A 57,671-nucleotide genomic window follows, 5' to 3' on the forward strand; every position below is an offset into this window, starting at 1 on the left:
ACACCTGCTATGACGAACACACCGCCTGGGCCCACCGCACCCAAGATCACCAAACCGCCGCTTGACAAGCCACGGCCCTGGGATGTCTAACCCGCGTGTCCCACGTTCGCCGCCCCCGTGTCCCACGTTCATAGCCCCCGAGTTCCACATTCGCCGACCACCGGTCCTTCGCGTGGGGGAACTCGGGGTCCGCGAACGTGGGACACGGGGGCCGTGAATGTGGGACACGCGGGTTAGTCGGTGAGTTCTTCTTCGTAGGCGCGGAGGGTTGCCACGAACATCTCGCGCTCGGTGGGTGACAGGGGGGCGAGGGCTTTCTGCCATGCCTTCGCGCCACGGGCCAGCCAGTCCTCGATGGCCTGCTTGTGCGAGGCCGTGATGCTGACGATGCGGCGGCGGCGGTCGTTGTCGTCCTCCTGGCGTTCGAGGACGCCTTTGCGGCTGAGGTCGCCGACCATCAGGCTCACCGTGGCCGGGGCGACCTCCAGGCGCGCGGCGAGGTCGTTCACGGTCATCGGCCCGTCGAACAGCAGGTACGACAACAGCGACAGGTGCCGAGGGGCGAGGGCGAGAGACTCCAGCTGTGGCGGGACCTTGATCCGCTTCACCCGGCCGACCATCCGCGGCATCAACAACAGCAGCGCGCGCACAGCATCGTCGACACCCATTGACGCCCCTTCGCCTCTGTTCCTAAAGTAGCTTTGCTTGCAAAGCAAAACTGCTTTGCCATCAAATCCTACTGAGGGACATCCATGGCCGACCGTCACCGCGCCGCCGCGGAGCAGCTCCTGCAGGCCCACCGGGAGCTGCGCGCCGAGCTGGCGCGCGTCCGCGAACACCCGGGCCCGCTGCCCAGGACCCTGCGGACGCACTGCCTGACCTTCTGCGCCAACCTGCACACCCACCACACCCGCGAGGAGGGGGCGTTCACCCGGTTCGAGGCGGAGTTCCCCGAGCTGGCCCCGGCTTTCGCCCGGTTGCGCCGGGAACACCAAGTGGTGCAAGCGACCCTGGCCGAGATCGAACGGTTACTGGCCTCCCGGAACGACGTCCGCGCCGAGCTGGATAAGCTGGCCGGTCGGCTCGAGGAGCACTTCGCCTACGAGGAGCGACAGCTCATACCCGCTCTGTTGGCCTGAGCCGGAAAGATCGTCCAGCACCACCCATCTGCGGCTACTCAGGCTTCGGCGAAACCCAGTACAACCGGAACCATCCCATTTCCATCCGGCTCTCATGGAGATGGGCGTCCTCTTCGGAGAGACTTTTCGGCACGGGTAGCTTGACCGAGATGGGGGTGGCGATGTTCTCCAGGGGCGGCCGGACGCGGTGGGGGGTGCGGTGAACGACCCGACCTCCGCGGGACTGCTGGAGATCGCCGGTCCGCAGCTGTACCGGCGCAACGCGTTCCGCATCACGGGCCTGCCCACCGACGCCGACCGGCGCGCGGTGCGGCACCGGCAGCAGAAGGTCTCCGCGGCGCTGGCGATGGGCATCGACCTCGACTCGGGCGTCGAGGCGGACGAGGACGAGGTGCGCCGCGCCTTCGACCTGATCCTCGGCGACCCGCGGCGGCGGCTGGTGGACGAGGTGTTCTGGTTGTGGGACACCCCGGACGCGAGCTGTGGGTGTGCCAAGTCGTTGCACATCGAGCACGACCAGGCCGTCCAGGCGCACAGTGCCGCTCTGGACAAGGAAGCCCTCGGCGACGAGCTGAGCGACGAGGACCTCGACGAGCTCGAGGGTCTCTGGGCGGAGGCGTCCCGCCGGTGGGGCGGCGTGCTGCGCCGGGCGGCCTTCTGGGACCACGTCCGTGCGCGGATCACCGCGCTGGACGACAAGCAGCTCACCGAGTCGGTCATCGACCTGCTGCGCGAAGAGGTGCCGCTCACCCTGGTCAAGCCGTTGATCCAGCTCGCCGCGACGTCCACTTCGGAACCGACCTGGCTGGCCGAGCAGGCCCGCACCTGGCCGCTGCGCGAGTCGGTGATCGACGACCAGCTGGAGGGCGCGGCCGAACCGGTCTACGAGTCGGTCAAGACCGAGCTGGCCGAGGCGGTCAAACCGCTCAACGAGGGCGACCCGCACCGGGCCGCCGCCATGGTCTACGACAACGTCCTGCCGCAGCTGAAGCGGCTGAACGCGCTCGTGCCCGCCACCCGCCACCGCCGCACCGCCAGCACCCGTAACGACGTCGCGCTGCTGCTGAACAACTGCGCGGTCCGGCTGATCGACACCGGCGACGCACAGTCCGAGAACAACGCCCGGAAATGGCTCAAGGCGGCCGAGAAGCTCACCTCGGACCCGCACACCTCGAACCTGATCGAGGAGAACACCAGGGCCCTCAACGACATGGTGGAGGCGTTCCGGACGATCCGGGAACGCGTCGACGAACTGTGCCGGCTGGGCCGCACCGACCTGGCCAAGCAGATGCTGCGCAACATCCGGCGCACGATGGCCGGTTCGCCGGGGATCGCCGAGATCGACCGGATGCTGACCGAACTGGGCTACTACCCCCTATCGGCGCGCGAGGCAGCCTACGAGGGCAGGGTCAAGCGCCGCATGCGGCGCCGGGCGATGCGCGCCCACCGGGCGGCGAACCGCAGCCCGGCAGTCACCGCGTTCCGGCGGCTGGTGGGGTGGATCGTGGTGCTCGGCCTGATCGGCCTGGGCACGTACTTCCTGTTCTTCGACGGCGGTTCGCCGGAGCCGGACTCGCTTTTCCAGGACCAGACCACCGACAACGTCGCCGTCGGCACCTGCCTGAAGGACAAGGCCGAGTGGGACAAGGACAAGAACGACGTCACGGTCGTGCCGTGCACCGAGGAACACTGGGCCGAGGTGATCGGGTACACCTCGCTCGGCGCGGTTCCCTCGCCCTACCCCGGCAAGGACCAGGTCATCGCCGAGGCGCGCTACAACTGCCGGTACAACGCGGCGATGAAGAGCGTGCAAAGCCAGTTCACGGTGGACTTCGCCTATCCCGACGAGCACAGGTGGAACGACGGCAAGACCCAGAAGGACTTCCAGAACTACGCGACCTGCATCGTGCACCAGTCGGACGACTCCTCCCTGCCGAAGTCCAGGCTGACCCAGGAGGACAAGACGAAGGACATCGTCTGGCGGATGGACCTGTTCAACGCCGACATCTCGGCCAACCCGCCGGTCGGCGCGTGCATCCAGCACCAGAAGGACTACAACGACAACATCCACGACGTCCCGTTCGTCCCGTGCGACGACTTCCACTGGGCCGAGGTGATCGGTTTTCCCGTTCTGTACCAGGCGGGTTCGCCGTGGCCGGGCGACCAGGCGGTCAAGGACGCGGCCTACGCGGCCTGCCTGAAGATCGCCAAGGACGAGCGTGGCCTGGACGACAACTTCCACTACGGCGCGACCTGGCCGGGGCAGGGCGCCTGGCAGGACCCGACCAAGGACATCTACGCGGTGTGCACCGGAAGCCGGGCCGGTGAGCAAGAGTTCACCGGCGCACTGAGGAACTGAAGCAGAGACAGGAGAACGTCAGTGGTGGAGCGTGCGGTGGCGCTGCGGATCAGCTCGCCCGAGGGCGTGTTGAGCGGTGTCGAACTGGACGGCGGGCCGATCACCATCGGCCGCGCCGCGCCGGACCACGCGCCGGATGTGGCCCTGGGCCCGGACCCGCAGCGCTGGGTCGGCCGGCTGCACTGCACGCTCGACTTCGCCGAAGGCATGTGGTCGGTGACCGACAACGCCAGCGTGAACGGGACTCTGCTGCGGCACGGCGGTACCACCGAGCGCCTGCAGGGCCGCAAACGCGTCCAGCACGGCGATGTGCTGATGATCCTGGGCGACATGACCCCGGACGGCGACCCGCTGTACTGGGAACTGACCTTTTTGGACCCGCACACCACCCGGCCCGCGCCGTTCGGTTCGCCCGCGGACGTCCGCCATCTCGGGCCGTGCCTGCGGTACGACTGGGTGGCCGCGCAGGCTTACCGCGTGGAGAACGGGAAGGAGACCCTGATCACCGGGCTTCGCCCGCAGGGCCACCAGTTGCTGCGGTACATGGCCGGGCGCAGCACCGGCGGCGCGGCGGTCGCCTGTGACCACGCGGAACTCATTACGGCGCTGTGGGGTTCGCGCGACGAGTGGGCGCCGCACCGGTCGTACAACAAGATGGACATCGCCGGTGTGGTCCGGGCGGTGCGCAGGTGCGTCGAGCCCGACCCGTCCGCCCCGCGGATCCTGGAGACCGTCACCGGGATCGGCTACCGGCTCAACGTCGCCCCCGCGGAGCCGACATGATCGAGTGCGCGACGCTGAGCTGCGCGGGCAGCCTGCACCCGGACAACCAGGACCGGCTGCTGGCCGACCCGGAACGGGGCGTTTTCCTTGTGGTGGACGGCATGGGCGGGCTCGCCGACGCGGCCGCCACGGCCGGGATCGTGGTGTCCCAGCTGTCGGCGGCGATGAACGCGGTCGACGTGCACGGTCCCGATGTCCGCCAGGTCGTGACCGGCGTGCTGGACAAGGTGAACGCGGCCGTCCGGGCTGCGGCGCGGACCGGCCCGGGGACGACCGGAGCGGCGGTCGCGATGGTCGTGGTACGCGACGGCCGGGCGCTGGCCGTTCATCTGGGCGACAGCCGGATTTATCTGGCGCGTAACGGAAAGGTGACCAGGCTGACCGAGGACCACACCGAGGACGGGCACCTCACCAGGTTCCTGGGCATGGGCGGGGAGGTGTCGCCGGACGTGTCGCTGCACGATCTCCGCCCGGGTGACCGGATTCTGCTGTGCACGGACGGGTTGACGGGTACCGTCGAGGACCGGGCGATCGGAGCCATGCTGACCAGGGCGGGTGACTTGAACAGGGTGTGCCGTCAGCTGGTCGACGCCGCCACCGAGGGCGGGACGATCGACGACACCTCCGTGGTGGTGGTGTGCCCATGACTTTGCTGAACAGCGGCGACCGGGTCAGCGACACCCTTGTCATCGACCGGTTGCTGGGCGAGGGCGCGTTCGCCGAGGTGCACCGGGTGCAGCACGAGTACCTGGGCTGGCAGGCGATGAAGCTGTTCAAGCGGGTCGCCTCCAAGGAGGAGACCAAGGCCATGCTCGGCGAGGCCCGGCTGCTGTCCACTTTGGGCCACCCCAACATCGTCCGGCTGTTCGAGGCGAGCACGGTGCAGACTCCCGAGGGCCTGCGCGGGTTCTTCACCATGGAGTACGTGGCCGGTGGCAGCCTGGAGCGGCTCGCGGCCGCGCATCGTCCTTCCGTGCCAACGGATCTGGTGGCCGAGGTGATGCTCCAGATCGCCAGCGGGCTGGCCGTCGCGCACGACCAGGACCCGCCGATCGTGCACCGCGATGTCTCACTGGCGAATGTGCTTGTCGGGTACGATGGTTCGGGCATGCGCATCCGGGTCAGCGACTTCGGTCTCGCCAAGCGCGCCGACCCGTTCACCCGGTTGGCCAGCGCGCAGGGGACGTACGCGTTCATGGCGCCGGAAGTGTTGCGCAACCAGGGTTACTCGTGCGCGAGCGACGTCTGGTCGGTGGGCACGATCGCGTACCTGTTGCTCACCAACCACTTCCCGTTCGACGACGGCGCCCAGTTCTCGTCGTACTCGTTCGCCCGGTTCGCCAAGCCGTTGCTGCCGCCCAGCAGCTACAACGAGACCGTCGACCGGGAGCTCGACAAGATCATCATGGCGACGCTGGAGGTCGACCGGAACAACCGGCCCGCCACCGCCCGGGAACTGTACGACGCCTTGCGGGCGCGAAAGGAAACCGTTGCACGGGAGCCCATCCAGGCCGCTCAGAACTCCGTGGCCCGGCCGCCCACTGAACGCGCCAAGAAGCTCGCCGAGGAGGCGCTGTCGCTGCGGTACGTGCCGGGACAGCTCAACCGCGCCGCCGACCTGATGGAGGAAGCCGTCAACTTGTCCCCGCACCTTCGTGAACAGCACCTGCCCAAGCTCCTGCTCTGGCGCCGAGGGGTGATCATGTGATGGCCGGTTTACGCGCCGCGCTCCGGCAACGCCGGTACCGCAAGGAGTTCCGCATCTCGCCGCCGCCCGGCGACGACGTGCTGCGCGAGCAGGTGGAACAGCTGCTCGACCAGATCGCCGAGCCCAAGGCGGGACCCAAGCAGGACCTGGACGAGAAGGCGCTCGCCGACGCGGCCACGAACCTGTGGCGGGCGCAGCGGAGGCTGACCAGGGACGGCGAGAAACCGACCACGAAGGACCGGCAGACCGGGCGCTACCTGGCCACCTGCCGGGAGATGCTGGCCAGCTCCGGGGTGGTCATCCAGGAGCACGACGGGGACGCGTTCAACCCCGGGCGGTCGATCGAAGTGCTGACGTACGAAGAGGATCCTTCGCTGCCGGGCGAAGTCGTCCGGGAGACCGTGCGGCCGACGATCTATCTCAACGACCGGCGAATCCAAGTGGGTCAGGTCATCGTGGCCGGGCCACCGGCCAAGTAGCTGAGGGGAGCGCACATGCGCAAGAGCGACACCATCGACTTCGGCATCGACCTGGGCACCACCAACAGCGCGATCGCGGTGGTCGAGGACGGCGACGTCGTGGTCATCAAGAGCAACGACGGCTGGGACATCACCCCGTCCGCGGTGTGGATGCCCAAGCCCGACTCGACCTACGTGGGCCGCCGGGCCCGCCAGCGGGTGGAGAGCGACCCGGACAACGCGGCCGCCGAGTTCAAGCTGGAGATGGGCTTGGCCGACGCGCGCCGGACGTTCGTCAAGGCCGGAGTCGAGCTGACACCGCAGCAACTGTCTGCCGAGGTGCTGAAGTCCTTGCGGGCGGACGCTTCGCACTACAGCGGCCAGGCGCCGGAGTTCGCGGTGATCACCGTACCGGCCGCGTTCGCGTTGAACCAGAACAAGGCCACCACCGAGGCGGCCACGCTGGCCGGGTTCAACCCCGCCTGCCCGTTGGTCCAGGAGCCGACCGCGGCCGCTTTCGCCTACGGGTTCCGGGATTCGATCGAGCGCGGCTACTGGATGGTGTTCGACTTCGGCGGCGGCACGTTCGACGCGGCCGTGGTCAGCAAGCGCGACGGCGACCTGCGCGTGCTCAACCACGCCGGAGATCCTTACCTGGGCGGGAAACTGATCGACTGGGCCCTGGTGGACCGGGTGCTCGCCCCGGCCGCGGCCCGCGATCTGGGCATGGCCGAGTTCCACCGGGACAACCGCAAGTGGCGGGCCAACTTCGCCAAGCTCAAGGTGGCCGCCGAGGACGCCAAAATTGTATTGTCCCGCAACGAGACCGTGTCGATCATGGTCGACCTGGACGACGACACCTTCGAGTACACCCTGCGGCGCGACGAGCTGGACTCGGTCGCGGAACCGTTCTACGTCCGGGCGATCAACCTCTGCCGGGACGCGCTCGCCGAGGCTTCCGTTGGCGTGGACGACATCGACCGGCTTCTGTTGGTGGGCGGGCAAACACTGGCTCCCGGCCTGCGTGAGCGGCTGTCGGATCCGAGGGACGGCATCGGCATCCAGCTCGACATCAGCCTCGACCCGACGACGGTCGTCGCCCGCGGTGCCGCGGTGTTCGCCTCGACGCTGCGCAAGCCGGAGACGTTCGTGCCGGAGCAGGTCGCGGCCGGTGAGTTCGTCGTCGAGCTGGCCTACGAGCCGAGCGTCACCACGACCACGCCGACCGTCGGCGGCCGGTTCAAGTCGGTGTCCGAAGTGGACTGGACGAAGTACTCGGTGACACTGACCAACCCGGAGGGGCAGCCGCCGTTCCGCTCGCCCAAGATCGCGCTGAACGCCAAGGGCGCCTTCCTGACCGAGGTCGACGTCGACCCGCACCGGACCTCCCGGTTCACCGTCGAGCTGACCGACAACACCGGCGCACCGCGAAAAGTCACCCCCGACAGCCTGTCGATCACCCACCGGGACGTGGAGTTCGGTGGCGTCCGGCTGGCCAGCTCGCTCGGCATCCAGCTCGCCGACCGGGCGTTCGCGCCGATGCTGCCCAAGGGTTCGCGGCTGCCGACCCGGGTGCGTGAGGTGTTCCGGACCTCCAGCGTGATGCAGAAGAGCGACACCGACGCGGTGGTCCGGATTCCTGTGGTGCAAGGGGAACGCAACCGCGCCGACCGCAACCGCGAGGTCGGCATGCTGGAGATCCGGCCCCGGGACGTGCGGATCGACCTGCCCGCGGGGACCGAGGTCGAGGTGACCTTCGAGGTGGACGCCTCCAGCCTGGTCACCGTCATCGCGGACGTTCCCTTGGTCCAGGCCCAGTTCGAGGCCGAGATCAACCTCGAGGACATCCGCACCGCGACCCCGCAGGCGTTGCAGGTCCAGCTGAACGACGCGGAGAAGCGGCTCAACGCGTTGCGCAATGACGTCGACGCAACCGGTTCGCCCGAGGCCCAGCAACGGGTCGACAAGATCGACGGTGAGAAGACGCTGATCATCGTGCGCGAACAGGTGGGAGCATCCAAAGTGGACGCCGGTGCGGCGGCCGCGGCCGAGGACCGGATCCGCGACCTGCAGGCCGACCTCGACGACATCGAGGACGCCGTGCAGCTGCCGACTTTGGTCAAGCAGCTGGAGGACCTGCTGGCCGAGGCCGACGAGATGGTCAACCAGGCCGGCAGCGCCCACGACCGCCAGGGCCTGAACGAGTTGCGCCGCAAGGCGACCGAGGCGATCTCGTCGAACAGCAGCGCGGCGATGAAGGTGCAGATCGAACGGGTCAGCCAGTTCCTGTTCGAGCTGGAGCGGCGCAGCCCGGACTGGCCGGTCCGGCTGTTCTACACGCTGCAGGACATGCTCCAGCTCTCGCCGCAGGCCAGCGCGCTGGTCCAGGAGGGCAAGCGGGCCATCGCGAACAATGACTCGCGTGGCCTGGACGCGGTGAACCAGCGGCTGATCCGGCTGCTGCCGCAGAACGAGCAGGAGAAGATCATCGGGGTGTACCGGGCATGACCGAGCTGCGTTCCGCACTGCACGACCAGCTGACCCTCAGCCGCGCGCACGCCGCTGCGTACGCGGGGGACCTGGACCTGGCGATGTCGTTGCTGGGCAGCATTCCGCCGACGGTGGCCAGCCTGGATCTCAAGGCGCGGGTGCACGCCCAGCGGGGCGAGTTCTCCACGGCGGACTCGTGCTGGATCCAGGTGCTGTCGATGGAGTCCTCCGACCCGGACGCCAAGGCCGGGCGGGAGGCGATCGCCCGGATCATCGCCGGCGGGCGCGCGCGTCCGCTGGTGAACGCGGCCCAGGCCGCCGTGGTCGCGGCTGCGGTCGTGGCCACGGCGGTGGTCGGTGGCGTGGTCTGGCTGTCGTCCAGTGACCGCGCCCCGGCCGCGGCGGCGCCGATCCCGCCGCAGGCACACCAGGACTCGAACCCGCTGCAGGCCCAAGTGGACGAGCTGCGACAGCGGTTGTCCGCAGTGGACAGTGAGCGCACCGCGGCCGCTGCCCGCCACCAGCAGGCGCTGGACACCCTCGCGGCCCGTTTCGCCGGGATCCCGGGTGTCCGGGTGGAGCGGCGGGCCGATGACGTCCGCCTCGTGTTCGAAGCGGGGGTCTTCTGGACCGAGGCGGAGATCACCACGGCGGCCCGGCCGCTGCTCACCGAGATCGGCGCCCGCCTGGCCGACGCGCACGCGTCGGTCACCATCGTGGGCCACGCGGTCGCCGTCGCCGGTGGCCGCACCAGCGGCGGTTCGACCGTCGCGCTCGCCCGTGCCCAGGTGGCCGCCGGATATCTGGCCACTGGCGGAAAGCTCCCTTTGACGGCATTCAAGCTGGCCACTGCCGATCAGTCCGAGGGCCCCTTCCCCGATGCCCCCAGAAATCGCACGGTGACCATTCTTCTGAGTGTTCCTGCTGGTGAGAGCAAGTAACCGGCGATGGTGACGGCTCACCAGAGTATCGCTATTACTCTGGTGAGCCTCTTATCCGACCGTGGCGGTGGCGTCGTAACGGGCCCGCGCGGCGGCGATTTTCAGCTGGTTGTCCTCGGTCCACCGGACCAGGGTCTGGATGGTGTCCAGCAGGGTGCAGCCCAGGTCGGTGAGCTCGTAGTCCACCCGCGGCGGCACGACGGGATGAACCGTGCGGGCGATCAGGCCGTCCCGTTCGAGGTGGCGCAGCGTCGTGGTCAGCATCCGCTGGCTGACGCCGTCGATCTCGCGCAGCAGCTCCATGAACCGCAGTCGCCGCCGGCCCAGCAGCGAGATCACCAGCAGCGACCACTTGTCCGCGATCCGGTCGAGGATCTGCCGGACCTCGCAGCCCTCGCGCGCGTCCCACTGGTAGATGTCCATGTCGCACGCGGTGAGGCCCGGGTCAGTCGGTGAGTTCAAAGTGCCTTCTTCCACATCCACAGATGTTGCCGCAGCATGGAGGTGGTTACAAGAGAGAACTGACCCGCATTTGAGTAACTGACCTGGGGAGAGAGTGGTGTTGACGACAGTTCGCGCGCCTCGCTTGGGCAGCAAGGGCTGGGCCCTGCTGCTCGTGCTGTGCGGCGCGATCTTCATCGAGGGGTCCGACGTCGCGATGCTGAACGTGGCATTGCCGTCGATCCGCGAGGACCTGGGCATGTCCCCGGCCGAACTCAGCGGCGTGATGAGCGCTTATGTGCTGGGGTACGGCGGGTTCGTGCTGCTCGGCGGGCGAGCGGCGGACATGTTCGGCCGCCGCCGGATGTTCCTGCTCTGGCTGGTGGTGTTCCTGGTGTTCTCGGGGCTGGGCGGCTTCGCCCCGGAGGGCTGGGTGCTGCTGCTCGCGCGGTTCGTCACCGGCGCGGCGGCGGCTTTCATGACCCCAGCAGGTCTTTCGATCATCACGACGAGCTTCGCCGAAGGGCCGCAACGCAACCGCGCGCTGATCATCTACGGCGCCGCTGGGGCGGGCGGGTTCTCGCTGGGCCTGGTCGCCGGTGGTCTGCTGGCGGGTATCGGGTGGCGGTGGGTGTTCTTCGCCCCGGTGATCCTGTCCGCGCTGATCCTGGTCTTCGGCACCATCCTGATCCCCGGCGCCGACCGGCCCGAACGCGCTCGCGGCTTCGACCTCACCGGCGCCCTCACCATCGCCGGATCCATGCTGTTGCTGGTCTTCGGCACCGTTCGGCTGGAACACCCCGCCAACGGGTGGGTCTGGACGACCGCTGCATTCGCCGGCGGCCTCCTGTTGCTGGCCGCGTTCGTCCGGGCCGAACGCCGAGCCGCTGTTCCGTTGGTACGACTGGGAGTTCTGCGGTCGGGCGCGCTGGTCCGGGCCAACATCGGCGCCCTGCTGTTCATGGGCTCGTTCTACGGCTTCCAGCTGATCGTCACGCTGTACCTGCAGGACTTGCACGGCTGGTCCACGGTGGAGACCGGGTTGGCGATGCTGATCATCGCGCTCGACATGGTCCTCGCGCCGACCCTGACTCCTCGGCTGGTCGACCGGTTCGGCACCACCAAGGTCATCCTGGCCGGACTGGGATTCGCGGCGCTGGGCTACCTCCTGTTCATGCCAGCCACCGCGGACTGGCCTTACGCGGCCATGCTGCCCAGCTTCATTTCTTTGGGCCTGGCGTTCTCGTTCGTCTACGGCCCAATAACAATCGCCGCCACCGACTGCATCGCCGCGCGCGAACAAGGCCTGGCGGGCGGTCTGCTCAACACGTCCACGCAGTTCGGCGCCGCCCTTGGCGTCACCTTGGTGACCATCGCGGGGCAAACCTTGAACGCCCTGATAGTCCCGGTGATCGGCATCGCGCTTGCCTTGCTGGTCACCGGTTCGGGGCTAAAGCCGCGTCGCGAGGTCGGTGAGCGCTTGGCCTAGCGGGAGGTCCACGCGCACGGTCGCGTATTCGTCGCCGCGGGTTCGCCCGCGGTTGACGATGATCACCGGCTTGCCCGCCTTGTGCGCGTGCCGGACGAACCGCAGCCCGGACATCACCGTCAACGAGGAACCCAGTACCAGCAACGCATCCGCCTCATCGACGAGCCGGTAGCACGCCTCTGCCCTGACCCGCGGCACGTTCTCCCCGAAGAACACCACATCGGGCTTGAGCACGCCTTCGCACGCCGTGCAGTCCACGAGCGCGAAGGACTGGACCGCGTGCTCCTCCAGTTCGACGTCACCATCGGGGTTGACCTGCAGGGCCACGGCTTCGAAGGTCGGGTTCGCCGTGGTGAACCGGTCGTCGAGGACCTGACGGGCGGAGATGTCCTTACACTCCAGGCAGATCACGCGATCCAGGTTGCCGTGCAGCTCGACCACATCCGCCGAACCCGCGGCGGTGTGCAGCCCGTCGACGTTCTGCGTGATGACGCCACTGACGAGGCCGCGTGCCTGCAGGGCCGCCACAGCGTGATGGCCGACATTGGGCTCGGCCCGCGCGATCGTCCGCCAGCCGACGTGACTCCGCGCCCAGTACCGACGGCGCCCCTCCAGGCTGCCCACGAACTCGTCGTACGTCATCGGCGTGTGCCGCCGCAGCGTGCCGCTCTCCCCGCGATAGTCCGGGATCCCGGACTCCGTCGACAGCCCCGCCCCGCTCAGCACCGCCACATTCCCGGCGGCGACGACCTCGACGACCTCATCCAGGCTCGTGGTGCGCGGCAACGGCGCCCCGGTCGGTTCCCAGGTGAGGGTCGGGCGTGTTCGCACGGGATCAAGCTTACGTCGTCACCGGATGGGCGGCCTGGAACGCGAGCCGGGCCTCGGCACCGGCGGCGATGTGGTCCAGGAAGTCGTCCAGGCCCATGAACACCTCCCAGACCGGCTGCCCGGTGCTCGCCGCGAGCCGCTCGGTGACCAGCTGCTCGAGGTCCTGCACCCGCTTGCCCTTCCAGATCTTGTCCGCCAGGGACACCAGCAGGTCGTCCAGTTCGATGTCCGGCGTCCAGGCGGAGTGTGTGCGGGCGAACCGAGCCAGCCGCGCGGGCACACCTTTGGACAGCAGCAGCTCGTACCCCGCCTGCTCGTGCTCCGAGCCCGGCCCGCTCAGCTCGGCGACATAGATGATCTTGCCGATGTCGTGGGTGGCGGCGCCGAACAGGACGGCCTCCCGGTCGAACCCGGCCGCCGGATAGACCCGCCCCACCCAGTCGGCGATCTGCCACGCCACGTCGTGAACGGCCCGCAGATGCGCCACCAGCCGCGGTGACGCGTCGTGCAGCAGCTCTTTCGCCTGCTCAGGCAGTTCCCGAAACCCATCAGAGATCATTTCTCCACGGTAACCGCACCGCTGACCATCCAACTGGCTACGTACAGTTTCCGAGTCGCCACAATGAGGTGACTTCCGCCGTGCGGGCCGGATAGAACGGATCTGCTCGGTTGGACGTCTTGGCATGCCGCGGCCTGGTCTCGACGCGTCCCGTCACCCGCAGCCCGGCCGCGTCGATCATGGCCATGAGCTGCGCCCTCGTCCGCAACCCGAGGTGCTCGGCCTGGGCCTGGCCGGGTTCGCCGATCCGGCAGTCGCCGACGAGTACCTGGACCTCGTAGCCGACCGGAACTACGGCGTCGCCCGGATGCAACCAGTGGGTGCGCTGCCGAAGCTCAAGGACGATCGGGCACTGCCTGCAAAGCCCTCAAGAAGCTGAGCCGAACTCCCGCCACATGACCCAGAAACCGTGCTCCTCGGTCGTCACACCGCAGGCCGCGGTGCCATCCGCGGACAGCGCGACGAACTCGGGCTCACCCGGGTAGACGACCAGCGCCGAAGCGAGGCTGGGCGAATCGGTGAGCCGAACCCGCGCCCACGGCAAGCTGATGGCGCCGGTCGTGCTGACGTGGAACGAGCCGTCCTCGCCGAAAAAGCCGCGCTCCCGGGTAAAACGCAGCCAGGCAGCATCCACTTCGGACAGTTCGGCGTCCTCGTCGACCACCACCGCCGGGTCGTCGCCGCGCACGACCCGGTCCCACGCCATCTTCGGGGTGATGCCGTTCACCTCGTCGACGGTGCCGAGCAGGGTGAGACCCGCCGCCCGCAGCCGGGCGGCGCGGTCCTGCTCCGCGTCGGTCATGTGCCCTCCGGGTAGTAGTAATGGTGCTTGCCGTCGATCTGACCGTAACGCGGCACATCGCGGTTCGGGGTGTTGCCCCAGCCGAAGTCCACGAAGTTCTCGGTCGGGTCGCCCTTGGGCTGGCCGGCGTGGAAGTGCGGGCCAGGGGCGTTCGGGTCGGCGGTGTGCTCGGCGATCACCCGCGACCCGCCCTCGGTCTCGAACTGCATGTAGTTGCCGTGCGAGCCGAGGTCTTCCGAGTACCGGTAGCCGGGCTGGCCGCGGCGCAGCGGATCGTTGCCGACCTCCCAGGTCACGTCCGGCTCGGTGCCGCGCGGAATACCGGCCCGGTCGTAGGCCGCGTCCAAGGCCTCCTGGCGCGTAGGGAAGTCCCGGTTGTCAATGCACCCGGACAGCCCGAACGGGTCGATCAGGTGGGTCGGGTTGCTGACGTACGTGCCAGGGTTGGGCGCAGGCAGCAAACCGAGCGGGTCCTGGCTGGCGTAGTGCCCGGTTTCCGGGTCGTAGTACCGGAAGTAGTTGTAGTTCCAGCCGGTTTCCTCGTCGTGGAACTGACCGGGATAACGCAACGGGCACGCGACCGAGCCCTGCGTCCCCGCCGACTGGCCCCACAACGTCCATCGTCCGCGCCACGCGATGGTGCCATCCGGCGCCACCAACTCCGTCGGCGTGCCAACCTGATCGGCCACGATCGCGTGGAACTTGGCGTCCACAACGGACTGAGGAGCGTCCTTCATGGACACCCGGTCGTGCTGGGTGATCGGCGTCGAGGAACCCGGCCGGTAGTCCCACGTCGTGACGGCGCTCCCGCGAATGGTCTCAGCCAGGTAGGAACCGTCCCAGACGAACTCGATCCGCTCGGCCACGGTGCTGTCGGTGATGCGCTCCTTGGCGATCCGGCGACCGAGAGCGTCGTACTGGTACCGCCACACATCGCCCTCGGGCGTGGTCACCGCGGTCAGCCGATCCTCGGCATCCCAAGTGAACCGCCACAACCGCACCTGACCGGACAGCGTGTGCAGGCGGCGCTCGACAACCCGGCCCTGCGGGTCGTACATGTACGTCGTCCGGCCGGAGCGGCGGAGCAGCGTGCCCTCGGTCTCGGCGGCGTTGATGTTGCCGGACAGGTCGTAGTCATACCGCTCGGAATGTCCGGCGCCGGTCACACTCGTGACCCGGCCCTGCCTGTCGAGCGCAAGGTGCCGCACTCCAGCGTCATCCTGGACCGCGGTCAGGAAACCATCTGGCCGGTAAGCGAAGGACCGTTGAAGGAGCTGGGCGTGCGGGCCGGTGACGGTCTGGCCGACCGGCCGGTGCGCGGGATCCCACGTCTGCGCGATGGTCACGTTGTCCAGCGACCGGGCGATCTCCTGACCGGCCAGGTCGTGTTCGAAGTAGACGGTGTGCCCGGCGCTCAGCAGCGACACCGGTTTGCCCGTGGGGTCGTAGTCCCAGGTGGACACGACTCCGCTGGGTGTCGTCCGCTCGACCCGCCTGCCCGATGCGTCGTACGAGTACGTGGTCGTGCGGCCGTTCACGGTCTCCGTGATCACCCGGCCCAGGGCGTCCCGGGTGTAGACCAGTTCGGAGTCACTGGTGGTGGCACGGGTGATCCGGCTCAGCTCATCCCGTTCGTACCTCGTGACACCGGAAGGCGTGTGCTTCTCGACGATCTCGCCGAGCGTGTCCCGGACGAAGGTGACCGTCTCGCCGGCCCCGTTGGTCCGCGCGACGACTTGACCAGCGAGGTTGTAGTCGTAGCGCAGCACCCGGCCGTTGAAATCGGTCTCTTGAGCCAGGTTCCCGGCAGCGTCGTACTCGTACTGCCACGAAAGCCCTTGCGGGTTGGTCACTTTGGTCAGGCGCAGTTCGGTGTCGTACTCGTAGGTCGTGCGAGCGCCGTCCGGGGCGATCGTCGCGGTCACCAAGTCGAAGTGCCCGTACTCCGAGCGAGTCACCTGGCCGAGCGCATCCGCGACCTCTACCTGGTTGCCCTCACTGTCGTAGAACCAGCGCGTTGTGGCGCCATCGGTGTTGGTGCGGAACAACGGCCGGCCTTCGACGGTCCAACCGAACCGCGTGACCGCGCCGAGCGGATCGACGCTCGCGGTGACCCTGCCGAACAAATCACGTTGCTGCCGCGTGACATGGCCGAGCGGGTCGGTGATCGTGTGCACGAGCCCGGCCGGAGTCGTCTCAAACCGCGTCACATTGCCCAGCGGGTCGGTGATCGACCGCAAGTGGCCGTTGGTGTCCCGCTCGAAACGTGTGGTCGCACCAGTGGGATCGGTCTCCGCGACCAGGTTCCCGGCCGAGTCGTACACCCGGGTCCATCGCGCGCCGCTGTAGTCGGTGAGCGAGGTCGGCTGCCCGAACTCGTTGTACTGCGCGAAAGCGGCCTTGCCGTCGGGACGGGTCACCGAGGCGAGGTTGCCGCTCGAGTCGTAGTCGTACCGGGTCGTGAGGCCCAACGGGTCCGTGACAGCACGCAACCGGTCGAACTCGTCCCACTCGCGGATCGTCGTCGCGCCAACGGCATTGACCTCCCGGACGACCTGCCCGAGCGCGTTCTTCTCGTAGCGGGTGGTGTTGCCGAGTGTGTCGGTGTGGACAGTCGCACGATCCTCGTACCGCAGTGTGCCGTTCAGGGCGCCGCCGGACCCGATCGTCGACGTGGCACGGCCTTGCTCGTCGTAGACATACCGGTACCACTCGCCATTGCGGTCGGTCCACGAAGTCAGCCGACCCTCGGCGCTGTGCGTGAACCGCATGGCATGCCCGGAGGAGTTGACCACTTCGGACAGGTGGCCCTGCTCGTCGTACGAGTAACGCATCACGGAAACCGTGGTGTCACCCGCAGAAACGTGCATCGCGACGATGCGCTCGTCCGCGGTGTCGAACGTGACCCGATACCCGCCCGAGTGCTGCAACGAAGTGGGCAAGCCGTCGGTGTATGAGACAGTGATCTCAGCGCCGCCGCGATGCCGGATCGCGGTCAGCGGCTGGACCGACCCGGCTTCCCACTCGGCGCCGACATGCGCGAACCGCCACGTCGTCCCGCGGTCCACCGCCCGGTACCCGGCACCGTCCCGGGACAACGCGATCCGGGGACCGAAGTCCGGCATCACGGACTCGGCGCCGGTCGGCTTGCGATACCGCAGCCGTCGCCCTTCGGCCGTGTACAGCCAGATCTCGTCCGCGGTGACCTCGACGCGCTGGTCCACAAGGGACACCCACGACGGCCCGAACAGCTTCCCAGAGCGGTAGTTCGACTGGTGGTGCCGTGTGAACACCAGCGGCAGCACACCCGGCAGCGTGAGATCCGTATGCGACAGCACGACTTCACCGGTGACCACGTCGATCGGGTCGTCCTTGCAGAACGGCCGGTCGGCGGACTGGGAGGCGGCATGCGGGTCGTCGACGGCCTTGCTGGGGTTGCTGTGCGCGCTCGGCGTGTCCGCCTTGGTGTGTGGAAGCTCTTTGGGGGCACCGGTGTGCGGTTCACCGGACCGGCGCAGTCCCTTGAGCTTCTCCGCGATCTTGGCGAACAGGCTCTTGAGCTTCTCCAGCAGCGGGGTGACCTTCTTGATGGTGGTGGTGACCTTGTTGATCAGCTTGGTCACCTTGGCCATCGCGTTGGACACCGCGGCGGTGATCTGCCCGACCACGACCGGCGTGGCCAGCCCGAGCGTGAACGCCTCCTCCAGCAACCACTGCACGGCGTTGCCGACCAGCCGCGCGATCAGGTCCCGGACCGTCGTGCGCACGGCCGCGACCAGCGCGCCCATGATCGTGGTGCCCGTGGACAACCCGCCCGCGACCGAGGATGCCGAGCTCAGCGCGTCGGCGACCTGCGCGGAGGTGTTCCGGTAGGCATCAGCGGCCGCGCCGGTCCAGCCGGAGAGGTCCGTGCCGACCAGCTTCTCGTGGTCGGCTTTGATCTTGTCCAGCTCTTTGCTGACGTTGTCCCAGGTCTGCCCGTAGGACGCGATCACGTCCGGCTTGCCCGCCAGCCAGTCCAGCGCCTGGCGCAACGGCTCGAAGTGCTCCATCAGCCAGCCCGCGCCCGCGGCGAACAACGCCCCGAACGGGTTGGCGACGGTATCGGCGATGTCCGCGGCGGTCGCGACCGCGCCGAGACCGCCCTCGACCCAGTTCCCGGAGGACAGGCCCTGGTAGCAGGAAACGGCGTCCTCGGCGATCGGAATGCCCGAGTAGCCCTGGGTCGAGTCGACCGGGGCGGCGACCAACGGGTTGCTCACCGCGGACCGCCCTTTTCGAAGGTGACGCGGTTGCTCTCCTCGGTGCCGCCGTAGGCCTCAGCGGTCTTGGTCAGGTTCTCGATGTGGTTGGTGACGACGTCCTGGGCGGCCTGGATCATGTCCGTCCCCATCGGCTCGAACGGGTCGAGCATCCAGGCGAACGGCTGACCGAGCACCCCGTAGGCGTCGTTGTCCATGCTGACCTGCCGCGCGGCGGACAGGGCCGTGCCCAGCCGGCTCTCGATCTCGGCCAGGTGCCCGGCGTGCGTGGTCAGCTCGCCGAGCACGACTTCCATGTTCTCGCCGGTCACCGGTCCTCCTCGTCCCGCAGCATCTGCATCTCGTCGAAGTACTCGTCATCCGATGCGCGGGGCGGGGCGGCCTGCCCGGGTTCGGGCTCCGGGGCGGGAAAGGACTGCTCGGCCGTGGTGAGCAGGTGCGACACGACGCTGTCACCGGCCATGCCCGCCTTCTTGGCGACCTCTTCCATCAGCTTCGGGATCTGGGCCTGGGCCTTGCGCAGCGTGGCCATGATCGACGTGGACAGCTCCGCCATCGGGCGGTCCTTGGCCGACTCGTCGATCCGGATGTCCGTCGGCAGCCCGTTCGCCCCAACGGTTACCGTGACGGCACCCTCAGTAGCCGTCGCACTGAGCCCGGCCACCTGATCGGTTACCTCTTTGACCCGGGCCAGCCGTTCCTGCCCGCGCTGCTCCCAGTCGGTCACCATCGACTCGATCGCCGACAGCTCCGCCTCCGGATCGCCCACCATCGCCCGCTCCCTCCGCCGCGACCAGCCACCGCATTCTGCCCGCGCGCGGAGTTGGACGGCAGCGCGACCCGGCCGGTTCCCACCCGGGCCGCCCGGCGGCAGGAATTTGTCAAGGCACCAAATCTTGCCCCTGGGCGCCTGGACGGCACCGCGGGCGGACCGGTTTCATACCCCCGGGAACGCCGCAGCCTCCGTTCGGGGGAGGCTGCGGTCTACCCCGCCGGTTTGAGCGAGCCCCAGTCCAGCATCTCCTCGGCGGCCGCCGCGATGCTCGCCAGCAGGCCGAGCCGGGCGTTGCGCACTTGCTGGTCCTCGGCCATCACCAGGACCGCGTCGAAGAACTCTTCGATCGGCAGCCCGCTGGCCGCGTTCACGAACGTTGCCAGGTCCTTTGTAGACATATCCGTGGCCGCGAGGGCGTTGTGCAGGGCGATTTCCGCGGGTTCGACCAGGTGCGCCGGATCGTAGGAGGGGCTCGTGCCCGGCGGCACGATTCGCCGGACGCGCTGGATCGCCGTTGTCACAGCGGCGAAGTCCTCGTCGTGGATGAGCCGTTCCAGCTGAGCCAGGGTCGCGTCGGCGTCGGCGGGGCACATCGGCGCGGGGCAGGATCGCCTGGACGAGGTGGAAGTCGTGGCCGGCGTCGAGGAGCTGCTGTTCGTACCTCCGTACGATGAACGCGCAAGCGTCCTGCGCGAAACCCTTTGCCTCCAGGCCTTTGCTGATGCTCACGACCGGTCCCGCGCGCAGAATCGACACCACACCGCCGGCCGCCCGCCGGAGACCGAACGGATCCGAGCTGCCCGTGGGCGTCGCGCCGATCGAGAACAGGCTCGCGATCAGGTCGAACCGGTCGGCAAGGGCGAGAATGGTGCCCGGCACCGTCTCCGGGAGGGCGTCGCTCGCGCTGCGCGGCTGTTCCATCTCGGCCAGAGCCGTTGCCACTTCGGGGGTTTCGCCCGCGCGCAGGGCGTACTCCCGCGCCATCGTGCCCGCCAGGCTGGACAGCTCGATCACCATCTGCGAGGCCAGATCGAACTTCGCCAGCGCGCCTGCCCTCCGGACGGTGGCCTGATCGGCCTCGTCCAGGTTCGTGCTCGGTCAGGATCGCGTCTACTTCCGTGCCGGTCCTTATCTCGGCACCGTACTCGGTGACCAGCGCGGTCAGGGCTTCGGCGAGCAGCTGACCCCATGATTCGCCTTCACCGAGCCAGTCCAGTTCCGCCTGCAGCGCCTCAGGATCGGTCTCGATCACCGCGGCGCGGCCGTCCGGAAAGGACGCTCCGGTGCTCACTCCACCCTGGACGTACGTCAGGCCAAGCCGAGCGAGATCCGGCCCCAGCTCAGCGAAAGCGGGCCTGCCCACAAAGCTGGGGTACAGCGCCGAGTACGTGTCGTGCACGAACCCGGGCAGCGTCAGCTCCTCGCTGCGGACGAACCCCACCCCGGTCACCCTGGTCCAGCAAGCACACTTCGCGTCCGGCCTTGGCCAGGTACGCGGCGGCGACGAGCGCGTTGTGCCCGGCGCCCACGAAGATCACGTCGAAATCCGGCATGACCGGCTCGACGAGATCGCAGGGAGGCTCGACCAGTTGAACGACAACCTGGCGTTGATGCTCAACCGTACGGAGGCCGAGCGGGACAGCTAGCCGCCGCTCCGGCGACAAGATCAGCGGTCCGTTTAGAGCTGCCGATCGGTGTTTTCGTGGTGTGTTCATGTTTATAGACAACGGCAGTTTCGCACGTTTCCACAGATGGCTCCGGTTATCCGCTCCCCATTAACCGGAATTAACCGCGCAGGTCAGAGCTGTTATTTGCCTAGGGGGCACGAGGGTGGGAACCAGGCTTCAGTCAGTCCGAAAGCAGTTGAGCTACTCAGCTGACGAAGTGATTCGGATGTTGCTCCGGCGGGCCGACGTGCTCGCGGTTCCGGTGATGTCAGCGCCGAGTTTGAAACGAAACTGTCGCGCTGGGAGAACGGCCACGAAGCCGTCAGCGCGGCATATCAGCGCCTCTTCCGCGACATCTACGGCCGCACCAACGAGGAACTCGGCTTCCCTCCTGAGTCGATGACGACGACGCCAACGAGCTGCTCGCGCGCATCGCAACGGCGCGCCGCATCGACGTTGGGATGATCGAGCGGTTCAGCCGCCAGGTCGACGATGCTCGGCATGTCGACCGGACGTTCGGCGGAGTGGTGTTGCTTGACCAGCTCCGTAGCACGATCAAGCAGATCGAAGAGCTGTTGATGTTCAGCACGGCGAGCGGCCACCGGGAGGCACTCGCCGGGGTGCTGACTGAAGCGTCCGCATTGGCCGGTTGGGAAGCGTTGGACCGCAACGCTTTCAACCAGGCGTGGGAACATCATGAGCGCGCGAAATCCGCCGCGTGGGAGGCGAAGTCGCCGACGTTGCTTGCCCACGCCACCGCGCAACAGGCGTTCATCCTGATCGACCTAGGTGATATCCAAGGCGCTGTTGAGCTTCTCGCGAGCGCTCGTCAGGTTGGTGAGAACTCGGCGCCGTCCTTGCTGCGGGCATGGCTCGCAGCTGCGCATGGCGAAGGACTCGCGGCGGCAGGTCGACGAGATGACGCGCTCCGGGCGTTCGACGCCGCGAGCACGCTCGTCCCGTCCGATCCCGTCGATCCGGCGTTGCCGTACTTGTTCCTTGCCGATGCTCATCTGGACCGGTGGCGTGGGCATGCGCTTGCCAGGCTTGGCGAGATGGGCGCGATCAATCAGCTCAACGAGTCTTTGCCGCGCCTGCCAAAGGAATTCGTTCGCGCGCGGACAGGGATGCTCGTCCATCTCGCGTTCGCCTATGCCGCTGCCGGAGACCGTGATGCTGCGCTCACGTTTGCGCGCGAAGCGAAGCGGCTCGCATCGCAGATCAAGTCCGACCGGCAGCGGCGAAGGCTCAGCGGCCTAATCCTGCCCGGCAGCGTTGGCGTTGCGTGACGCCAGGTAGTACAGCAGCGGAACGAGTGCGCCCGCGCCCAGAAGTTGTTGCTGTAGAGCCAATTCCGGGATGCGGCTGAGCGGTACCCATTCGAGCCGACCGACCTCTTCGGTTTCGGTCGGCTCGCCAACCTGCTCGGCCTGCCGCCATAGGTACACGTCCGTCTTGGCGGTGACCTGGCCGGGCAGCGGCTCGAACCCGATCAGGTGCTCCGGCTCGCCGACCGGGCGCCAGCCGCTCTCTTCTTCGATCTCGCGGGCGGCGGTCACCGCTGGTGCTTCGCCCTCTTCTACGAGCCCGCCAAGAAGCTCGTACCCCCATTGCTCCGTGGCGAAGCGGTACCGCCACAGCATCAGGACTTCGTCTTGCTCGTTGACGACCATCCCGATCGCGATCGGTGCCAAGTGGACAACGTGGTAGTCCCAGCGCTCACCGTTCGGCGCCTCAACGTCCACCAGCCCCAACCGCACCCACCGGTTGTCATAGATGAGCCGCTCGCCGTATGTCTTCCAAGAGCCGTGTGCCTCAGTCACGGCGGCAGCTTACGAGGTGAGCTTCGCGTGTCGCTGTAGTGTCGAACTCTCGACGGCTACGATTGCTAAATGGACGCCACGACGGCCCAACTAATTACCGCCACAGTTGCCGTTGGCGGCACGTTGCTCGGTGCTGTAATCACTCAGGTTGTAAGCTGGAGATTGGATGCTGCGCGCCGGAAAGCTGAGGATCAACGTCGGTGGCTTAATGAACGTTTTCGTATTTTGAAAGAGATTGTGTCTGGTAGTGTGAAAGTCGAGCGAAATCTGTACTCTGCATTGGCGTTCATGCCTGAAACGGACAGCCCAAAAGATAAGATGCGCGCAAGCGGCACCACTTCTCTGCTTATGGCTCCAAATGATGGGATTGAAGGTGTCGTTTCGGCTGAAGATCTTGAGGTTCTTCGGGAACTACTCCGTGAGTGCATAGAAGCCCTGGAGGAGTTGGACGATAAGCAGGCCGAGCTTGCTATTCTCGCAGAAGGTGGCATTGTTGAAAAGTCGGAAGAGCTAATAGGTCGTCTATGGGATGTTATTGGTCACCTGGAAGTCTATGGTTCTGCTAGCGACGGCTTCCTTGGCTACGACGCGGCTCACAAGACTCGTCTAGAACTTCAGGCTATGGCACGGCGAATGCTCGGATCAGAGCTTGATGTGGGTGGTTCCAAGAGGAAGGGGAAGCGCGGTAGAAAAGGTGTAGTAGCTCCCGTAGATGAGGATGCTAGTGGTCAGATTCGGCCGATTAGTTCATATCCCGGGCCGAGTCAACGGACATCTTAGTCTGAATAAGACGTCGTTTCTGCGATCGGCAGCAATTCGAACGTGGCGGACGGGGTGCCTCGGCCGCAGCTGATGAGCATGTGCCAAGCAAGGTAACCGATGCCCTCCTTGGCTGGAGCGAGACGGTCTCGGCCGATGGCAAGCCAGCCGTCTGCGCTGTTGGCGATGCGCTCGCTGTCCCCGGCAAATACGGCTAGGGCGAACGCAAGGACGTCCGCTTTCAAACCATCGTCAAGATCTTCGGCTATCCCGATCAGGCCGCGCTGGTTGCCCTCTTCGTCGTAGCCGATGGCGACGAAACCGGCTGTTCCGGCAGCGTCTTCCTTGGGGACGTTCACGATGTGTTTCTGAGTGAATTCGGCCAAGGCTCGTATCCGCAGAAGGGGTGTCGGCTGGCGTAGAGGGCCGTCTGCGGGGTAGGAGTCGTTCACCTGGATCGGGAATGAGTGTCCAGGATCGACCTCGTTGTTGGCGTACGTCATCGCGTGCTCCTCGCTGATAGTGGGCCGAAACAGCCTCTCTGCCCTGGTGTGCGAGGGGGAACGCCTTAAGGACGCCATACGCCGGTCATTAGGTCGCCTTCCGCTTCGACTTCAGGTCGACTACGTCGGCAACGGGATGAGCCGCATTCGGATCGGCGACAACAGCGCGACGGCCCCGAGCAACCATGACCAAACCGTCCTTCTTCAGTTCAGCGATCGCGCGGTGAGCGGTGGCGGACGCGACGCCGTAGCGGCTCGTGAGTTCAACGAGAGTCGGCAGTTTGTCACCGATGCGTAGGGCGCCACAGTCAATCGCGCCACGGAGATCAGCCGCGATCTTCAGGTAAGGGCTGTTCGAGGGCTCAGGCTCCAAAGTGGACGTCGCATTCCCGCTTGGGTCGACAGCAATCGGCGGGGTAGGCATGCGGGTGGAGAAGTTTCCGGCCGCGCGCTGATCGGCTTCGGATACCCAAGCCGTGTAGACCCGCAGTGTTGTCGCGCCGCCTCCGCCGTGGCCCAGCCGACCGGCCACCGTGCGGATATCGACGCCAGCCGTGATCAGTTCGGTTGCGGAGTAATGTCGTAGCGAGTGAATGCTCATGTCCCAGCCGAGCCGCTCGCACATCCGCTCGTATCGCTGCGATACGGAGTCTGGCTTGAGCCACGTACTGTGGTCGATCGACGACGAGAAGACACGGCCCTGCGGGTCGACCTGGACCGCCATCTCAGCGGCCTGGGACTCGCACTGAACGCGGTACGCGCGGAGAAGTGTCACGGTGTCGGTGTCCAGCGCGATTCGGCGCTGTTGGTGCGTCTTGGTGTCTTTCTCCCAAGTCTTGGCACCGTCCTGGCTGATGCTGCTGTTGATGGACAGCGTCCTGGCCTCAAGGTCCAGGAGATCCCAGCGGAGCGCGCAGATTTCACCTCGTCGGGCACCCGTCGTCATTGCGATCCAAACGAGCATCCCCCATGAGAGATCCGCGAAAGCCGCGTTGACGATGGCGGCGGCTTGTTCGGCCGTAGGCGGGTGTGGGGCTGGCTTGGGGGCCTTTGGTGGCTCTGCCTGATCGAGCGGGTTCACGCCGAGCCAGCGCCATCGGACGGCCCGTTTCAACGCGCCGTTCAAACACCAGTGGATTTGTCGGATGGACGATGTGGACAGACCTGTGCACTTGTGTGGGCGGCAGCGATCAGTGCACTTGTCCTCGTCCTTCTTGTGATGGTGCTCGATGAACTTGCGGCCACCGCAGTGCGACCTACAGGTACGAAGGATCGAGTAGAACGAGTCCAGCGTTTCGCCATCTAGTGGCTCGTCACGCAACCTTGGTCGGGTAATGGGTCCAGGTGCGGATGGGTGAGTCGGTGGCGAACCCGGTTTTCGGCTTGGCGTGTGCGTTGCGCCAGCGGATGTAGGCGGCGATCGCGGCGTTCTGCTCGGCGTGGGTGCGGTGGTCGGTGCCGTTGAGGGCGAAGTAGCGCAGCGCGGCGAACTCGGCCTCGATCCAGTTCAGCCATGACCCGTAGGTCGGCAGGAACACCAGGTCGACCTTGTTGTTCGCGGCCCAGGTGGTGACGGCAGGATGCCGGTGCGGGGAGAAGTTGTCGCACACTACGTGTAACTTCTCGTCGGGCCAGCGTTGCCGTAATGCTTGCAGCAGGCCGAGGAACTCGCGGTGTCGTTTGCGTGACCGGATGCGGTAGAACATCTTCCCGGTCGCCAGGCCCAGGGCGGCGAGCATGTGCATCACTCCCGCGGTGCGGGTGTAGGTCGCGCGTAATCGGCGGGGTGAGGATCTCGGCCGCCAGGCCTTTCCCTTGCGAGGCATGAGATTCAACGGACCGAACTCATCCACACAGACCACCCGCCCATCGGTGGGTGGGTGGTCGTAGAGGTCCAGGATCCGGTGCATCTTGCTGATGAACTCCGGGTCGTTGCTGGCTTTCCAGGTCGTGGTGGTCTGCCAGGAGACCCCGCCGGCCTTCAGGATCCGTCGCACCGTCTCGATCGAGATCGAGACCACCGACAACCGGTCCACCAGGTGATCCCGCAGTTTGGCCAGTGACCAGGTGGCGAACGTGGTGATGCCCCAGTCGGCGGGGGACGTGCGGGCGATCAGGCAGATCTGCTCACGCAGATACTCACCGATCTTCCGCGGTCGTCCCCCGCTCCATTTTGGGTCCAGCGCATCGAACCCCCGCTCGTTGAACGCGTGGATCACGTCCCGCACGTAGTCCGCGCTGACCTGCAACAAGCTGGTGATGTCCCGCACGGCCTGGCCCTGGCCGGACATCAGCACCACGATCGCCCGGCGCAGCTTGACCGGGTCCTTCGCGGTGCGCGTGATCCGCTGCAGCTTGTGACCCTCGTCCATCGACAACGACCGGACGAACACATCCGGACGACGAGCCATGACCACCTCCCACACTCTCGAGTGGGACCAGCCTGGCCCAGCTACCTAGCAAGATCAATTACACGGTCAACGTTGCGCGATGAGCCACTAGCTTGCCGACAGGCAACGCGCCGAGCAGCGGACGGATGTGGTTGCGGATCCAGCGCTCGTAACCCTTACGAGTGTTCGCATCTACGTCGATTAGCTCTAGGTAGCGGTCCATCAACTGATTGACGGTCGCCCTGGTCCGTGGATTGCGCTGCTCGTCGACCTGGTTGAGAAGCCGGGTTCGGACCTTCTCCGCATCGTCTGCGGCATTCGGCCCAGCCGGCACCGTCTCATGGAGGTAGTTCCGCTTGCCCGTCAACGGATCGGTCCCGGCGTACACCTTCACCCGCAGGGACCCGCTGGGAAGCGTCTCGATCTCGCCGCGCTGGCGCCGTTTGGGCGCTGCCTTGGACGTGCCCATGGTGCGAGGGTAGACCGTGCTCGCACCACGTCCGGCCCCACGAACGATCGCGAAGATTGTTGATCAAGGCTCTGACCTGGGTGCCCCCGGCAGGAATCGAACCTGCGACCAAGAGATTAGAAGTCTCTCGCTCTATCCGCTGAGCTACGGGGGCGTGACGGTGCGCGGTGCTTCGCTGGAGGGCGTTGCACCGCCGTCTGTGGGGGTGATCGTTCGGGGAACGTCAGATGTTTCCGGCGAGCGGCAGTGAATCCGTGGAACAGGTCACTTTTTGCCGAGGGTGTGCCCTAACGGGCGGGCCGGGGCGCCGTGTCTGGACGCCGGGGGCCGCTGCGGGGCACGGGGTTGTCGCACGTGGGGCACGATACCGGCTGCCCGGGCGGTCCGGCCCGATCATCCCGGCAAGGCCGCCCGACCAGGTGAAACCCGGCTGGTGGAGGCCCTGGGAACGAGGTTCACGCCGAGGGTCACGGGGGTGCCCGGCCCGGTACCCGCCAACAGGCGGAGCACCAGTTCCCCCGTTCGCCGACCTTTTTCCAGCAGGTCCTGCCGGATGGTCGTCAAGTCGGCCCATGCCGCGGCCGGTGTGTCGTCGAACCCGACGACGCTGAGGTCCCCGGGAACCGACAGTCCGACGTCCGAGGCCGCCTTGAGGGCACCCAACGCCAGTTCGTCGGACATGCACAGCAACGCGGTCGGCCGGGGTTCCTGGCGAAGTAGCCACGCCGCGCCCTCCCGTCCGTACTCCCGCACGCTGTCCGGCGCCTCCCAGATCGGCGGTGTGCGTCCCAGTACCTCCAAATAGCCCCGCAGCCGCTCGATCGTCACCTGGAACTGCGCCGCCTCGATCCTCTGTGGACTGACCGGCCCGGCCGCACCGCCCGCACGCAGGTCCAAGCTGAGGATCCCGATGTCCCTGTGCCCCAACTCGACCAGGTGCCGGGCGGCCATTCGGGCGCCGCCGCGATCGTCCACCCGCAGGGTCGCGGATGCCCCTACCGCAGGCTGGTCGACTACGACGAGCGGCAGGCTCCGTTGCAGGACGGCGGAGATAGCAGGTGCGTCGTTCGGTAGTGAATATGCGACAACGACATCAGCGTGCACGGCGGCGACAGCGGACGGACGGGGGCCGCCGCCCTGGGAACTCCCGGGCATCAGCACCAGCGACCGTTCCCCGGTATCCACAGTGGACGCCAGGGTGTCTAGCATGATCGACAACGCCGGGTCGGAGAACGCGGCGGACAGCCCTTTGTCGAGCATCACCGCGACCGCGCCGGCCCGCTGGGTGGCCAGGCTGCGGGCGACCGGGTCCGGCCCGGCGTACCCGAGCTCGGCCGCGGTCCGCAGGATCCGGTCGCGCAGCTCCGAGGACAACTGGTCGGGCCGGTTGTAGGCGTTCGACACGGTCGCCCGGGACACGCCCACCTCACGCGCGACGGTGTCGAGCGTCGGCCGCCGAGAACTCACTCGCAGAACATAACGCATTTCTGAAGCGCTTCAGTTACCGTGGGGATCATGCGTTCCGGAATCGTCGCCGTGCTGGGCATCTTCGCCCTGAACGGAGTGGTGTTCGGGTCGTGGGCGCCGCGGGTGCCGGCGCTCGCGGCGCAGGTCGGCGCGGCCGAAGGCGCCCTCGGCCTGTCGTTGCTGGGCGCCAGCATCGGCATGATCATCGCCGCCTCACTGACCGGACGGCTGTGCGCCCGCTTCGGCGCCCGAGTCGTCGTCGCCGTCTCTGGCCTGGCCGGATGCGCCCTGCTGCCCCTCCTCGGCCTCGCGCGTACGCCCGTACAACTCGGCCTGATCCTCGTCTTCCTCGGCGCAGCGGTCGGCGCGCTCGACGTCTCGATGAACATCGCCGCCGTGACCGCCATCCGCCGCAGCGGCCGCGCGATCATGCCGGTGTTCCACGCGGGCTTCAGCTTCGGCGGCCTGCTCGGCTCGACCGGCGCCGCCCTCGCCGCGGGCCACGACCTCAGCCCATTACGCCACCTCAGCATCGCCGCGGTCGTCGGCATCCTGATCGCGCTGGCCTTCGTCCGCTGGATCCCGGTCGAAGACCTGGTGCCCCCGGCCGACCGCACCGAACCCAACCGCTCGCTGGTCAAACGCCCGGTGCTGTGGCTGCTCGGCCTGATCGCCCTCTGTTCCTCGGTCGCGGAAGGCGCGAGCGTCGACTGGTCGGCGTTCTTCGGCGTCCACCAACGCGGCCTCACCGAAGCCGCCGGTGCCCTGGTCTACACGGGGTTCTCGCTGGCCATGGCGATCATGCGGCTACTCGGCGAACGCATCGAGACTCGGTGGGGTTCGGTGCGGATGCTCATCGGCGGCGCCACGACCGCCGCGATCGGCTTGTTCGTCGCCATCCTCGTTCCCGTCCAAGCGTTTACCTACATTGGTTTCGGACTGGCCGGCATAGGCCTCGCCTACGGTTTTCCGGTCGCACTCGAACTGGCTGGAGCGGTCGGCAGACGTGCCGATGGAGGTGGCGGCGAACGCGAACTCGCCTTTGTGACAACAATCGCGTACAGCGGTTTCCTGATCGGCCCGCCGATGGTCGGCGGCATCGCGTCGCTGACCAGCCTGCCGATCTCCCTCGGTGTCGTCGCCCTGGTCGCGTGGGCGATCGCGCCATTGGCCATCGCCGCGACCAGGGCGCGGCACCGCGAACAGAAAACTCACTTGGAGCAGGTTTCCCCGGCCGGCGCGAATCCCGGGTCAACCGGATGAAACCGGCCGGTTTCCCCTAGGGGCCGGGCTTTCGGTGCTCGCCGGGTTCTAGTCTCATGTTGTGTCCTCCACCGCTGCCCCCGCGCGAACAGCCGCCAAGCGAAACCGGGCCCGCATCGGACCGCTGCTCGTGGTCGGCGGGATCATGGCCGTCGTCGTGGCCACCGGGCTGCTCGCGCTGGTCAGCGACCGGTATGTGGCCGGGGTGCCGAACCCGGGCGAGTTCACCGCGTACGGGCAGATCATCGTGCGGGTGCTCGCCGAGATCGGTGGAGTGGTCTGCGTCGGGTCGCTGCTGTTCGCCGCGTTCATGGTGCCGCCGCAGCAGAGCGGTCTCCTGGCTGCTGACGGGTACGCGGCAGTCCGGACGGCGAGCTGGGCCGGGTGGGTCTGGTTCGTGTGCGCGTTGCTCTGTGTGCCGTTCTCGACCGCGGACACGTTCGGGAAGCCCGTCACGCAGCTGTTCGACATCCAGAAGCTGATCGACCTGTCGTCCGAGGTCGAGACGACCAACGCGTGGCTGATCACCGCCGCCATCGCGTTCCTGACCGCGCTGGGCAGTCGGCTGGTGCTGTCCTGGGGCTGGACCGCCACGCTGTTCCTGATCGCGGTCGTGGGCCTGTTCCCGCTGGGGGTCAGCGGGCACTCGTCCAGCGGCGGCGACCACGACCTGGCCACCAACAGCCTGCTGCTGCACCTCGTGGCGGCCGCCCTGTGGGTCGGCGGGCTGATCGCGTTGCTGGCTCACGGACGCCGCAAGGGCGCCCATCTCGGGCTGGCCGCGAGCCGGTTCTCCAAGCTGGCGCTGTGCTGCTGGATCGTGATGGCGGTGTCCGGCGTGATCAACGCCTTGGTCCGGCTGCCGCTCAGCGACCTGTTCACCACGAACTACGGCCTGCTGGTGATCGCCAAGGTCACGGCGCTGGTCGTGCTGGGCGTCTTCGGGTACTTCCAGCGGCTTCGCGGAGTTCGCGACGTCGTCGCCACCGGATCCGGGCGCGCGCTGGTCAAGCTGGCCGCGTTCGAGGTGCTGGTCATGATGATCACGATCGGCATCGCCGCCGGGCTCGCCCGCACACCTCCGCCTCAGCAGGAAGCCCTGCGCCCTTCGAACGTCGCCGTCCGCATCGGCTACGACCTCGACGGCCCGCCGACGTTCTTCCGGCTGATGTTCGACTGGCGGTTCGACCTGATCTACGGGACCGCCGCGATCGCCCTCGCCGTGTTGTACCTGCTTGGTGTGCGGCGGCTTCGCGCCCGTGGCGACCACTGGCCGGTTGGGCGCACGATCGCGTGGCTGTGTGGCTGCGCGGTGATCCTGCTGGCGACGTCCTCGGGGATCGGCCGCTACTCGCCGGCCATGTTCAGCATCCACATGATCAGCCACATGCTGCTGTCCATGCTGGCGCCGATCCTGCTGGTACTGGGCGGTTCGGTCACGTTGGCGCTGCGGGCCCTGAAGGCCGCGAGCAAGGACGATCCGCCTGGCCCCCGCGAGTGGATCCTCGCTTTCGTGCAGTCACCGGTGGCCCGGGTCCTGACGCATCCCGTGGTCGCGTTGGTGCTGTTCGTCGGGTCGTTCTACGTCCTGTACTTCTCGGGCCTGTTCGACTACGCGCTCGACCTGCACTGGGCGCACCTGGCGATGAACGCGCACTTCCTGCTGACCGGCTATGTCTTCTACTGGCCGGTGATCGGCATCGACCCGACCCCGAAGCGGTTGCCGCCGGTCGGGCGGCTGGCGATGGTGTTCGCCTCGATGCCGTTCCACGCGTTCTTCGGCGTCGTGCTGATGAGCATGCAGCAGATCATCGGCGACCGTTTTTACCGTTCGCTCGCGTTGCCCTGGGTGACCGACGCGCTGTCCGACCAACGGCTCGGCGGCGGCATCGCGTGGGCCGCCGGTGAGGTTCCGTTGCTGGTCGTCGTGGTCGCGCTGCTGGTGCAGTGGGCCAAGCAGGACGAGCGGGAGGCCCGCCGCCGCGACCGCCGCGCCGATGCGGACGGTGAGGCCGAACTGGCCGCCTACAACGCCATGCTCCGCCAGATGGGCGGCGAGAAAGTCCAGGCAGGAGACCCGGACAAGCGCGGCGACGGGGGCTAGCACACCCCACCGACAATCCCGTTCCCAACAAGGCGAAAACCGCCGATCCATCCACACCCGGCGGTTGTCCACAGGCGCGGCGAAGCTCGCTGGCCCGCCCGCCGCGGTCCCGGAAAGCTGGCACTACGGAAGCGAACCAGCACCGGGACAAGGAGAGATTCGCAATGGCATGGAACGAGACCAAACTGACCGTGGTGGGCGCCGTGTGCAACGACATCCGGACGCGTACGACCAACGACGGCGAGCCGATGCTGTTCTTCACCATCGCCTCGCACGAGCGCAAGTTCAACCGGGACACCGAGACCTGGGAGAACGGCAACAGCGTCCTCGTCAAGGTGAAGGCCTTCAGGAAGCTCGCCGAGCACGCGGGGGCCAGCCTGGTCCCGGGCGACCGGGTGGTGGCGACCGGCCGCGTCTACACGAACAAGTACGAAGTCGACGGCCAGACCCGCTCAGACCTGGAGATGGAGGCCTCGTGCATAGGCCCCGACCTCACCATTTGCCCCGTCACGATCGAGCGGGGCGGCCAGCTCGCGGCGGTGGCGGCATGATCGTCCGGACCATCGCCGCCACCTTGGCACATGCGTTCGCGGCAGTCGCGGTGATCGGTGTTCGCCGACCGCTCTACGATCGCGGGCATGGCGGAGTTCATCTACACCATGAAGAAGGTGCGCAAGGCGCACGGGGACAAGGTCATCCTGGACGACGCGACGATCGCGTTCTACCCGGGGGCCAAGATCGGCGTGGTCGGTCCGAACGGGGCCGGCAAGTCGACCGTCCTGCGGATCATGGCGGGGCTGGACCAGCCGAACAACGGCGAGGCGTTCCTGTCGCCCGGCTACTCGGTCGGCATCCTCCAGCAGGAACCGCCGCTCAACGAGGAGAAGACCGTTCTCGGCAACGTCGAGGAGGGCCTCGGCGAGGTCAAGGTCCAGCTGGACAGGTTCAACCAGATCGCCGAGCAGCTCGCGACCGACTACTCGGACGAGCTGATGGAGGAGATGGGCAAGCTTCAGGAGGCGCTCGACCACGCCGATGCGTGGGACGTGGACTCCCAGCTGGAGCAGGCGATGGACGCGCTGCGGTGCCCGCCGCCGGACGCGGACGTCACGGTCCTCTCCGGTGGCGAGCGGCGCCGGGTGGCGCTGTGCAAGCTGCTGCTGTCCAAGCCCGACCTGCTCCTGCTCGACGAGCCCACCAACCACCTGGACGCCGAGAGCGTGCTCTGGCTGGAGCAGCACCTGGCGCAGTACGCGGGCGCGGTCCTGGCCGTCACCCACGACCGGTACTTCCTGGACAACGTGGCCCAGTGGATCCTCGAGCTGGACCGCGGCCGCACGCACCCCTACGAGGGCAACTACTCGACGTACCTGGAGAAGAAGGCCGAGCGCCTGGAGGTGCAGGGCAAGAAGGACCAGAAGCTGCAGAAGCGGCTCAAGGAGGAGCTGGCCTGGGTCCGGTCGAACGCCAAGGCCCGGCAGACCAAGTCCAAGGCCCGTCTTGAGCGCTACGAGGAGATGGCCGCGGAGGCGGAGAAGACCCGCAAGCTCGACTTCGAGGAGATCCAGATCCCGCCGGGCCCGCGCCTGGGCAATGTCGTGGTCGAGGTCAGCGATCTGAAGAAGGGCTTCGACGACCGGGTGCTGATCGACGGCCTGTCGTTCGACCTGCCGCGCAACGGCATCGTCGGCGTGATCGGCCCGAACGGCGTCGGCAAGACCACCCTGTTCAAGACCATCGTGGGGCTGGAGAAGCCGGACAGCGGCAGCGTCAAGATCGGCGAGACGGTCAAGCTGTCCTACGTCGACCAGAACCGGGCCGGCATCGACCCGAAGAAGAACGTGTGGGAGGTCGTGTCCGAAGGGCTGGACTACATCCACGTCGGCCAGGTCGAGATGCCGTCGCGGGCGTACGTCAGCGCGTTCGGGTTCAAGGGCGCCGACCAGCAGAAGCCGGCCGGGGTGCTGTCCGGTGGCGAGCGCAACCGGCTCAACCTGGCGATGACCCTCAAGCAGGGCGGCAACCTGATCCTGCTGGACGAGCCCACCAACGACCTGGACGTGGAGACCCTCGGCTCGCTGGAGAACGCGCTGGAGCAGTTCCCCGGCTGCGCCGTGGTCATCTCCCACGACCGGTGGTTCCTCGACCGCGTGGCCACCCACATCCTGGCGTGGGAGGGCACCGACGAGGACCCGGCCAGGTGGTTCTGGTTCGAGGGCAACTTCGAGGGCTACGAGCGCAACAAGGTCGACCGGCTGGGCGCCGAGGCGGCGCGGCCGCACCGGGTCACCTACCGCAAGCTGACCCGGGACTAGGCAGGCGCAGTGGCGGCGGGCCGGAACGGATCCTGGTCGGGCGGCGGTGCTTCCGACGGCGAGCTGCTCGTCGACACCGCCGACCGGCTGAGATGGCGCGCACCCGAGCTCGCCCTGGAGTTCGCGCGGCAGGCAGCGATCCAGGCCGACACGGCCCAGGACCGGGCGCTGTCGTTGCGCGCCAGGGCCTTGATGGTCGCCGCCCTGGTCCGGCTCGGCAAACACGCCGAGGCGGTGCAGCCGGCCGTCCTGGCCCTGCGTGAGGCCGAGTCGGTGGGGCTGCGGGACTTCGCCGCGCCGATCCGGGTCGACCTGGCCGCGAGTACCCGCGCGGTCGGACTGGCCGGCAGTGCGTTCGTGCTGGTCCGGCCCATGCTTGAAGGTGGTGATGCGCGGCCCGCGGTGCGGGCCGGTGCTTTGGCGGAGATCGTGGCCGGGCTGGCGCAGGCTGGCCGGCGCACGGTGGCCGACGAGGTGCTGTCCGAGGCCGACCGGCTCTACTCCGGCGACGAGTCGCTGACCGGCGACATCCGGCGGGTGTTGCGTGCGTTGCTGTGTGCGCGCACGTCGTCCTTCCGGCGGCGCTGGGGCAACCCGGAGGGCGCGGTGGCGGCCGCCACCGAGGGCATGATGCTGCTCGACGGGCTGTCGGACGCCCGCGTGGAGTCCGGGCAGGCGCGGGCCGAGCTCGGCCTGGAGATGGTCACCGCGTTGCTGGACGCGGGGGAGAAGGCCGCCGCCCTGGGACAGGCGGACCAGACCCTCGAGCAGCCGGTGCGGGCGCCGACCGCCGCGGCGGTCGGGCGGCTGATGTTCATCCTGGCCACCCGGGTGTACCTGCCGGACGGCCGGGTCCCGGAAGCGCACGCGGCGTTCGCGGAGATCGCACGGATCGCTCGTCGCCACGGGCTGGACGCGTTGCTGGCCGACGTGCTGACCTCGCTCGCGCATGAGCAGGAGGCCGCCGGTGAACTGACCGATGCGCTGGAATCATTGCGGTCGGCGCGGGCGGCGGAGCACCGCCGGTTGCGCGCGGACACCATGGCGCGCCTGATCGTGCTCGAGGAGCTGGGCGCGGGTACGAGGCTGCCCGCGGACACGGAGTCGTTGCTGCGCAGGGTGGTTCGCACGCCCGCGCGGGCGGCCGAGCTCGCCGTGGGTGAACCGTTGTGGCCGGAACAGTCCGCAGAAGACACTGGTGACCGCGACACCGAGACCGGCCTGTTGAACCGTCAGGGGCTGCGCCGGCGGCTTGCCGCCGCCCGGCGGCAGACCCGGCCGACCGCGCTCACCCTCGTACGTTTCGAACCCGAACCGGAGCCACCCTTGCGGAGCGACGATCCCGACAGCACGGACCGGTTCAGTGCCAGCCTGATCGACAGCCTGGACAAGACCGGACGGCGAACCGCGCCGGAGGTCGACCCGGGTGTGCTCAGCTCGCTGGTCGGGCATGTCGGTGACATGGCCCCGGACCGGGCCGAGCTGATCCGGCCGAACGAGGACGAGCTGGCCGTGCTCATGCCGGACACGACCAAGGACGAGGCCGAGCAGTTCGCGTCCACGTTGCGGGACAACATGTCCACATCGGACTGGGCCCCGGACGACCCGGCGTGGGGCGTGCACGTGAGCACCGGCGTCGCCGAGTACCAGGACGGCACGAGCGAGGACACACTGCTCAACGCCGCCCGCGAGGCGATGACCACCGGCGACTACGAGACCGGGGACAACGCCGAACGCCCGGCGTGGCAGTCGGTCGAGCCGGTGTACGACCTGCCGCCGGACGAGGTGCCCTTCGGCGACGTCGAGAGCCGCGATGACGGCTACACGTACATCGAGGAGTACGCCTCGGGTCCGGCCGACGAGCCCGAGCGCGACCCGGAGATGGACGCCTACTTGGCGGGCTTCTCGTTACCCGAGTACGGCCAGTGGGCTGGCGCGCCCTTGGACGACCAGGACGTGGAACCCGATTCCGCTGCCCCCAAGCACGGCGCGGCCCCCGAAACACCCGGCCAGTCCGTGCTCGACCGCCTCGGCATCACGCAGCGCGGCGGCAGTGGTGGCGGCCGGCGCCGGGCCCCGGACACCTTCGCGCAGGACAACCCGTCGGACGACTACACCCCACCGTCAGACCCTGCGCCGTCCACCGAGCCCTGGCTGGACGAAACGCAACCTCCCGGCGACGACACAGAGACCCCCAGCCGCGGCTTCACCCTGACCGCGCCCACGAACAAGGACGACGACCAGACTCCTTCCCCTCAGCCTCGAGGCCGTCGATACAGACAGACGCCCGACACCGCCGCGGAATCGGATCCCGGAGGTCTGGGTGGCTTCCAGCAGAACGCATCCCCAGACCCGGGACCGGTTCCAGACCCGCTTCCCCGCCGCCGTTTCCAGCCCGAGTCCGACAGCATGGTCTTCAACGACCCGCTCGGCCTCGACGAGTACCACCGGACCATCAGCAGCGGTATCAGCCCGGAATCCTCCGGCACAAACTTGTTCGCCGCGGGCGACGACGACCTGCCCGAGGTGGGCACCGGCTCGCGCCGCAACCTCAGCAGCGCGTTCGGAACCAACCGCACACCCGAATCCGTTCCCACGGACGAAGAGCAGGTGAGCAGCGAATCGGGGCAGGCCTTCGGTGGCGGTTTTTCCAGTAGGACAACCGGTTTCGGCCCGGTGGAACGAGCCTCGGCCGAGACGGGGGCCGATGCGGCCGGGTTCTTCGGGAGTGCCCAGCCGGGCGGATTCGGCTTGATCGAAGGCGATTCGGCCGCCAGGGACATGGATTCGCCGAGCACTGGGTTTGGGCAGAGCGGTCTCCGGCGGCGGCTGGGCCGCAGGTTCGGCGGTGGGGCGACGGCGGATTCCGGCGGCGCTCTGTCCGATCAGGACAGTGGGAGCCGGAAGCTGCCCGGGACCGATGGGCTGGAGGCGATGCGAGGCCGTCGGCGTTCCCGCCGCATGGACCCTGACGGTACCGATACGGGCGAGCAGTCCGACGAAGGCCCGGGAAGCCTTGCCGGGCTGGCTGGTCTGACCGGCCTGCCGGATGATTCCCCTGGCGTACTTGGGTTTCCCGCGTCGGTCGGCTGGCCGGCCGAACCCCCGGGCATCGACGAGCCCGAGGAGGACAACGCGGGCCACCGTACCCGTCCCCGCTTCGAACCGATCGACGTAGAGATCGTCGGCGCCCAGTTCAACCCCGAGTACGACACCTACCTGCCCGACCTGGACCAGATCCGGAAGTCCGGCAGCGCGGGCGATGCTGTGCTGGCCGCCGCCGCTTCGCGCGCCTCCATCCCCGAACCCCCACAGCCGGACGAGATCCCCGTCCCGCCCCCTACCCCCGACATCCCCACGCCCCCCAACCCCGACACCGATCCCACCCCCAAACCCAGCCCGGGCCCCAAACCAAAATCCCACCCCGACCACCCCTCCACGCCACCCGCCGAAACCCCCTGGACCCCCGAACCCGAAACCCTCCACCCCCCAACGACATCCGAGTCCGCCTGGTCCCCAGCCCCTGGCACCAATACACTTCACCCCTCAACTACGCCCGGCCCCGACTGGCCCTCGGCGTCTGCCACCCCCAGCACCACGCACCCTCCAACCCCGCCCAACTCCGACTGGCCTTCAGCTTCCACTTACAGCTCAACTGACGCCTCAACCGCGCCGGGCTCGGACTGGCCGTCGGCCTCCGCCACCTACGGCTCAACTGACTCCTCAACCGCGCCCGGCTCCGACTGGGCATCGCCTCTCACCACCAACACAACCCACCCCGAACCGCCATCAACGCCCGACCCCACCTGGCCCCCGACCTTCACCACCGACACAACCGATCCCGAGCAGCCAGCGAGCCCCCAGCGCACCTGGCCCTCAACCCCCGCCACCGGCCCGGCTCACCCCGGCTCACCCACCGCAGCCCACCGAGCCGACTGGCATCCAACCTCCGAACCAGAAGCCACCGACTCCGAACAGCCGACCCAACTCGGCGCGGTGCATCGGGCCGCTTGGGGACTGGCTCCCGAATCACCGGCCGCTGACTCCGAATCACCGGCCCTGCCTGGTTCTGCGCGGGCCGATTGGCGCTTGACTTCCGAACCGGAAGCCGCCCAGGACGAGCCCGAACCACCTGTCGCAACTGACTATGGCCGCCGCGCCCGGAGGTCCGCGCCCGAACCGGAGCCATCTCCTTTCACCCACCCAGCCTTCCCAGCCGATCAAAGGCCAATTCCCGAAACCGAAGCACGCCACGCCGAACCTCCTGCGTCCAACGACCCAGGACAACGGTCCGCCCGCAACCCGGTACCCGGGGACCCCGAACCGTCCGCCTTCACCACCCCTGGCCGACGGTCGGCCCCGACCCCGGAGCACGGAGACCCCGAACCGTCCGCGTTCATCAACTCCGGCCGACGGTCCGATCGCAGGCCACCCTCCGAGCCAGACCCCGACCAGCCCGAACAATCCACGTTCACTGACCCACAATCGCGCTCCGGCCGACGATCCGCCCCCGACCCGAACATCGCCCGGTTCGAAGGAGCGCCTTTCGCGGACACCGGCTCGGAATCCGACTGGCAGTCACGTTCCGAACTGGAGGCACTTCGGCGCGCGCTATCGGACTTCGCCGACCTGGAGTCGGGCCCCGGCTGGCCATCAGACCCCGAGCCGCCCGCGCCCGAACCGGAAGCCGTCACGCGATCCGAACGATCAGCGTCCGCGGCATCAGAACGCCGCCTCGACTGGCACTCGACACCACAGGAACAGACGACCGAGCCCGAGCCGCCAATCGCCGATGGCACAAGCCAAACCCGCCCGAGTTCAGCCGCCACCACCGATGCGACTGCGCCCGGCGACTCCAGCCGACGTGTGCCCCCTGGGGCTGAGCGGACTCGCCCCGCATGGGCAGACGCCGTTGATTCGAGCCGAGCACACTCAAGCAAAGGTCCCGGCGCTGACGAGACTGGTGATCAGAACCAGAGCGGTGGACGGGCCGGGACGCGGTCGGACGCCGATCGCAGGGAGGCTCCGGATGACTACCGGGGCATTGACGATTCTGGGCAGCGCTCGGGGCCCACGGACGAGAGGACTCGGCCGGAGCTGCCGGATAGCTCTGGTTTGGGGCGACTGGGTCGCCGAGTGGTTTCCGCCTGGGAGACGGAGCAGACCGAACCGGAGGCCGTGGAGCCTCGGAACCAGCCGAGCTCCGAGCCCGGTCGCCGAGCAAGGTTCGAGCCTGGGGACTTTGAGCCTGGGCAGCAGGTGAGTTCTGGGTCCGAGCCCCGGTCAGGCTTTGAGTCCGGGCGCCGAGTGGGTTCTGAACCCGGGCACCAGGTCGGGCACGAGTCTGGGGGTGAGTCTGGGCGCCGGGTGGGCTCTGAGGGCCCTATGGGGTCTGAATTGGGGCGGCGGGCCGGGTTTGCGGTTGGAGCCGATCCCCGATCGGGGTTCGACAGTGGTTCGGATTCATCCGCTTCACCGACCTCCAGCCGGCGGGCGGCCTATGACCTCGAGGCTTCCTTGCGGTCCGACGATGCCCGGTCCCGGCGAGGCGCCAGTGCGGATGCGGATTCGGGTGGAACCGTCTTGCGGCCCGTTTTTGATCCCGAGTCCGCTCGGCGGATGGCTTCTCAGGGTGGGCGCGTGATTTCCCCTGGCTCACCGGCACAGCAGCCTGCCCGGGACTTGTCGGGCGAACCGGACTTGCGCGGCGAACCGGAGGCGTCGCGGACTCAGAAGACGACCGAGTTGCCGCGCACCGCGCAGTTGCGAGCGCAAGGCGAGCCCGCCCCAGAGGGCATGGAGTCACGGCGCGATAGGGCCCAGAGTGAGCCCGGACCACAGGCAGTGCCGGAAGGACACGGCCTGTCCGCGCGAGGTGATCGGACGCAAGGTCAGTCCGGCGAGGGACGGCCGCGAGCCGGGTCCGGGACGCGCGGCGGGCCGGAGGTGCAGGGCACGACCGAGCTGCCGCGTCCGCCCGAGTTGCGGGGCGAGCGGGTACCCGCCGAGCCCAGGCCGGAGTCCGCGCCGGAGGGACACGGCGTTCCGGCGCGGGGCGATCGGGCACAAGGTCAGCCTGCGCCGGATATGCCAGGGTCGCGGGGCGAGCCCCGGACGCGGGCCGAGTCTGAGGTGCGCGGGGGACCGGACATGCGGGGCACACCGGAGTCGCAGCAGCCCGGGGCGCACGCCGCGCCGGATATGCCGGGCACACCAGGGCCCTGGGGCGAGGAACGGGCGCGAACCGGCTCCGGAGCGCGCGGGGGACCGAACGTGCAGGGCACGCCGAAGCCTGGGACGCGAGCCGAGTCTGAGGCGGGCCGGAGAGCGGACGTGCAGGGCACGCCGGAGTCGCGGGAGCCTGGGGCGCAGGCGGCGCCGGAGGGGCGGGGCGCGATCGAGGTGCAGGGCACGCCGGAACCTGGGACGCGAGCCGAGTCTGAGGCGGGCCGGAGAGCGGACGTGCAGGGCACGCCGGAGTCGCGGGAGCCTGGGGCGCAGGCCGCGCCGGATGTGCAGGGCACGCGGGAGCCTGCGGCGCGGGCGGCGACGGAGGAGAAGGGCACGCCGGACTCCGAGCAGGCCGCGCCGGACTCCCAGCAAGCCGCGCCGGAGGGACAAGGCACGGCAGAGGCGGCCGCCGAGACGAAGGCGGAAGATCGCTCGGCTTGGCGTCGGCAGTTGGCTGCGCGGGAGGGGACTGCGGATCGATCTGCTTGGCGGCGGGAGTTGCGCAACCGCGCCGCCGCCGCGGCCGGCGGCGGCGGCGGTGACAGTGAGCGGCCTTCGGGGCGGCGGCGTGGGGGGATCGATTCAGGTTCCGATTCAGATGGTTCCCCCGGTCGCGCCCTGCCGCCCGAACCGGCCGATCCCGTTGACCCGCTTGGGTCTGCGGAATCACCCGAAAGTGCGGGGCGGCCCAGTCGGTTGCGGCGCCGGGAGAAAACCGACGTGGGGTTGGCCGAACTGCTGGCCGAGGCGCTCGTCGCCTACCAAACGTCGCACTCGGACACTGACGTCGAAGACGTTCTGCCGCCTTATGATGATCCTTCCGACAGTGGGCGCCACCGTCCCGGTGACTAGTCACCCCCATAGCGCCCTAAGTGTTTCTCAAGTGGCGCCAGTGGTTGCATGTCCGGCGACGCCGCCCAACTAGGGTTAGGCCGCAGCTGGCACAACAACAGGCACAAAGGGGTGCCGCACACGGTGCCGATGAGCGTGGAGCCGCTGAACATGACGTCGACTGGAGTCCAGTCCCACCCGGAGACAGCAACCGCGAAGCCGGCCCTGGCGAGTCCCGAGCAGATCCGGGACGAGCTGGTGGACGCCGCGGCCGGGTTAGCGTCCGACATCGCCGACCTGATCCGCCTGTACTACCGCTACGTGCCGCCGGAGGAGGTCATCGGCTTCGGCCCGGCCGACCTGGTCGGCGCGGTGCGTTCGCACCTCGACCTGGCCGCGCAGCGGGTGCCCGGGCGGCCGGAGGTGCGCGCGGTCAACCCGACCGCCGAGGTGGACGGCTGGTGCACGAGCGCCACGGTCATCCAAGTGGTGACCGACGACATGCCGTACCTGGTCGAGTCCGTGTCCGCCGAGCTGGTCCGCGGCGGCGTACAGGTCCAGCGCGTGGTGCACCCCATCGTCGTGGTGCGCCGGGATGTCACTGGGGGACTGCGCGAGGTGCTGCCCACCGCGGACCCGGGTTCGCCGCCCGCGGACGCGCTGGTCGAGTCCTGGATGTACATCGAGATCGACCTGGTCACCGACCCCGACCGCGGCCGGGAGATCGCCACCGGCCTGTACTCCGTGCTCAACGATGTGCGCGAGGTCGTCGAGGACGCCGAGAAGATGCGCGGGCAGGCCCTGGCGCTGGCCGAGTCGCTGGACGCGAGCGCGCTGCCGATGGGCGGCGAGGAGGTCGCCGACGGGGCCGCGCTGCTGCGCTGGCTGTCCAACGGGAACTTCACATTCCTGGGCTACCGGCAGTACGAACTGGTCCGTGCGGAAGGCGAAACAGACCCGGCGCTGCGCGGCGTGCTCGCTACCGGTCTGGGTGTCCTCAGACAGGACAGCCTGGCCGCGCGCAGCCTCACGGCCGGGCCGGACTCGGTCGCGCACGCCCTGGCGCCCAAGCTGCTGGTGCTCACCGAGGCCAGCGCACCGTCCACAGTGCACCGTTCGGTCTACCCGTACTACGTGGGCGTCAAGACCTTCGACGACGCCGGTGAGGTCACCGGCGAGCACAGGTTCCTCGGTGTGTTCACCACCGCCGCCCAGCACGACAACGTCCTGGACATCCCGGTGGTGGCCCGCCGCGTGCGCGAGGTCATCCACCAGGCCGGGTTCCCGCTGGACTCCTACAACGGCCAGCGGATGCTCGAGGTGATCCAGAACTGGCCGCGGGCCGAGCTGTTCTCCTCCAGCGCCGAGTCGCTGTACGCCACCGCGACCGGCGTGATCGCGCTGGCCGACCGGCGCAGGCTGCGGCTGTTCCTGCGCCGCGACCCGTTCGGCCGGTTCTACTCGTGCTTCGTGTTCCTGCCGCGCGACCGCTACACCACGACCACGCGGCTGGCCATGCAGGAGGTCCTGCTCGAGGAGCTCGGCGGGTCGAACCTGGAGTACAACGCCCGGATCGGCGAGTTCGCCCTGGCCCAGGTGTACTTCACGGTGCACACCGACCCGGCCAGGCAGACCACCGAGGAGCCGGACGTCGCCCGCATCCAGGAACGCCTGACCATGGCGATCCGCAGCTGGGAGGACCGGATGGCCGAGGCCATCCTGGCCGAGCAGCAGGAGCTGGGCACCGTGTCGATGGGCGCGGAGTCCGCCGGGCAGCTGGGCCAGCGGCTGGCCGGCGTGTTCCCGGAGGCCTACAAGGAGGACTTCACCGCCGCCGAGGCGCTGAAGGACCTGCGGCGGCTCGAGGGCCTGGCCAACGACGGCGACATGGACATGCAGTTCTACGTCCCGGACGACGCCGGTCCCGGCGAGCGGCGGTTCAAGCTGTACCTGGCCGGTGAGGGCGTCACACTCTCCCAGGTGCTGCCGGTGCTCACCCGGATGGACGTCGAGGTCATCGACGAGCGCCCGTACCCGCTGCGCAACGACGGCGGCCGGGACTGGTGGATCTACGACTTCGGCCTGCGGATCGACGCCAAGCCGCTGGAGAACCGCACCGACGAGCAGATCGAACAGGCCCGCACCCAGTTCCAGGACGCGTTCGGCGCGGCCTGGCGCGGTGAGGCGGAGACCGACCGGTACAACGCGCTCGTGCTGCGCGCCGGGATCGACTGGCGGCAGGCCACGGTGCTGCGTGCCTATGCGCGCTACCTGCGGCAGGCGGGCACCCCGTTCGGCCAGGAGTACATCGTCAACTCGGTGCTGGCGCACACGGACATCGCGACAGCGCTGGTCAGGCTGTTCGAGACGCGGTTCTCGCTGAACCTGGACGAGCCGTCCCGCGAAGCGATGACCTCGGCCCAGACCGACGAGATCACCGCGCTGATCGACGAGGTCAAGAGCCTCGACGAGGACCGCATCCTGCGCAGCCTGCTCCGGCTGATCAACGCCACCCTGCGGACCAACTACATGGTCCGCGACGAGGACGGGAAGCCCCGTCCCTACCTGGCGTTCAAGCTGGAACCGGCGCAGATCCCGGAGCTGCCGCAGCCCCGGCCGCGGTTCGAGATCTTCGTGTACTCGCCCCGCGTCGAGGGCGTGCACCTGCGGTTCGGGCCGGTGGCCCGCGGCGGGTTGCGCTGGAGCGACCGCCGGGAGGACTTCCGCACCGAGATCCTCGGCCTGGTCAAGGCCCAGGCGGTGAAGAACGCCGTGATCGTGCCGGTCGGCGCGAAGGGCGGCTTCGTGGTCAAGCGGCCACCGGCGCCCACCGGTGACCCTGGCCTGGACCGCCAGGCGACGCTGGCCGAGGGCATCGCCTGCTACCGGATGTTCATCTCGGGCCTGCTGGACCTGACCGACAACCTGGAGGCCGGGCGGACCGTGCCCGCCCCGCAGGTGGTCCGCTACGACGGCGACGACTCGTACCTGGTGGTCGCGGCCGACAAGGGCACGGCGACGTTCTCCGACATCGCCAACGAGGTGGCCTGCCAGTACGGCTTCTGGCTCGGTGACGCGTTCGCCTCCGGCGGCAGCGTCGGCTACGACCACAAGGCCATGGGCATCACCGCCCGCGGCGCGTGGGAGGCCGTCAAGCGGCACTTCCGTGAGCTGGACGTGGACACCCAGACGCAGGACTTCACCGTCGTCGGTGTGGGTGACATGTCCGGGGACGTGTTCGGCAACGGGATGCTGCTGTCCGAGCACATCCGCCTGGTCGCCGCGTTCGACCACCGGCACATCTTCATCGACCCGACGCCGGACGCGGCGAGCTCGTTCGCCGAGCGCAGGAGGATGTTCGACCTGCCGCGCTCCAGCTGGGACGACTACAACCGGGAGCTGATCAGCGAGGGCGGCGGCGTCTACTCGCGGGCGGCCAAGGCGATCCCGCTGACCCCGCAGGCCAAGCAGGCCCTCGGCATCGCGGACGAGGTCGGGAAGCTCTCGCCCGCCGAGCTGATGAAGGCGATCCTGCTGGCCCCGGTCGACCTGCTGTGGAACGGCGGCATCGGCACCTACGTCAAGGCCTCCGGCGAGTCGCACGCCGACGTCGGCGACAAGGCGAATGACGCCCTCCGGGTGAACGGCAACGAGCTGCGCGTGAAGGTCGTCGGCGAGGGCGGCAACCTGGGCCTGACCCAGCGCGGCCGGATCGAGTTCGCCCGCGCCAACGGCAAGGTGAACACCGACGCGCTGGACAACTCCGCCGGGGTGGACTGCTCGGACCACGAGGTCAACATCAAGATCCTGCTCGACCACCTGGTCACCGAGGGCAGGCTGACCGGCGAGCAGCGCAACGAGCTGCTGGCCGAGATGACCGACGAGGTCGCCGACCTGGTGCTGGCGGACAACTACCGGCAGAACGCGGTGATGGGCGTGAGCCGGTCGCACGCCGGGCCGATGGTGTCCGTGCACGCCCGGCTGGTGACCTGGCTGGAGGAGCACGGCGGCCTGAACCGGGAGCTGGAGGCGCTGCCGTCGCCTGCCCGGTTCAAGGAGATGGACGAGGCCTGCCAGGGGCTGACCTCGCCGGAGCTGTCCACCCTGCTCGCGCACGTCAAGCTGGGCCTCAAGGAGGAGCTGCTGGCCAGCGACCTGCCGCGGTCCGGCGTGTTCGCCGGCCGGCTGCCCGAGTACTTCCCGACGCAGCTGCGGGAACGGTTCGGTGACGCGATCGCGGCGCACCCGCTGTCCCAGCAGATCACCACGACGCTGCTGATCAACGAGCTGGTCGATGGCGGCGGCATCACCTACGCCTTCCGGCTGGCCGAGGAGATCAACGCCTCGGCGACCGACTCGGTGCGGGCGTTCGCCGTGGTGACCCGGGTGTACGACCTGCCGTCGGTGTGGCGGGAGATCGACGCCCTGGACAACATGGTGTCCACCGAGATCGCCGACCAGATGGTGCTGGAGACCCGGCGGCTGCTCGACCGGGCGTCGCGCTGGCTGCTGTCCAACCGGCCGCAGCCGCTCGCGGTCGGCGCCGAGATCAACCGGTTCTCCAAGGTGGTGCACGACATCGCGCCGCAGGTGGGCGACCTGATCAGCGGCCCGGACGCGGAGCTGGTGGCCGCGCAGATCGAGCGGTGGAAGGCCGCGGGTGTGCCCGCCGGGCTGGCGCACCGGGTCGGCACCCTGGTCAGCGCGTACAGCCTGCTGGACATCACCGAGGTGGCCGAGCTGGCCGAGCGCGAGGTCGGCCTGGACACCGAGCGCAGCCCGCTGGAGACCGCCGAGCTGTACTACATGCTCGCCGACTACCTCGACATCGACCAGCTGCTCACCTCGATCAGCGGCCTGGAGCGGGGCAACCGCTGGCACGCATTGGCCCGGCTGGCGTTGCGTGACGACGTGTACTCGTCGCTGCGCGCGATCACGCTGGACGCGTTGCAGCACAGCGATCCCGGGCAGACCGCGGCGCAGAAGATCGAGAACTGGGAGAAGGCGAACACGTCCCGGCTGGCCCGTGCCCGGGTGGCCCTGGACGAGCTGCGGCACGTCGCCGGCCGGCTCGACCTGGCCACGCTGTCGGTCGCGGCCCGCCAGATCCGCAGCATGATCCGCTGAGCCTGGGAGGTTGTCCGTTGGCCGTGTACTACGCCGAGGTCTGGCCGAGGTGGTCCGACATGGACGCCTACCGGCACGTCAACCACGCGCAGACGGTGACGTTGCTGGAGGAGGCCCGCCTGCAGCTGTTGTACGGTGAAGGTGCCAGGCATGGGGCCGAGCTGGTGGACAGCGGCCTGGTGGTGGCCAAGCTGGACGCGGTGTACCACGCCCCGCTCTTCGTCAACGGCAAGCCCTTCCGGGTGGCGCTGTCCGTGACCAAGCTGCGGGTCGCGGACTTCACCCTGCACCAGGTTGTCCATTGTGGACCGTCGGAGTCGGACAAGGTCGGTGTGGTCGCCAACGTCACGCTGGCCCCCTACGACCTGAAGACCGAACGGCCGCGGCGGCTGACCGAACATGAGCGCGACTTCCTCGCGGGGTGGCGCTCGGAGAGCGAAAACGGTGCCTGAGCTGACTTTCGGCGACCCGCACGAGCGGGACGACCTCGGCGCGTTCGTGGCCAGGGCCGTGCGGCTCGACGCGGCGTCGGTGATCCGCCTGCGCTCCCGCGGCGACGGGGAGTTCGTCGAGGCCTGGCTGGCCACGCCGTTCGACGTGCTGGCCACCAGGACCGTGCGCGGGTCGCTCAGCCCGGGCGACATGACCGTCTCGGCGAACGAGCTGCTCGCCGCGCTCGCGATCGTGCGCGGCGAGACGGTCGACCCGGGCCGCTCACAGGACATGATGTGGCGCTCGGCGCTGCCGCCCGGCCAGGGCTGGCAGGTGATCGACCAGCTGCCCGCCGGGGTGGTGGCCTCGTTGGCGGACAAGGGGATCGAGGTGGCCAGGGAGAACGCCGGCCCGCACGGCACCCCGCCCGCCTCGCTGCTCGACCAGACCGTGCTGACCGTCAGCAGCGACGGCATGGAGATCAAGGTGCCGCTGCGCTGCCTGTTCGCCATGTCCGGCATGGGGTTCATCGGCAACGAGGGCCCGGACGACCAGGTCCGGGTCACCGCCACCGATTCCTGGCTGCGCATCGACGCCCGCTTCGGCGCGGTCGTCCGCCGTCGGCACGCCTTGTTGCCGCTGCTCGTCTGAGTTTCGTAAGGAGCGTTTCCGGGCTCGCCGGGGCATGCTTACCGGCATGACCGATGAGCCCGCGGACGACGACCCGGCCAAGGACTGGCTCGCCGAGACGTTCCCCGAGCCCGAACCGTGGCCGGAGCCGCTTCCACACGACCGCACAGCCCCGGACGTGCCCGCGCCTGCGCACTCCCGGCTGGCCGACGGCCTGAAGGGCGCCGCCGCGCTGGCCGCGGGCCTGTACGTCTACGACGCCCTGACCGACGATTCCGGCAGCGGCGGCGACACAGGCTCTTAGGTCAGCCAGACCGCGGCGTCGGGCGCGAGCTGGCCGTCCACCAAGGGCTCGCTGGCCAGCAGCAGCTGGCCGGGCGGGATCGGGACCGGCGCGGGCGTGGTGTTCAGCGCGCAGATCAGGCCGCCGCCCTTGCGCCGGAACGCGAAGCAGCCGGGCGGGGCGCCGTACCACTCAATCTCCGTGCCGGTGAAGGCTTTGCTGGTCTTGCGCAGCTCGATCGCGTGCCGGTACAGCGACAGCATCGAGTCGGAGTCCTCCAGCTGCGCCTCGACCGTCAGCGGCGCCCACTCCAGCGGCATCGGCAGCCACGTCTCCGCGCCGGGGGAGAACCCGTACGGGGGCTGGGAACCCTCCCAGGGCACCGGGATCCGGCTGCCGTCCCGGCCGGGACGGGTGTGCCCGGAACGCTCCCAGATCGGGTCCCGCAGCGCCCACTCCGGCAGCTCCACAGTGGGCAGTCCGAGCTCCTCGCCGTTGTACAGGTAGATCGCGCCGGGCAGGGCCAGCTCCACTAACGCCATCGCCCGGGCCCGCCGCTGGCCGATCTCGCCGTCGCCGTAGCGGGTCACGTGCCGCACGACGTCGTGGTTGGACAGCGTCCAGGTGGGCGTGCCGCCCGGGGCCGCGCGCAGCGTGCCCTCGATCGCCGTGCGCACCGCGTCGGCGTCGAAGTCGGCGGACAGCAACCGGAAGTTGAAGCCCAGGTGCAGCTCGTCCGGGCGCAGGTAGCGGGCGAACCGCTCGTCCTCACGGACCCAGATCTCGCCGATCAGCATCCGTTCCGGGTATCCGTCGACGACCTTGCGGATCATGCGGTGGATGTCGTGCACAGCATCGTTGTCGAACCGCGGGTCGATGGAATTGTCGTGCAGAACGCTGTTTCCCTGCTCGACGCGCTCGAGATCCATGTCCGGCAACGACTCCGGCTTGGCCATCCCGTGCGCCACGTCGATCCGGAACCCGTCGACGCCGCGGTCCAGCCAGAACCGCAGCGTCTGCTCCAGATCCGCCCGGACGTCCGGGTTGGCCCAGTTGAGGTCCGGCTGCTCGGGCGCGAACAGGTGCAGGTACCAGTCGCCGTCCGGCAGCTGGCTCCACGCCGAGCCACCGAAGATGCTGGTCCAGTTGTTCGGCGGGTGGTTGGACGTGCGGAACCAGTACCGGTCGCGCGCCGGCGTGCCCGGCGCCGCCTCGACCGCCTCGGCGAACCACGGGTGCTGGTCGCTGGAATGGTTGGGCACCAAGTCGATCGTGACCCGGATGCCGCGCTCGTGCGCCTCCTTGACCAGGGCGTCGAACTTCTCCAGGTCACCGAACAGCGGGTCGACGTCCCGCGGGTCGGCGACGTCGTAGCCGTGGTCGGCCATGGGCGAGACGTAGAACGGCGTCAGCCAGAGCGCGTCGATGCCGAGCAGTTCCAGGTAGCCCAGGCGCGAGCGGATGCCGTCGAGGTCACCGACCCCATCACCGTCCGAGTCCGCGAAGGAACGGACGTACACCTGGTAGAAAACCGCGTCCTGCCACCACTGCCGATCGGCATTGCTTTGCACGATGGGACATCCTGCCATCCACGAAGGAATTCCCAGCCGGTCTCGGGCCAGAACTTCAGACCCAGCTGTTGACGAGGCTGTTGGCCGCCATCTCCAAGTAGTTCCACAGTTGCGCACGGTGTTCTTCGGCCAGGCCGGCCTCGTCCACCGCGATCCGCATGCACCGCAGCCATGCGTCGCGCTGCAGCGGACCCACCTGGAACGGCGCGTGCCGCATCCGCAGCCGCGGGTGGCCGCGGTTGTCGGAGTAGGTGTGCGGGCCGCCCCAGTACTGCATCAGGAACAGCCGCAGGCGCTCCTCCGCGGGCCCGAGGTCCTCCTCGGGGTAGAGCGGCCGGAGCACCTCGTCGGCGGCCACCTCGGCGTAGAACCGGCCCACGATCTTGCGGAAGGTCGCCTCGCCGCCGACGGCCTCATAGAACGTCTGTGCCTCGGTCACGGTCCCATTGTCCCCTGCTGGGGAGTGAACCGGCCGAGGGGCGGGTCGATGCCGGCCTCCTCTAGCGCCGGGATGATCCGCGCGCGCAGGGCCCGTTGCACCGCCCACTGGCGCCCGGCCCGGACTTTCACCGTCAGCCGCACGGTGATGCCCTCCGGTGTGACTTTGTCCACACCGAGCAGGTCGGGCGGCTCGAGCACGTCGTCGGACAGCGGTTCGGCCTCGACGGCCTCGGTGGCGACCCGCTTGATCGCCTCGGTGGCGGCCTCGATGTCGACGCTGTAACCCAGGGGGGTGTCCACGACCGCGACGGCGAAGCCCTGGCTGGAGTTGCCGACCCGGTTGATCTCACCGTTGCGGACGTACCAGACGGTCCCGTTCACGTCACGCAGCGTGGTGACGCGCAGGCCGACCGACTCGATCGTCCCGGTGGCCGGCCCGACGTCGACGATGTCGCCGACCCCGTACTGGTCCTCCAGCATCATGAACACGCCGGACAGGAAGTCCTTGACCAGGTTCTGCGCGCCGAAGCCGAGCGCGACGCCGACGATGCCCGCCGAGGCGATGATCGGTCCCAGGTTGATCCCGATCTCGCCAAGGATGAGCATGAACGCCAGGCCGTAGACGACGAACGAGACCACCGACTTCATCACCGAGCCGATCGTCTGGGCCCGCTGCTGGCGGCGCTCGGAGACCAGCAGCCCGTACGACTGCGGGGCGCGCTCCTTGAGCGGCCGCAGGATCCGGGGGGTCTTTCCGTTGCTCGCGCCGCGGGCCAGCCGGTCGATCGTCCGGCGCGCGACATAGCGCACCAGGAACGCGATGACCAGGATGATCAGGATCCGCAGCGGGGCGTTCGCCAGCCAGCCGACGGCACCGGACAACCAGGGGTTCCCGGTCATCTCGAACACCGCCCGGCACAGCGTGCCGACGTCGTTCACGCAGGTGGGGGGCTCGCTGAGGATGGGGTTCATCGATCCGTTCTCTATCCGTGCGGGCAGTCGCCGACCACCTTACGGACGGGCGGCGATCCCGGTGTTCACGAGGGTTTCAACAACTGGTGACGTGACACGTGCGTCAACACACGTGCGCGAGAGGTGTGATTTATGGTCGACTATGCCTGCACCCCGGTGGAGGTGGTCGCGTGCCCGACCGAATACCGACTCCGATCAGCGAGGCCAAGACCGGCGCATCCGGCGCCGAGACAGCCTCGCTGGTAGCGCTGTCCGCGCATCCAGACGCGGAGCGGCGCACGGCGTCGACAGGCCTGCCCGTGCCCTGGGGTCGTCGCAGGGTTCTGTTACTCAACGCCACGTTCGAGCCGCTCACCGCGCTGCCCATGCGGCGTGCCGTCGTGCTCGTGGTGTGTGGCAAGGCCGAAGTCGTGCACGGTGATCCGACCGGACTGCTGATGCATTCGGCCACGTCGAGCGTGGAGATCCCCTCGGTGATCCGGCTCAGTAACTACGTACGCGTACCGTATCGCGGCCGGGTGCCGCTGACGCGGGCCGGTCTGATGCACCGTGACCGGTATCGATGCGCGTACTGCGGCGGCCGGGCGGAGACGATCGACCATGTGGTCCCACGCAGCCGTGGCGGACCTCACACCTGGCAGAACTGCGTGGCGAGCTGCGCGAAGTGCAACCACCGCAAGGCGGACAAACTGTTGTCGGAGCTGGGGTGGCGCCTGCGTGTAGTACCCGCTGCGCCACGAGGGCCACACTGGCGGTTGCTCGCCGGTGTGGCTGACGCGGACCCGCTCTGGCTGCCCTACCTGGGCGAGCCGGCGGCTTAGGCGGCGGTGACGCGAGTACCCGCGGTGACCCTGGTCCCGCGGGTCACTCGGGTGCCGCGCGTGACGCGGGTGCCGGACGTGACCCGGGTACCGCGGGTGACACGGGTACCGGCGGTCACGCGGGTGCCACGGGTGACCCGGGTACCGCGAGTGACGCGGGTGCCCGCCGTGACGCGGGTGCCTTCGAAGAGGGACGTGACGCGCGTGCCCTCGGCCAGGGCCGTCACGCGAGTGCCCTCGGTGAGCGCGGTGACCCGGGTGCCCTCGGTCAGAGCAGTGACGCGGGTACCGCGAGTAACCCTGGTGCCCTCGTGCGCCGTGACGCGCGTGCCCGCCGCTGAGCTGCTGGAGCAGGCGGTCACCCTGGTGCCGCGGGTGACGCGAGTGCCCCGCGTGACGCGAGTGCCGGCAGTGACCCGAGTGCCCTCCGCGGAGCCATCACACAGAGCAGCAATACGAGCGGTGAAGGTCGCCTGATCGGGGGTCGGCATCGTGGTCATGTCGGGGCCTCCTCGTGACTAAAACGTGAGAAGTGTGCTGAGAGCGGGTTCCGCAAGGTCCGTACAGGTGAAAGCTAAGAGGGTTCAAGGCTACTGGCAAGCCGTCAAGTCGGTGCACCCGTCCAAAAATCAACCGTTGCCCCCGTTCGCCAGGCCATGCTGGTCCGGCCGTCGGACACAACCGGCCAGCACTTGGCGCATATGGGTTACCAAGCAAGCAGGAAGTCCAGCTATTTGGGATGCATAACAGACCAAATCCGCGCTGGGAGCGGTTCCGGGCGGGGTGTGGCACCGGACACAGTGGCCACCGGGTGATCTTGGACTTCAGGGGTGGCCCGACAATCTGCGGCAGTGGCCCGTCGGCTACCTTTACCGATGTGAGCTTGGTCGAGACCGTTCTTGTCTTCGTGGCGATCCCGGGGGCCATCTATGGCGTCGTGGCGCTGCTGACGTTGCGTGTGCGCGCGTCCAAGACGCCCAGGTACCGGCCCGGACAGGACTGGGACTACCCGCCCGTCTGGTGGACCGCGAACCCGGAAGGCGCCCAGCCGGTGCCGGTGGTTGCCGGAGACGCCGGAGACACAGTGGCCGAAGACTCCGCGTCGAACACGCGGACCGCGTGGGGAGGTGCCCGTGGCAGCTGGTGAGGTCGTCAAGGCGGGACCGGTCATCGACGAGTCCCAGCTCCCGGCCGGGACGGTGCTGACCCACACCGGCCGGTTGTCCGTGGCCAGGGCGTACGAGCTGGCCACTCCCGAGCTGCCGTTCACGCCGGTGCAGCTGGCCCGGCTGGACGAGGCGCTGACCCTGTCCAGCCGCGCCACCGGCCTGCGCTTCAGCATCTACCTCGGCGCGCTGGGCAAGGACACCCGTGCGGAGGCGGAGAGCCTGCACGCGGGCTCGGCCGAGGACGTGAGCCACTCGGTGCTGATCGCGGTGTCCCCGGGACAGCGCGCGGTCGAGCTGGTCACCGGCCACGAGGCCCACCTGCGGCTGCCCGACCGCGGCTGCAAGCTGGCCGTGATGAGCATGGTCGCGTCCTTCAAGGAGGGCGACCTGGTCGGCGGCCTGGTGAGCGGCCTGCGGATGCTCTCCGACCAGGCCGGCTCCAGCAAGTAAGACCCCCGGACGACGAAGGGCCCCGCTCACCCGAGCGGGGCCCTTTCGCAGGTCAGTGCTGCTGGTCGAACTCGCGGGCGGCCAGGGCGCGCACGATGCCCGCGCGGCCCTCGGACACCAGGCGGCGCAGGGCGGGCGGGCGCTCCTCGGCCAGCCACAGGTCGGCCGCCTCGACCGTGCTCTGGTCGACCTTCCAGGCCGGGAACAGGCCGAGCACCATCGACTGGGCCCGCTCGCTGGAACGGCGCTCCCAGACGCCGGCCACGTCCTCGAAGTACTTCTCGGCGTACCCGCCGATCAGCTGCTTCTGGCCGGGGTGCGAGAAGCCCATGATGATCGCCTCGTTGATGGCGTTGGGCAGCTCGTCGTCGTGGATCGCCCGGCGCCACGCCTCGGCCTTGGCCTCCGCGGTCGGCCGCAGCGCCATGGCCCGCTCGGCGTGCCGCTTGCCGGTCGCGGTCGAGTCGCGCTCCAGCTCGGCCTCGATCTCCGGCGCGCCCGCGGCACCGTGCGCCACGAGCGTGGTCAGCAGGCGCCAACGCTGGTCGGTGTCCACGACCAGGCCCGGCAGCGGGGCCGAGCCGTCGAACCAGCCGCGGACCAGCTCGACCTTGGCCTCGTCCAGCACCGACGAGGCCAGCGACGACACGTAGGCCAGCTGGTGGTCCGAGCCGGGCTCGGCGGACTGGACCAGCTCGACGAGCTTGTCCGTCAGCAGCCGCCAGCCCTCCGGCGCCCACGCCGGGTCCGCGTACGACGACAGCGCGGTCTGCGCCTGCAGCAGCAGCCGCTGCACCACGCCGACCTCGGTCTCCGCGTGCACGCCGTTGATCACCAGGGCCACGAAGTCGCGGGCCTTGAGCTCGGCCTCCCGGGTCATCTCCCAGGCGGCCGACCAGCACAACGTGCGGGGCAGCGGCTCCTCGATGTCCGCGATCCGGTCGATCAGCGTCTCCAGCGAGGTCGGGTCCAGCCGCATCGTGCAGTAGGTCAGGTCGTCCTCGTTGACCAGGACCAGCTTGCCGCGCGGCACGCCCACCATCTCGGGCACGTCGGTGCGGGCGCCGTCCACGTCGACCTCGACGCGGTGCGTGCGCACGACCTTGCCGTCCACGTCGTCGTACACGCCGATCGCGACCCGGTGGGTGCGCAGCTCGCCGGCCCCCGGCTTCGCGCCGCCCTGGGCCACGGCGAACTCGGTGAACTTGTTCTCCGCGTCGACCTTGAACGACGGGCTGAGCGAGTTCAGGCCGGTCGTCTCCAGCCACTGGGCGCTCCACCAGGACAGGTCCCGGCCGGAGGCCTCCTCCAGCGCGCTGAGCAGGTCGGCCAGGGTGGCGTTGCCCCAGGCGTGCTTGGCGAAGTACACCCGCAGGCCGGACAGGAAGTTGTTCTCACCCACATAGGCCACGAGCTGCTTGAGCACGCTGGCGCCCTTGGCGTAGGTGATGCCGTCGAAGTTGACCTCGACCGCCTGCAGGTCCGGGATGTCCGCGGCGACCGGGTGCGTGGACGGCAGCTGGTCCTGCCGGTAGGCCCAGGACTTCTCGATGTTGGCGAAGCCGGTCCAGGCTGCCTTGTACTCGGTGGCCTCGGCCTGGGCGAGCACGCTGGCGAAGGTGGCGAACGACTCGTTCAGCCACAGGTCGTCCCACCAGCGCATGGTGACCAGGTCGCCGAACCACATGTGCGCCATCTCGTGCAGCAGCGTCTCGTTGCGCCGCTGGTACATGTACCGGGTGACGCGGCTGCGGAAGACGTAGTCCTCCAGGAACGTCACCGCGCCCGCGTTCTCCATCGCGCCCGCGTTGAACTCCGGCACGAACAGCTGGTCGTACTTGCCGAACGGGTAGCGGACGCCGAACGACCGGTGGTAGAACGCGAAACCCTGCTTGGTCTCGGTGAACAGCCGCTCGTGGTCCATGTGCGGGGCCAGCGAGGCGCGGCAGTAGATGCCGAGCGGGATGTCCTGCTCGCCCTCCTCGGTGAACACGTCACGCCACTCCGCGTACGGACCGGCGATCAGCGCCACCAGGTAGGTGGACATCGGCTTGGTGGTCTCGAAGTGCCTGCGGACCGCACCGCCCTCGGTGTCCTCGGCGGACTCGACCGGCGCGTTGGAGATGACCTTCCAGTCCTCCGGCGCGGTCACCGTCAGCGTGTAGACCGCCTTGAGGTCGGGCTGGTCGAAGCAGGTGAACATGCGCTTGGCGTCGGCGGTCTCGAACTGCGTGTACAGGTACACGCTGTTGTCCACCGGGTCGACGAACCGGTGCAGGCCCTCGCCGGTGTTCATGTACCGGCACTGCGCGTGCACCACGAGCTCGTTGTTCTCGGCCAGGTCCGGCAGCTGGATGCCGTCGTCCTCGCGGTAGCCGGACACGTCCAGCTCCACGCCGTTGAGGGTGGCCGAGTCGATCGACGCGGCGATGATGTCGATCCAGGTCGAGGCGCCTGCCTCGAGGCTGCGGAAGCGGACTGTGGTCCTGGACGCGAAGACCGTGTCGCCCGGCTTGCCGCCACCGTCGGTCAGGTCCAGGTCTATCTCGTAGGACTGGACCTCCAGCAGTTGCGCGCGCTGCTGGGCTTGGTCGCGGGTCAGGTTCGGGGCGGCCACTGATCACCTCTGGTCGAGCTGGAAGTTGACAACCGTATCCAATCACGGCCGGCGGGAAGATGTTGACGGCCGACAGGGTTGTGCAGAGCATGAGCGCCCATGAAGCCACGACCAAGGTCGACTTCTACTTCGACCCGGTCTGCCCGTTCGCCTGGATCTCGTCCCGCTGGATCCTCGAGGTCGAGAAGCACCGGGAGATCGACCTTCGGTTCCGGGTGATGAGCCTGTCCGTCCTCAACGAGGGCCGTGACCTGCCCGAGGACTACCGCAAGCTGATGGACCGCGCCTGGGCGCCGGTCCGTGTCGCCATCGCGGCCGCGGAGGCCAAGGGCGAGGAGGTGCTGCGCGACCTGTACACCGCGCTGGGCACCCGCATCCACAACGAGGGCCGTCAGGACCTCGAGGAGATCATCGCCGAGGCGCTGGCGGAGGTCGGCCTGCCCGCCGAGCTCGCCGAGGCGGCCAAGTCGGACAAGTACGACGAAGCGCTCCGCAAGAGCCACCACGAGGGCATGGACCCGGTCGGCATGGACGTGGGCACGCCCACCATCCACATCGACGGCGTGGCGTTCTTCGGCCCGGTGCTCAACAAGATCCCGCGCGGCCAGGACGCGCTGAACATCTTCGACGGGTCCCGCCTGCTGGCCGGCTACCCGAACTTCTTCGAGCTCAAGCGCACCCGCACGGGCGGGCTGGACTTCTCCTGAGGGATTAGCCTCGGTGGTGATCCGAACCACCGAGGCTTCTTTAGGGAGAGACCAATGGCGGCCCCTGTCACTTCGTTCACCGGCCATGTCATCGACGGCCAGCAGATCGACGGCTCGGGGGAGCGCATCGACGTCGTCAACCCGGCCACGGGCGAGGTGATCGCCACGGTCCCGGCCGGTACGGCGGCGGACGTGGACGCGGCCGTGCGCGCGGCGAACACGGCTTTCCGGTCGTGGTCCGAGACTTCCGTCGCGGAGCGGGCCGGCGTGATCCGGCGCATCGCGGCCGAGCTGACCGCGCGGCGTGACGAGGTGGCCTCGACGGTCACCGCCGAGATGGGCTCGCCGATCAGCTTCTCCCTGAACGTGCAGGCGAGTCTGCCCATCGGGGTGTCCACCGGGATCGCCGACCTGCTCGAGGGGGACTTCTCGTTCAGCGAGGAGATCGGCAACTCGCTGGTGCTGCGCGAACCCATCGGTGTGGTGGGCTGTATCACGCCGTGGAACTACCCATTGCACCAGATCGTGGCCAAGGTCGTGCCCGCGCTCGCCGCCGGGAACACCGTGGTGCTCAAGCCGAGCGAGATCACGCCGCTGACCGCTGGCCTGTTCATGGCGATCCTGGAGTCGGCCGGTGTGCCCGCCGGTGTGGTGAACCTGGTGCACGGCACCGGTCCCGTGGTCGGCGAGGCGTTGAGCGCGCACCCGGGGGTCGACATGATCTCGTTCACCGGGTCGACCCGCGCCGGCAAGCTCGTCACCGCCGCGGCCGCCGGGACGGTCAAGCGGGTCGCGCTGGAGCTGGGTGGCAAGTCCGCCAACGTGATCCTGGACGACGCGGACCTCGTCGCGGCCGTGAAGAAGGGCGTCGCGAACACGTACATCAACGGCGGCCAGACCTGCACCGCGTGGACCCGGATGATCGTGCCCGCCGCGCAACACGACGAGATCGTCCGGCTGGCGGCGGACGCGGCGGCGAAGTACACCGTCGGCGACCCGGCCGACCAGGCCACCCGGATCGGCCCGATGTCTTCCACGGCACAGAAAAACCGCGTTCTGGGCTACATCAACAAGGGCATCGAGGAGGGCGCCACGCTCGCTTTCGGTGGCGCGGACACGAGTTCGCTGCCGTCGCCGGGCGCTTACGTTGCCCCGACGGTGTTCTCGAACGTCCGGCCGGAGATGGTGATCGCCCAGGAGGAGATCTTCGGGCCGGTGCTGTCGATCCTGCCGTACGAGACCGTCGACGAGGCCGTGGAGATCGCCAACTCGACGATCTACGGCCTCGCGGGCGCGGTGTTCTCCGGCGACCAGGACCGCGCTTTGGCTGTGGCCAAGCGGTTGCGCACCGGACAGGTCAGCGTGAACGGCGGCTCGTTCAACCCGCTCGCCCCGTTCGGCGGCTACAAGCAGTCCGGCAACGGACGTGAGCTGGGCCGGTACGGGATCGAGGAGTTCACCGAGGTGAAGTCCATCCAGCTGTGAATCGTCCACTGCTGAGGATTTCCCGTTGGGCGGCAACGAAGTTCGCGCCGACGGGGTAGCCGTGACCGGGGACGACGACCTCAGGTTCCAGCGCCAGCAACGCTTCC

48 protein-coding genes, 1 tRNA gene and 1 pseudogene (1 of these 50 running past the window's edge) are annotated in these 57,671 nt (G+C 68.6%); 26 read left to right on the forward strand and 24 right to left on the reverse strand.

The genetic code is table 11. From position 1 onward, the window contains the following. Positions 1-233: 233 nt before the first annotated feature. Positions 234-668, reverse strand: coding sequence for a MarR family winged helix-turn-helix transcriptional regulator (locus tag AB0J95_RS36445; RefSeq protein WP_364768639.1), 435 nt, complete (start codon positions 666-668; stop codon positions 234-236). Between the two features lie 84 nt (positions 669-752). Between AB0J95_RS36445 and AB0J95_RS36450 the strand changes: the two genes are divergently transcribed. From AB0J95_RS36450 to AB0J95_RS36485, 8 genes are all read left to right on the forward strand, one after another. Next, on the forward strand, positions 753-1,139 hold the full coding sequence (locus AB0J95_RS36450) for a hemerythrin domain-containing protein (protein ID WP_364768642.1): 387 nt from the start codon (positions 753-755) through the stop codon (positions 1,137-1,139). Between the two features lie 199 nt (positions 1,140-1,338). Continuing rightward, complete coding sequence (locus AB0J95_RS36455) at positions 1,339-3,498, forward strand: septum formation family protein (RefSeq protein WP_364768645.1); 2,160 nt, start codon at positions 1,339-1,341, stop codon at positions 3,496-3,498. 21 nt (positions 3,499-3,519) lie between these two features. Further along, complete coding sequence (locus AB0J95_RS36460) at positions 3,520-4,281, forward strand: FHA domain-containing protein (RefSeq protein ID WP_364768648.1); 762 nt, start codon at positions 3,520-3,522, stop codon at positions 4,279-4,281. Beyond that, positions 4,278-4,928: a PP2C family serine/threonine-protein phosphatase gene (locus AB0J95_RS36465; protein WP_364768650.1), complete on the forward strand. Its 651-nt coding sequence runs from the start codon at positions 4,278-4,280 to the stop codon at positions 4,926-4,928. The genes AB0J95_RS36460 and AB0J95_RS36465 overlap by 4 nt, the downstream gene beginning before the upstream one ends. Continuing rightward, positions 4,925-5,989, forward strand: coding sequence for a serine/threonine-protein kinase (locus AB0J95_RS36470; protein ID WP_364768653.1), 1,065 nt, complete (start codon positions 4,925-4,927; stop codon positions 5,987-5,989). Before AB0J95_RS36465 ends, AB0J95_RS36470 begins: the two co-directional genes overlap by 4 nt. Continuing rightward, complete coding sequence (locus AB0J95_RS36475; protein ID WP_364768656.1) at positions 5,989-6,468, forward strand: hypothetical protein; 480 nt, start codon at positions 5,989-5,991, stop codon at positions 6,466-6,468. Before AB0J95_RS36470 ends, AB0J95_RS36475 begins: the two co-directional genes overlap by 1 nt. Positions 6,469-6,483: 15 nt before the next feature. Continuing rightward, a complete protein-coding gene (locus AB0J95_RS36480) occupies positions 6,484-8,955 on the forward strand; it encodes an Hsp70 family protein (protein WP_364768659.1) in 2,472 nt (823 codons plus the stop codon). After that, positions 8,952-9,878 (forward strand): hypothetical protein, encoded by a 927-nt coding sequence (locus tag AB0J95_RS36485; protein ID WP_364768662.1) that lies wholly within the window; start codon positions 8,952-8,954, stop codon positions 9,876-9,878. The genes AB0J95_RS36480 and AB0J95_RS36485 overlap by 4 nt, the downstream gene beginning before the upstream one ends. 51 nt (positions 9,879-9,929) lie before the next feature. On the opposite strand, the gene AB0J95_RS36490 is transcribed toward AB0J95_RS36485, so the two are convergent. Next, positions 9,930-10,361, reverse strand: a complete 432-nt coding sequence (locus AB0J95_RS36490; RefSeq protein WP_364768665.1) for a helix-turn-helix domain-containing protein — start codon at positions 10,359-10,361, stop codon at positions 9,930-9,932. A 76-nt stretch (positions 10,362-10,437) separates the two neighbouring features. Here AB0J95_RS36490 and AB0J95_RS36495 point away from each other — a divergent pair, with 76 nt between their 5' ends. Then, complete coding sequence (locus tag AB0J95_RS36495) at positions 10,438-11,808, forward strand: MFS transporter (protein WP_364768668.1); 1,371 nt, start codon at positions 10,438-10,440, stop codon at positions 11,806-11,808. Here AB0J95_RS36495 and AB0J95_RS36500 read toward each other — a convergent pair. Then, on the reverse strand, positions 11,770-12,639 hold the full coding sequence (locus AB0J95_RS36500; protein ID WP_364768671.1) for an NAD-dependent protein deacetylase: 870 nt from the start codon (positions 12,637-12,639) through the stop codon (positions 11,770-11,772). The two genes, AB0J95_RS36495 and AB0J95_RS36500, sit on opposite strands and share 39 nt — an antisense overlap. 10 nt (positions 12,640-12,649) lie before the next feature. Beyond that, positions 12,650-13,198 carry an HD domain-containing protein gene (locus AB0J95_RS36505; protein WP_364768674.1) on the reverse strand — a complete coding sequence of 183 codons (549 nt, stop codon included), beginning with the start codon at positions 13,196-13,198 and terminating at the stop codon, positions 12,650-12,652. Between the two features lie 124 nt (positions 13,199-13,322). Between AB0J95_RS36505 and AB0J95_RS36510 the strand changes: the two genes are divergently transcribed. Beyond that, positions 13,323-13,577, forward strand: a complete 255-nt coding sequence (locus AB0J95_RS36510) for a hypothetical protein (RefSeq protein WP_364768676.1) — start codon at positions 13,323-13,325, stop codon at positions 13,575-13,577. Here AB0J95_RS36510 and AB0J95_RS36515 read toward each other — a convergent pair. The 7 genes and pseudogenes from AB0J95_RS36515 to AB0J95_RS36545 all read right to left on the reverse strand — a co-directional run bounded on the left by AB0J95_RS36515 (position 13,566) and on the right by AB0J95_RS36545 (position 20,752). Then, positions 13,566-14,000: a hypothetical protein gene (locus AB0J95_RS36515; RefSeq protein ID WP_364768678.1), complete on the reverse strand. Its 435-nt coding sequence runs from the start codon at positions 13,998-14,000 to the stop codon at positions 13,566-13,568. The two genes, AB0J95_RS36510 and AB0J95_RS36515, sit on opposite strands and share 12 nt — an antisense overlap. After that, positions 13,997-18,262, reverse strand: a complete 4,266-nt coding sequence (locus AB0J95_RS36520; protein ID WP_364768680.1) for a DUF6531 domain-containing protein — start codon at positions 18,260-18,262, stop codon at positions 13,997-13,999. The genes AB0J95_RS36515 and AB0J95_RS36520 overlap by 4 nt, the downstream gene beginning before the upstream one ends. After that, on the reverse strand, positions 18,259-18,573 hold the full coding sequence (locus AB0J95_RS36525; protein WP_364768683.1) for a type VII secretion target: 315 nt from the start codon (positions 18,571-18,573) through the stop codon (positions 18,259-18,261). The genes AB0J95_RS36520 and AB0J95_RS36525 overlap by 4 nt, the downstream gene beginning before the upstream one ends. After that, a complete protein-coding gene (locus AB0J95_RS36530) occupies positions 18,570-19,034 on the reverse strand; it encodes a YbaB/EbfC family nucleoid-associated protein (RefSeq protein WP_364768686.1) in 465 nt (154 codons plus the stop codon). The genes AB0J95_RS36525 and AB0J95_RS36530 overlap by 4 nt, the downstream gene beginning before the upstream one ends. Positions 19,035-19,246: 212 nt before the next feature. Next, positions 19,247-19,630 carry a hypothetical protein gene (locus tag AB0J95_RS36535; protein WP_364769317.1) on the reverse strand — a complete coding sequence of 128 codons (384 nt, stop codon included), beginning with the start codon at positions 19,628-19,630 and terminating at the stop codon, positions 19,247-19,249. A gap of 70 nt (positions 19,631-19,700) precedes the next feature. Next, positions 19,701-20,054, reverse strand: a pseudogene (locus AB0J95_RS36540) (glycine--tRNA ligase subunit beta); the annotation flags it as partial. A gap of 323 nt (positions 20,055-20,377) precedes the next feature. Then, positions 20,378-20,752, reverse strand: a complete 375-nt coding sequence (locus AB0J95_RS36545) for an NAD(P)-binding protein (RefSeq protein ID WP_364768689.1) — start codon at positions 20,750-20,752, stop codon at positions 20,378-20,380. Between the two features lie 413 nt (positions 20,753-21,165). Between AB0J95_RS36545 and AB0J95_RS36550 the strand changes: the two genes are divergently transcribed. Continuing rightward, the gene (locus AB0J95_RS36550; RefSeq protein WP_364768692.1) at positions 21,166-21,993 is read left to right on the forward strand and encodes a tetratricopeptide repeat protein; all 828 of its coding nucleotides are present in this window, start codon (positions 21,166-21,168) and stop codon (positions 21,991-21,993) included. On the opposite strand, the gene AB0J95_RS36555 is transcribed toward AB0J95_RS36550, so the two are convergent. Next, positions 21,961-22,527 (reverse strand): NUDIX hydrolase, encoded by a 567-nt coding sequence (locus AB0J95_RS36555; protein WP_364768695.1) that lies wholly within the window; start codon positions 22,525-22,527, stop codon positions 21,961-21,963. The two genes, AB0J95_RS36550 and AB0J95_RS36555, sit on opposite strands and share 33 nt — an antisense overlap. Before the next feature lie 69 nt (positions 22,528-22,596). On the opposite strand from AB0J95_RS36555, the gene AB0J95_RS36560 reads away from it, so the two are divergent. Beyond that, the gene (locus tag AB0J95_RS36560) at positions 22,597-23,307 is read left to right on the forward strand and encodes a hypothetical protein (protein ID WP_364768698.1); all 711 of its coding nucleotides are present in this window, start codon (positions 22,597-22,599) and stop codon (positions 23,305-23,307) included. Here AB0J95_RS36560 and AB0J95_RS36565 read toward each other — a convergent pair. From AB0J95_RS36565 to AB0J95_RS36590, 6 genes are all read right to left on the reverse strand, one after another. Continuing rightward, positions 23,304-23,789 (reverse strand): hypothetical protein, encoded by a 486-nt coding sequence (locus AB0J95_RS36565; RefSeq protein WP_364768700.1) that lies wholly within the window; start codon positions 23,787-23,789, stop codon positions 23,304-23,306. The genes AB0J95_RS36560 and AB0J95_RS36565 overlap by 4 nt on opposite strands. An 88-nt stretch (positions 23,790-23,877) precedes the next feature. Continuing rightward, the gene (locus AB0J95_RS36570; RefSeq protein WP_364768703.1) at positions 23,878-25,110 is read right to left on the reverse strand and encodes a tyrosine-type recombinase/integrase; all 1,233 of its coding nucleotides are present in this window, start codon (positions 25,108-25,110) and stop codon (positions 23,878-23,880) included. Beyond that, positions 25,103-26,200, reverse strand: a complete 1,098-nt coding sequence (locus AB0J95_RS36575; protein WP_364768705.1) for an IS630 family transposase — start codon at positions 26,198-26,200, stop codon at positions 25,103-25,105. Before AB0J95_RS36575 ends, AB0J95_RS36570 begins: the two co-directional genes overlap by 8 nt. Before the next feature lie 58 nt (positions 26,201-26,258). Then, positions 26,259-26,648 carry a hypothetical protein gene (locus AB0J95_RS36580; protein WP_364768708.1) on the reverse strand — a complete coding sequence of 130 codons (390 nt, stop codon included), beginning with the start codon at positions 26,646-26,648 and terminating at the stop codon, positions 26,259-26,261. Between the two features lie 81 nt (positions 26,649-26,729). Next, positions 26,730-26,802, reverse strand: a tRNA-Arg gene (locus AB0J95_RS36585). 239 nt (positions 26,803-27,041) lie between these two features. Then, positions 27,042-28,115: a LacI family DNA-binding transcriptional regulator gene (locus AB0J95_RS36590; protein WP_364768711.1), complete on the reverse strand. Its 1,074-nt coding sequence runs from the start codon at positions 28,113-28,115 to the stop codon at positions 27,042-27,044. Positions 28,116-28,163: 48 nt separating this feature from the next. Here AB0J95_RS36590 and AB0J95_RS36595 point away from each other — a divergent pair, with 48 nt between their 5' ends. From AB0J95_RS36595 to AB0J95_RS36635, 9 genes are all read left to right on the forward strand, one after another. After that, complete coding sequence (locus tag AB0J95_RS36595) at positions 28,164-29,378, forward strand: MFS transporter (protein WP_364768714.1); 1,215 nt, start codon at positions 28,164-28,166, stop codon at positions 29,376-29,378. 145 nt (positions 29,379-29,523) lie between these two features. After that, complete coding sequence (locus AB0J95_RS36600) at positions 29,524-31,482, forward strand: cytochrome c oxidase assembly protein (protein ID WP_364769287.1); 1,959 nt, start codon at positions 29,524-29,526, stop codon at positions 31,480-31,482. Positions 31,483-31,646: 164 nt separating this feature from the next. Continuing rightward, the gene (locus AB0J95_RS36605; protein WP_364768717.1) at positions 31,647-32,033 is read left to right on the forward strand and encodes a single-stranded DNA-binding protein; all 387 of its coding nucleotides are present in this window, start codon (positions 31,647-31,649) and stop codon (positions 32,031-32,033) included. A gap of 87 nt (positions 32,034-32,120) precedes the next feature. Beyond that, positions 32,121-33,797 (forward strand): energy-dependent translational throttle protein EttA, encoded by a 1,677-nt coding sequence (ettA, locus tag AB0J95_RS36610; protein ID WP_364768720.1) that lies wholly within the window; start codon positions 32,121-32,123, stop codon positions 33,795-33,797. Positions 33,798-33,806: 9 nt separating this feature from the next. After that, positions 33,807-40,880 (forward strand): hypothetical protein, encoded by a 7,074-nt coding sequence (locus AB0J95_RS36615; protein WP_364768722.1) that lies wholly within the window; start codon positions 33,807-33,809, stop codon positions 40,878-40,880. A 150-nt stretch (positions 40,881-41,030) separates the two neighbouring features. Next, the gene (locus AB0J95_RS36620; RefSeq protein ID WP_364769289.1) at positions 41,031-45,986 is read left to right on the forward strand and encodes an NAD-glutamate dehydrogenase; all 4,956 of its coding nucleotides are present in this window, start codon (positions 41,031-41,033) and stop codon (positions 45,984-45,986) included. A 23-nt stretch (positions 45,987-46,009) separates the two neighbouring features. Further along, positions 46,010-46,438: a thioesterase family protein gene (locus AB0J95_RS36625; protein WP_364769291.1), complete on the forward strand. Its 429-nt coding sequence runs from the start codon at positions 46,010-46,012 to the stop codon at positions 46,436-46,438. Beyond that, complete coding sequence (locus AB0J95_RS36630) at positions 46,431-47,069, forward strand: hypothetical protein (RefSeq protein WP_364768725.1); 639 nt, start codon at positions 46,431-46,433, stop codon at positions 47,067-47,069. Before AB0J95_RS36625 ends, AB0J95_RS36630 begins: the two co-directional genes overlap by 8 nt. A gap of 46 nt (positions 47,070-47,115) precedes the next feature. Further along, complete coding sequence (locus tag AB0J95_RS36635; RefSeq protein ID WP_364768728.1) at positions 47,116-47,352, forward strand: hypothetical protein; 237 nt, start codon at positions 47,116-47,118, stop codon at positions 47,350-47,352. On the opposite strand, the gene AB0J95_RS36640 is transcribed toward AB0J95_RS36635, so the two are convergent. The 3 genes from AB0J95_RS36640 to AB0J95_RS36650 are packed head-to-tail and all read right to left on the reverse strand — an operon-like array spanning position 47,349 to position 50,315. Continuing rightward, on the reverse strand, positions 47,349-48,902 hold the full coding sequence (locus AB0J95_RS36640) for a glycoside hydrolase family 13 protein (protein ID WP_364768730.1): 1,554 nt from the start codon (positions 48,900-48,902) through the stop codon (positions 47,349-47,351). The two genes, AB0J95_RS36635 and AB0J95_RS36640, sit on opposite strands and share 4 nt — an antisense overlap. Positions 48,903-48,957: 55 nt before the next feature. Next, a complete protein-coding gene (locus tag AB0J95_RS36645; protein ID WP_364768733.1) occupies positions 48,958-49,341 on the reverse strand; it encodes a globin in 384 nt (127 codons plus the stop codon). Then, complete coding sequence (locus AB0J95_RS36650; protein ID WP_364768736.1) at positions 49,338-50,315, reverse strand: mechanosensitive ion channel family protein; 978 nt, start codon at positions 50,313-50,315, stop codon at positions 49,338-49,340. The genes AB0J95_RS36645 and AB0J95_RS36650 overlap by 4 nt, the downstream gene beginning before the upstream one ends. A gap of 293 nt (positions 50,316-50,608) precedes the next feature. Here AB0J95_RS36650 and AB0J95_RS36655 point away from each other — a divergent pair, with 293 nt between their 5' ends. Continuing rightward, the gene (locus AB0J95_RS36655) at positions 50,609-51,136 is read left to right on the forward strand and encodes an HNH endonuclease (RefSeq protein WP_364769293.1); all 528 of its coding nucleotides are present in this window, start codon (positions 50,609-50,611) and stop codon (positions 51,134-51,136) included. Here the strand turns inward: AB0J95_RS36655 and AB0J95_RS36660 are convergent. Continuing rightward, positions 51,133-51,636, reverse strand: a complete 504-nt coding sequence (locus AB0J95_RS36660; RefSeq protein ID WP_364768739.1) for a hypothetical protein — start codon at positions 51,634-51,636, stop codon at positions 51,133-51,135. The genes AB0J95_RS36655 and AB0J95_RS36660 overlap by 4 nt on opposite strands. 377 nt (positions 51,637-52,013) lie before the next feature. Between AB0J95_RS36660 and AB0J95_RS36665 the strand changes: the two genes are divergently transcribed. Both AB0J95_RS36665 and AB0J95_RS36670 read left to right on the forward strand, forming a co-directional pair. Further along, positions 52,014-52,283, forward strand: coding sequence for a hypothetical protein (locus AB0J95_RS36665; protein ID WP_364768741.1), 270 nt, complete (start codon positions 52,014-52,016; stop codon positions 52,281-52,283). Beyond that, the gene (locus tag AB0J95_RS36670) at positions 52,270-52,755 is read left to right on the forward strand and encodes a DUF5130 family protein (protein ID WP_364768744.1); all 486 of its coding nucleotides are present in this window, start codon (positions 52,270-52,272) and stop codon (positions 52,753-52,755) included. Before AB0J95_RS36665 ends, AB0J95_RS36670 begins: the two co-directional genes overlap by 14 nt. A gap of 52 nt (positions 52,756-52,807) precedes the next feature. Here the strand turns inward: AB0J95_RS36670 and pepN are convergent, their stop codons facing one another. Then, positions 52,808-55,372, reverse strand: a complete 2,565-nt coding sequence (pepN, locus tag AB0J95_RS36675; RefSeq protein WP_364768747.1) for an aminopeptidase N — start codon at positions 55,370-55,372, stop codon at positions 52,808-52,810. A gap of 89 nt (positions 55,373-55,461) precedes the next feature. Between pepN and AB0J95_RS36680 the strand changes: the two genes are divergently transcribed. Both AB0J95_RS36680 and AB0J95_RS36685 read left to right on the forward strand, forming a co-directional pair. Next, entirely contained in the window at positions 55,462-56,079 is a 618-nt protein-coding gene (locus tag AB0J95_RS36680; protein WP_364768750.1) for a DsbA family protein, read from the forward strand. Between the two features lie 54 nt (positions 56,080-56,133). Continuing rightward, positions 56,134-57,564 carry an aldehyde dehydrogenase family protein gene (locus tag AB0J95_RS36685; RefSeq protein ID WP_364768753.1) on the forward strand — a complete coding sequence of 477 codons (1,431 nt, stop codon included), beginning with the start codon at positions 56,134-56,136 and terminating at the stop codon, positions 57,562-57,564. On the opposite strand, the gene AB0J95_RS36690 is transcribed toward AB0J95_RS36685, so the two are convergent. Beyond that, positions 57,536-57,671 carry the 3' portion of an MBL fold metallo-hydrolase gene (locus AB0J95_RS36690; protein WP_364768756.1) on the reverse strand. 569 nt of this gene lie beyond the right edge of the window, so only the last 136 of its 705 coding nucleotides appear in the window; its start codon lies beyond the right edge, outside the window — the gene reads right to left on this strand; it ends in the stop codon at positions 57,536-57,538. The genes AB0J95_RS36685 and AB0J95_RS36690 overlap by 29 nt on opposite strands.

The organism is Actinocrispum sp. NPDC049592 (genome assembly GCF_040675465.1).
Classification (GTDB): domain Bacteria; phylum Actinomycetota; class Actinomycetes; order Mycobacteriales; family Pseudonocardiaceae; genus Kibdelosporangium.

Excerpts from the sequence above, each read along its gene's own strand:
- AB0J95_RS36535 (WP_364769317.1), bottom strand. The coding sequence starts at position 19,630 with ATGTGCCCCGCCGACGCCGACGCGACCCTGGCTCAGCTGGAACGGCTC.
- AB0J95_RS36475 (WP_364768656.1), top strand. The coding sequence starts at position 5,989 with ATGGCCGGTTTACGCGCCGCGCTCCGGCAACGCCGGTACCGCAAGGAG.
- AB0J95_RS36465 (WP_364768650.1), top strand. The coding sequence starts at position 4,278 with ATGATCGAGTGCGCGACGCTGAGCTGCGCGGGCAGCCTGCACCCGGAC.
- AB0J95_RS36480 (WP_364768659.1), top strand. The coding sequence starts at position 6,484 with ATGCGCAAGAGCGACACCATCGACTTCGGCATCGACCTGGGCACCACC.
- AB0J95_RS36620 (WP_364769289.1), top strand. The coding sequence starts at position 41,031 with ATGACGTCGACTGGAGTCCAGTCCCACCCGGAGACAGCAACCGCGAAG.
- AB0J95_RS36530 (WP_364768686.1), bottom strand. The coding sequence starts at position 19,034 with ATGGTGGGCGATCCGGAGGCGGAGCTGTCGGCGATCGAGTCGATGGTG.
- AB0J95_RS36685 (WP_364768753.1), top strand. The coding sequence starts at position 56,134 with ATGGCGGCCCCTGTCACTTCGTTCACCGGCCATGTCATCGACGGCCAG.
- AB0J95_RS36635 (WP_364768728.1), top strand. The coding sequence starts at position 47,116 with ATGACCGATGAGCCCGCGGACGACGACCCGGCCAAGGACTGGCTCGCC.
- AB0J95_RS36650 (WP_364768736.1), bottom strand. The coding sequence starts at position 50,315 with ATGAACCCCATCCTCAGCGAGCCCCCCACCTGCGTGAACGACGTCGGC.
- AB0J95_RS36510 (WP_364768676.1), top strand. The coding sequence starts at position 13,323 with ATGCCGCGGCCTGGTCTCGACGCGTCCCGTCACCCGCAGCCCGGCCGC.
- AB0J95_RS36560 (WP_364768698.1), top strand. The coding sequence starts at position 22,597 with ATGGACGCCACGACGGCCCAACTAATTACCGCCACAGTTGCCGTTGGC.
- AB0J95_RS36505 (WP_364768674.1), bottom strand. The coding sequence starts at position 13,198 with ATGATCTCTGATGGGTTTCGGGAACTGCCTGAGCAGGCGAAAGAGCTG.
- AB0J95_RS36680 (WP_364768750.1), top strand. The coding sequence starts at position 55,462 with ATGAGCGCCCATGAAGCCACGACCAAGGTCGACTTCTACTTCGACCCG.
- AB0J95_RS36545 (WP_364768689.1), bottom strand. The coding sequence starts at position 20,752 with ATGAACACACCACGAAAACACCGATCGGCAGCTCTAAACGGACCGCTG.
- ettA (WP_364768720.1), top strand. The coding sequence starts at position 32,121 with ATGGCGGAGTTCATCTACACCATGAAGAAGGTGCGCAAGGCGCACGGG.
- AB0J95_RS36660 (WP_364768739.1), bottom strand. The coding sequence starts at position 51,636 with ATGACCACGATGCCGACCCCCGATCAGGCGACCTTCACCGCTCGTATT.
- AB0J95_RS36575 (WP_364768705.1), bottom strand. The coding sequence starts at position 26,200 with ATGGCTCGTCGTCCGGATGTGTTCGTCCGGTCGTTGTCGATGGACGAG.
- AB0J95_RS36515 (WP_364768678.1), bottom strand. The coding sequence starts at position 14,000 with ATGACCGACGCGGAGCAGGACCGCGCCGCCCGGCTGCGGGCGGCGGGT.
- AB0J95_RS36605 (WP_364768717.1), top strand. The coding sequence starts at position 31,647 with ATGGCATGGAACGAGACCAAACTGACCGTGGTGGGCGCCGTGTGCAAC.
- AB0J95_RS36550 (WP_364768692.1), top strand. The coding sequence starts at position 21,166 with ATGATCGAGCGGTTCAGCCGCCAGGTCGACGATGCTCGGCATGTCGAC.
- AB0J95_RS36445 (WP_364768639.1), bottom strand. The coding sequence starts at position 668 with ATGGGTGTCGACGATGCTGTGCGCGCGCTGCTGTTGTTGATGCCGCGG.
- AB0J95_RS36470 (WP_364768653.1), top strand. The coding sequence starts at position 4,925 with ATGACTTTGCTGAACAGCGGCGACCGGGTCAGCGACACCCTTGTCATC.
- AB0J95_RS36600 (WP_364769287.1), top strand. The coding sequence starts at position 29,524 with ATGGCCGTCGTCGTGGCCACCGGGCTGCTCGCGCTGGTCAGCGACCGG.
- AB0J95_RS36595 (WP_364768714.1), top strand. The coding sequence starts at position 28,164 with ATGCGTTCCGGAATCGTCGCCGTGCTGGGCATCTTCGCCCTGAACGGA.
- AB0J95_RS36450 (WP_364768642.1), top strand. The coding sequence starts at position 753 with ATGGCCGACCGTCACCGCGCCGCCGCGGAGCAGCTCCTGCAGGCCCAC.
- AB0J95_RS36565 (WP_364768700.1), bottom strand. The coding sequence starts at position 23,789 with ATGACGTACGCCAACAACGAGGTCGATCCTGGACACTCATTCCCGATC.
- AB0J95_RS36580 (WP_364768708.1), bottom strand. The coding sequence starts at position 26,648 with ATGGGCACGTCCAAGGCAGCGCCCAAACGGCGCCAGCGCGGCGAGATC.
- AB0J95_RS36485 (WP_364768662.1), top strand. The coding sequence starts at position 8,952 with ATGACCGAGCTGCGTTCCGCACTGCACGACCAGCTGACCCTCAGCCGC.